This is a genomic window from Pseudomonas sp. PAMC 29040 (assembly GCF_003994535.1).
Classification (GTDB): domain Bacteria; phylum Pseudomonadota; class Gammaproteobacteria; order Pseudomonadales; family Pseudomonadaceae; genus Aquipseudomonas; species Aquipseudomonas paraversuta.
In genome coordinates this window covers 1-57,068 of record NZ_RZAA01000009.1, presented here as the reverse complement: position 1 = coordinate 57,068, position 57,068 = coordinate 1, and the positions used below count along the sequence as shown (strand labels likewise).

Annotated in this window: 50 protein-coding genes (1 of these 50 running past the window's edge); 22 read left to right on the top strand and 28 right to left on the bottom strand. The window is 57.7% G+C overall.

Annotation, left to right across the window (positions count from 1 at the left end):
* Positions 1-216: the beginning of a M14-type cytosolic carboxypeptidase gene (locus WG29040_RS16835; protein WP_003441409.1), read on the bottom strand. 936 nt of this gene lie to the left of the window's left edge; only the first 216 of its 1,152 coding nucleotides appear in the window; its start codon is at positions 214-216; the stop codon falls past the left edge of the window.
* 962 nt (positions 217-1,178) lie between these two features.
* Positions 1,179-1,526 (bottom strand): DUF6124 family protein, encoded by a 348-nt coding sequence (locus WG29040_RS16830; protein WP_003441410.1) that lies wholly within the window; start codon positions 1,524-1,526, stop codon positions 1,179-1,181.
* Between the two features lie 129 nt (positions 1,527-1,655).
* Here WG29040_RS16830 and WG29040_RS16825 point away from each other — a divergent pair, with 129 nt between their 5' ends.
* Positions 1,656-2,315 carry a LexA family transcriptional regulator gene (locus tag WG29040_RS16825; RefSeq protein ID WP_010655820.1) on the top strand — a complete coding sequence of 220 codons (660 nt, stop codon included), beginning with the start codon at positions 1,656-1,658 and terminating at the stop codon, positions 2,313-2,315.
* Between the two features lie 53 nt (positions 2,316-2,368).
* Here WG29040_RS16825 and WG29040_RS16820 read toward each other — a convergent pair whose 3' ends face one another.
* The 4 genes from WG29040_RS16820 to WG29040_RS16805 form a co-directional block, all read right to left on the bottom strand.
* Complete coding sequence (locus WG29040_RS16820) at positions 2,369-4,309, bottom strand: acetyl/propionyl/methylcrotonyl-CoA carboxylase subunit alpha (RefSeq protein WP_127196564.1); 1,941 nt, start codon at positions 4,307-4,309, stop codon at positions 2,369-2,371.
* Positions 4,306-5,124, bottom strand: coding sequence for a gamma-carboxygeranoyl-CoA hydratase (locus WG29040_RS16815; RefSeq protein ID WP_003441413.1), 819 nt, complete (start codon positions 5,122-5,124; stop codon positions 4,306-4,308). Before WG29040_RS16815 ends, WG29040_RS16820 begins: the two co-directional genes overlap by 4 nt.
* Positions 5,125-5,185: 61 nt before the next feature.
* Positions 5,186-6,793: a carboxyl transferase domain-containing protein gene (locus WG29040_RS16810; protein WP_003441415.1), complete on the bottom strand. Its 1,608-nt coding sequence runs from the start codon at positions 6,791-6,793 to the stop codon at positions 5,186-5,188.
* A 9-nt stretch (positions 6,794-6,802) separates the two neighbouring features.
* Complete coding sequence (locus WG29040_RS16805) at positions 6,803-7,966, bottom strand: isovaleryl-CoA dehydrogenase (protein WP_003441416.1); 1,164 nt, start codon at positions 7,964-7,966, stop codon at positions 6,803-6,805.
* Positions 7,967-8,172: 206 nt separating this feature from the next.
* Here WG29040_RS16805 and WG29040_RS16800 point away from each other — a divergent pair, with 206 nt between their 5' ends.
* Positions 8,173-9,855 carry an AMP-binding protein gene (locus WG29040_RS16800; protein WP_003441417.1) on the top strand — a complete coding sequence of 561 codons (1,683 nt, stop codon included), beginning with the start codon at positions 8,173-8,175 and terminating at the stop codon, positions 9,853-9,855.
* A gap of 668 nt (positions 9,856-10,523) precedes the next feature.
* Here WG29040_RS16800 and WG29040_RS16795 read toward each other — a convergent pair.
* The 3 genes from WG29040_RS16795 to WG29040_RS16785 are packed head-to-tail and all read right to left on the bottom strand — an operon-like array spanning position 10,524 to position 12,858.
* Positions 10,524-11,423: a hydroxymethylglutaryl-CoA lyase gene (locus tag WG29040_RS16795; RefSeq protein WP_003441418.1), complete on the bottom strand. Its 900-nt coding sequence runs from the start codon at positions 11,421-11,423 to the stop codon at positions 10,524-10,526.
* Positions 11,424-11,467: 44 nt separating this feature from the next.
* Complete coding sequence (locus tag WG29040_RS16790; protein WP_003441419.1) at positions 11,468-11,866, bottom strand: MerR family DNA-binding transcriptional regulator; 399 nt, start codon at positions 11,864-11,866, stop codon at positions 11,468-11,470.
* A 26-nt stretch (positions 11,867-11,892) separates the two neighbouring features.
* A complete protein-coding gene (locus WG29040_RS16785) occupies positions 11,893-12,858 on the bottom strand; it encodes a LysR family transcriptional regulator (protein ID WP_127196563.1) in 966 nt (321 codons plus the stop codon).
* A 151-nt stretch (positions 12,859-13,009) separates the two neighbouring features.
* Between WG29040_RS16785 and WG29040_RS16780 the strand changes: the two genes are divergently transcribed.
* Positions 13,010-14,224 carry an acyl-CoA dehydrogenase gene (locus WG29040_RS16780; RefSeq protein ID WP_003441421.1) on the top strand — a complete coding sequence of 405 codons (1,215 nt, stop codon included), beginning with the start codon at positions 13,010-13,012 and terminating at the stop codon, positions 14,222-14,224.
* A gap of 53 nt (positions 14,225-14,277) precedes the next feature.
* Here the strand turns inward: WG29040_RS16780 and WG29040_RS16775 are convergent, their stop codons facing one another.
* Both WG29040_RS16775 and xthA read right to left on the bottom strand, forming a co-directional pair.
* Complete coding sequence (locus WG29040_RS16775; RefSeq protein ID WP_127196562.1) at positions 14,278-15,585, bottom strand: substrate-binding domain-containing protein; 1,308 nt, start codon at positions 15,583-15,585, stop codon at positions 14,278-14,280.
* A gap of 143 nt (positions 15,586-15,728) precedes the next feature.
* The gene (gene xthA, locus WG29040_RS16770) at positions 15,729-16,541 is read right to left on the bottom strand and encodes an exodeoxyribonuclease III (RefSeq protein WP_003441423.1); all 813 of its coding nucleotides are present in this window, start codon (positions 16,539-16,541) and stop codon (positions 15,729-15,731) included.
* A 161-nt stretch (positions 16,542-16,702) separates the two neighbouring features.
* Between xthA and WG29040_RS16765 the strand changes: the two genes are divergently transcribed.
* The 3 genes from WG29040_RS16765 to WG29040_RS16755 all read left to right on the top strand — a co-directional run bounded on the left by WG29040_RS16765 (position 16,703) and on the right by WG29040_RS16755 (position 22,815).
* A complete protein-coding gene (locus WG29040_RS16765; RefSeq protein WP_003441424.1) occupies positions 16,703-17,353 on the top strand; it encodes a GNAT family N-acetyltransferase in 651 nt (216 codons plus the stop codon).
* Positions 17,354-17,416: 63 nt separating this feature from the next.
* Entirely contained in the window at positions 17,417-19,144 is a 1,728-nt protein-coding gene (locus WG29040_RS16760) for an autotransporter assembly complex family protein (RefSeq protein ID WP_003441426.1), read from the top strand.
* Entirely contained in the window at positions 19,141-22,815 is a 3,675-nt protein-coding gene (locus WG29040_RS16755; RefSeq protein WP_127196561.1) for a translocation/assembly module TamB domain-containing protein, read from the top strand. Before WG29040_RS16760 ends, WG29040_RS16755 begins: the two co-directional genes overlap by 4 nt.
* Before the next feature lie 92 nt (positions 22,816-22,907).
* Here WG29040_RS16755 and WG29040_RS16750 read toward each other — a convergent pair whose 3' ends face one another.
* Positions 22,908-23,903: an aldo/keto reductase gene (locus WG29040_RS16750; protein ID WP_127196560.1), complete on the bottom strand. Its 996-nt coding sequence runs from the start codon at positions 23,901-23,903 to the stop codon at positions 22,908-22,910.
* A gap of 108 nt (positions 23,904-24,011) precedes the next feature.
* Between WG29040_RS16750 and WG29040_RS16745 the strand changes: the two genes are divergently transcribed.
* Positions 24,012-24,917 (top strand): LysR family transcriptional regulator, encoded by a 906-nt coding sequence (locus WG29040_RS16745; protein WP_127196559.1) that lies wholly within the window; start codon positions 24,012-24,014, stop codon positions 24,915-24,917.
* Positions 24,918-24,950: 33 nt separating this feature from the next.
* Here the strand turns inward: WG29040_RS16745 and WG29040_RS24580 are convergent, their stop codons facing one another.
* Complete coding sequence (locus WG29040_RS24580; protein ID WP_003441457.1) at positions 24,951-25,085, bottom strand: hypothetical protein; 135 nt, start codon at positions 25,083-25,085, stop codon at positions 24,951-24,953.
* Positions 25,086-25,233: 148 nt separating this feature from the next.
* Between WG29040_RS24580 and WG29040_RS16740 the strand changes: the two genes are divergently transcribed.
* Positions 25,234-25,422, top strand: a complete 189-nt coding sequence (locus tag WG29040_RS16740) for a hypothetical protein (protein WP_003441459.1) — start codon at positions 25,234-25,236, stop codon at positions 25,420-25,422.
* Here WG29040_RS16740 and WG29040_RS16735 read toward each other — a convergent pair.
* Together WG29040_RS16735 and WG29040_RS16730 are read right to left on the bottom strand one after the other, a co-directional pair.
* A complete protein-coding gene (locus WG29040_RS16735) occupies positions 25,419-25,802 on the bottom strand; it encodes a fe2+ zn2+ uptake regulation protein (RefSeq protein WP_127196558.1) in 384 nt (127 codons plus the stop codon). The genes WG29040_RS16740 and WG29040_RS16735 overlap by 4 nt on opposite strands.
* Before the next feature lie 370 nt (positions 25,803-26,172).
* Positions 26,173-27,162, bottom strand: a complete 990-nt coding sequence (locus WG29040_RS16730; protein ID WP_127196557.1) for a FecR family protein — start codon at positions 27,160-27,162, stop codon at positions 26,173-26,175.
* A 164-nt stretch (positions 27,163-27,326) separates the two neighbouring features.
* On the opposite strand from WG29040_RS16730, the gene WG29040_RS16725 reads away from it, so the two are divergent.
* Positions 27,327-27,608, top strand: a complete 282-nt coding sequence (locus tag WG29040_RS16725) for a PepSY domain-containing protein (RefSeq protein ID WP_003441471.1) — start codon at positions 27,327-27,329, stop codon at positions 27,606-27,608.
* Positions 27,609-27,708: 100 nt separating this feature from the next.
* Here WG29040_RS16725 and WG29040_RS16720 read toward each other — a convergent pair whose 3' ends face one another.
* The 3 genes from WG29040_RS16720 to WG29040_RS16710 form a co-directional block, all read right to left on the bottom strand.
* Complete coding sequence (locus WG29040_RS16720) at positions 27,709-27,900, bottom strand: hypothetical protein (RefSeq protein WP_127196556.1); 192 nt, start codon at positions 27,898-27,900, stop codon at positions 27,709-27,711.
* A 77-nt stretch (positions 27,901-27,977) separates the two neighbouring features.
* On the bottom strand, positions 27,978-28,232 hold the full coding sequence (locus tag WG29040_RS16715; protein ID WP_003441477.1) for a DUF2790 domain-containing protein: 255 nt from the start codon (positions 28,230-28,232) through the stop codon (positions 27,978-27,980).
* Positions 28,233-28,517: 285 nt separating this feature from the next.
* On the bottom strand, positions 28,518-28,772 hold the full coding sequence (locus WG29040_RS16710) for a DUF2790 domain-containing protein (protein ID WP_003441480.1): 255 nt from the start codon (positions 28,770-28,772) through the stop codon (positions 28,518-28,520).
* A 296-nt stretch (positions 28,773-29,068) separates the two neighbouring features.
* Between WG29040_RS16710 and zapE the strand changes: the two genes are divergently transcribed.
* The gene (zapE, locus tag WG29040_RS16705) at positions 29,069-30,193 is read left to right on the top strand and encodes a cell division protein ZapE (protein ID WP_127196555.1); all 1,125 of its coding nucleotides are present in this window, start codon (positions 29,069-29,071) and stop codon (positions 30,191-30,193) included.
* 95 nt (positions 30,194-30,288) lie between these two features.
* Here zapE and dkgB read toward each other — a convergent pair whose 3' ends face one another.
* The 4 genes from dkgB to WG29040_RS16685 all read right to left on the bottom strand — a co-directional run bounded on the left by dkgB (position 30,289) and on the right by WG29040_RS16685 (position 35,834).
* Positions 30,289-31,092, bottom strand: coding sequence for a 2,5-didehydrogluconate reductase DkgB (dkgB, locus tag WG29040_RS16700; protein ID WP_010655811.1), 804 nt, complete (start codon positions 31,090-31,092; stop codon positions 30,289-30,291).
* 175 nt (positions 31,093-31,267) lie between these two features.
* Positions 31,268-32,686: an efflux transporter outer membrane subunit gene (locus WG29040_RS16695; protein WP_127196554.1), complete on the bottom strand. Its 1,419-nt coding sequence runs from the start codon at positions 32,684-32,686 to the stop codon at positions 31,268-31,270.
* Between the two features lie 4 nt (positions 32,687-32,690).
* Positions 32,691-34,661 (bottom strand): MacB family efflux pump subunit, encoded by a 1,971-nt coding sequence (locus tag WG29040_RS16690; RefSeq protein ID WP_127196553.1) that lies wholly within the window; start codon positions 34,659-34,661, stop codon positions 32,691-32,693.
* A complete protein-coding gene (locus WG29040_RS16685; protein WP_003441497.1) occupies positions 34,662-35,834 on the bottom strand; it encodes an efflux RND transporter periplasmic adaptor subunit in 1,173 nt (390 codons plus the stop codon). It abuts the gene before it with no gap.
* 309 nt (positions 35,835-36,143) lie between these two features.
* Between WG29040_RS16685 and WG29040_RS16680 the strand changes: the two genes are divergently transcribed.
* The 4 genes from WG29040_RS16680 to WG29040_RS16665 all read left to right on the top strand — a co-directional run bounded on the left by WG29040_RS16680 (position 36,144) and on the right by WG29040_RS16665 (position 41,144).
* Positions 36,144-36,626 carry a sigma-70 family RNA polymerase sigma factor gene (locus tag WG29040_RS16680; RefSeq protein WP_177412989.1) on the top strand — a complete coding sequence of 161 codons (483 nt, stop codon included), beginning with the start codon at positions 36,144-36,146 and terminating at the stop codon, positions 36,624-36,626.
* 640 nt (positions 36,627-37,266) lie between these two features.
* Positions 37,267-40,032, top strand: a complete 2,766-nt coding sequence (mgtA, locus tag WG29040_RS16675; protein ID WP_127196551.1) for a magnesium-translocating P-type ATPase — start codon at positions 37,267-37,269, stop codon at positions 40,030-40,032.
* A gap of 204 nt (positions 40,033-40,236) precedes the next feature.
* Entirely contained in the window at positions 40,237-40,566 is a 330-nt protein-coding gene (locus tag WG29040_RS16670) for a hypothetical protein (protein ID WP_127196550.1), read from the top strand.
* Positions 40,567-40,658: 92 nt separating this feature from the next.
* Positions 40,659-41,144, top strand: coding sequence for a GNAT family N-acetyltransferase (locus tag WG29040_RS16665; RefSeq protein WP_003441508.1), 486 nt, complete (start codon positions 40,659-40,661; stop codon positions 41,142-41,144).
* Between the two features lie 73 nt (positions 41,145-41,217).
* On the opposite strand, the gene WG29040_RS16660 is transcribed toward WG29040_RS16665, so the two are convergent.
* Entirely contained in the window at positions 41,218-42,960 is a 1,743-nt protein-coding gene (locus WG29040_RS16660; protein ID WP_127196549.1) for a phosphoethanolamine transferase CptA, read from the bottom strand.
* A 172-nt stretch (positions 42,961-43,132) separates the two neighbouring features.
* Positions 43,133-43,324 carry a DUF6026 family protein gene (locus WG29040_RS16655; protein ID WP_127196548.1) on the bottom strand — a complete coding sequence of 64 codons (192 nt, stop codon included), beginning with the start codon at positions 43,322-43,324 and terminating at the stop codon, positions 43,133-43,135.
* A 291-nt stretch (positions 43,325-43,615) separates the two neighbouring features.
* Here WG29040_RS16655 and gnd point away from each other — a divergent pair, with 291 nt between their 5' ends.
* The 5 genes from gnd to nudC all read left to right on the top strand — a co-directional run bounded on the left by gnd (position 43,616) and on the right by nudC (position 48,696).
* Positions 43,616-44,596: a phosphogluconate dehydrogenase (NAD(+)-dependent, decarboxylating) gene (gene gnd, locus WG29040_RS16650; protein WP_003441516.1), complete on the top strand. Its 981-nt coding sequence runs from the start codon at positions 43,616-43,618 to the stop codon at positions 44,594-44,596.
* Positions 44,593-46,116, top strand: coding sequence for a glucose-6-phosphate dehydrogenase (zwf, locus tag WG29040_RS16645; protein ID WP_003441519.1), 1,524 nt, complete (start codon positions 44,593-44,595; stop codon positions 46,114-46,116). The genes gnd and zwf overlap by 4 nt, the downstream gene beginning before the upstream one ends.
* Positions 46,113-46,925 carry a Cof-type HAD-IIB family hydrolase gene (locus WG29040_RS16640; protein ID WP_037001458.1) on the top strand — a complete coding sequence of 271 codons (813 nt, stop codon included), beginning with the start codon at positions 46,113-46,115 and terminating at the stop codon, positions 46,923-46,925. The genes zwf and WG29040_RS16640 overlap by 4 nt, the downstream gene beginning before the upstream one ends.
* Before the next feature lie 99 nt (positions 46,926-47,024).
* The gene (locus WG29040_RS16635) at positions 47,025-47,837 is read left to right on the top strand and encodes a crotonase/enoyl-CoA hydratase family protein (protein WP_127196547.1); all 813 of its coding nucleotides are present in this window, start codon (positions 47,025-47,027) and stop codon (positions 47,835-47,837) included.
* A 28-nt stretch (positions 47,838-47,865) separates the two neighbouring features.
* The gene (gene nudC / locus WG29040_RS16630; RefSeq protein WP_003441530.1) at positions 47,866-48,696 is read left to right on the top strand and encodes an NAD(+) diphosphatase; all 831 of its coding nucleotides are present in this window, start codon (positions 47,866-47,868) and stop codon (positions 48,694-48,696) included.
* Here the strand turns inward: nudC and WG29040_RS16625 are convergent.
* Positions 48,664-49,443, bottom strand: a complete 780-nt coding sequence (locus WG29040_RS16625) for a TSUP family transporter (RefSeq protein WP_003441533.1) — start codon at positions 49,441-49,443, stop codon at positions 48,664-48,666. The two genes, nudC and WG29040_RS16625, sit on opposite strands and share 33 nt — an antisense overlap.
* 242 nt (positions 49,444-49,685) lie before the next feature.
* Here WG29040_RS16625 and sfnG point away from each other — a divergent pair, with 242 nt between their 5' ends.
* Positions 49,686-50,786 carry a dimethylsulfone monooxygenase SfnG gene (sfnG, locus tag WG29040_RS16620; protein ID WP_165439792.1) on the top strand — a complete coding sequence of 367 codons (1,101 nt, stop codon included), beginning with the start codon at positions 49,686-49,688 and terminating at the stop codon, positions 50,784-50,786.
* Positions 50,787-50,830: 44 nt separating this feature from the next.
* On the opposite strand, the gene WG29040_RS16615 is transcribed toward sfnG, so the two are convergent.
* Positions 50,831-51,910: a sigma-54-dependent Fis family transcriptional regulator gene (locus WG29040_RS16615; RefSeq protein ID WP_003441537.1), complete on the bottom strand. Its 1,080-nt coding sequence runs from the start codon at positions 51,908-51,910 to the stop codon at positions 50,831-50,833.
* 334 nt (positions 51,911-52,244) lie between these two features.
* Here WG29040_RS16615 and WG29040_RS16610 point away from each other — a divergent pair, with 334 nt between their 5' ends.
* Positions 52,245-53,414, top strand: coding sequence for a cysteine desulfurase family protein (locus WG29040_RS16610; protein WP_127196546.1), 1,170 nt, complete (start codon positions 52,245-52,247; stop codon positions 53,412-53,414).
* 55 nt (positions 53,415-53,469) lie between these two features.
* Positions 53,470-55,290 carry an aminopeptidase P family protein gene (locus tag WG29040_RS16605; RefSeq protein ID WP_127196545.1) on the top strand — a complete coding sequence of 607 codons (1,821 nt, stop codon included), beginning with the start codon at positions 53,470-53,472 and terminating at the stop codon, positions 55,288-55,290.
* A gap of 56 nt (positions 55,291-55,346) precedes the next feature.
* Here the strand turns inward: WG29040_RS16605 and WG29040_RS16600 are convergent, their stop codons facing one another.
* On the bottom strand, positions 55,347-55,628 hold the full coding sequence (locus WG29040_RS16600; RefSeq protein WP_081481296.1) for a hypothetical protein: 282 nt from the start codon (positions 55,626-55,628) through the stop codon (positions 55,347-55,349).
* Positions 55,629-55,789: 161 nt separating this feature from the next.
* Positions 55,790-56,677: a threonine/homoserine exporter RhtA gene (rhtA, locus tag WG29040_RS16595; protein WP_010655800.1), complete on the bottom strand. Its 888-nt coding sequence runs from the start codon at positions 56,675-56,677 to the stop codon at positions 55,790-55,792.
* Between the last annotated feature and the right edge of the window lie 391 nt (positions 56,678-57,068).

The window sequence follows — 57,068 nt, the reverse complement described above, 5'->3', positions numbered from 1 at the left end:
GTTGTAAGAGGACTGGCTGGCGTTGCTCAACTGAAAATGGTGGGTCTGGCCGGGTATCAGGCCTTCGGCCTTGAAGTGGAACCATTGAAAGTGCGGGCTGCGGGTATCGGGCTTGATCGCAAGCTTGAGGTGCAGCGGGTCACTGGCATCCAGCACCTGAATGTTGCCGCTGTCAAAGTCACTGCTGATGCGAACGGAAGAGGGCGCCACGGTCATCGTCAAAGTCCCGGAATCTGATAATTGTGGGCGTTACTTTACATCGCAACGGCGCCGGGCCAATACGGAATTTTGGAGAACGGGAAGCGGGGAGAAGGGAGGGGGGGCGTCATCCTTGACGCAGCGCCACGATAGTGTATTTGCGAGTGATTCTCAAGTGCTAACTTGCCGTAACGGCCGTTGTTTCGGGACTTCAGGCTTCCGTTGGTCGATGTTCTTTTGCTATCATCGCCCGCATCGTAGCGGTCACCGAAAAAAACCGGCCGCACACCAGACTTCATTAGCCTGAAGCACGCAGAGCCAGATAACTGGCCGCAAAAAAAAAGACCCGGCCAGAAGCCGGGTCAAATAACCGTGATTAGCCTGATGAGGAGCTAATTCAAAAAACCGACCTAAGGTTCCTTGAATTATCGACTGATCTCGCGACCAGCTAAGTGCAATAATAATCATTCTTATTTGCAGGTCAAGCTGTTTTCCTTGCTTTGTCCTGGTTTCCCCGCTCATTCCCCGCTAGACCCCTCTATCTCAGGCCTTTAGGGCCAGAAATTTTTTTACCCCAGCAGCAACACCGTGATGGTTTGACCTGGCCCAATGCGATACGTGGCTGTGCCTGCTGAACCTGAAGCTTGTACAACCAGTGATCGCCCTGTCGATGTCATCGCTCATCACCGTGAGCAGGCATACCGAAGGGTTGTGGCGGTGCGATGGGCTGCATGCGCCGGACCAGGTAATCAATGGGCGCGCAATTATTGATGTGTCCTGGGTGTACTGCAGGGGGGCGCCTTAACAAGTACGTCAGCCATTGCGTCAGATCTTACTGCGCGGCAAAGCAGAGGCTACACGCCTGATCCCTTGATTGAGCGGCGTTGGCTCATGGGGCCGGTGCCTCCATTGTGAGTCGCGCCTCTGGCATACCGAAATTCCAGCCGGTCCAGCTGGACTGGCCAGGGGCTTTTGGTCTCTCAGCGCGCTGAGACTTGTTGCACGTCCAGTGCTTTGTCCAACAGCATCTTGGCCGATTCGACGCAGTGCGCCACGCTCAGGAACAGGTCGCGATGAGAGCCTTGCTGGCTTTCAGCTGCGCCCTGGGCGGTAGCGATTGCACAGCGCAGAAAATCTGATGCATTGACCAGCGCTTCTTCCTGGCTCAGATCGCTGCGTACGATGAACAGTTTTTTCTCGAAATAGTGCTGAGAAACAGCCGGTTTCAAATAATAGTCGAGTGCACGCTGGGTTGCGGCACTGTCCTTGAAGGTTTCGAGCTCGATTTCAATCTCGGTTTCCGGGGTTATTTTTGTTATGGGAGTCATGATTTACCTGCGCTCTAAGATTAATCGAATCAGCCATTAGCAGATTAGTACATAAGGTATTTATATTATTGGTATAAATAATACAGAATGTGTATTGTTGCCTCGAGTTCAATCCGTATTGTTCGGCTGATGGATAAATGGATCGCTTTAGTCAGAACCAAATTGCGCGAGCTCAAGCTCACGCAGGAAAAACTAGCCGAACGCGTCGGGGCTTCCCAGGGCGGTGTCGGTCATTGGCTCAATAAACGCCGTCAACCCGACTTGCCGACAATGAACAAAGTGCTGCACGCCCTGGGGCTGGAGCATCTGGAAATTGCCCTGGTCATCCGCGAGCGCAGCGCTGCAGCGGATGAGTCTGCTGCTAACGAATGCTCCTACGACATCACTTCTGCTTTTCGTTATCCGGTCAGTAATTGGGTGACGGCGGGGCAGGTCAACGAGCAGGCCCGAGAGGCCGGCTACCAACCCGGCGAGGTGTTCGAGGTCAGCGATCATTACGCCAAAGGTGCTGCGTTCTGGTTGCAAGTGCGGGGCGATGCCATGACCGCTCCGATAGGAATCAGCGTTGCACAAGGGATGATGATTCTGGTGGATCCCGATATTGATCCCGAACCGGGAAAAATGGTGATCGCACGCATTCCGGGCACTGAAGAGGCCACCTTCCGGCAGTTGATTGAAGAGAGCGGCCAGCGCTATCTCAAGCCGCTGAACCCGACCTATCCCAAGACAGTGTTTGATGAGCATTGCCGGGTTATCGGAGTGGTAGTACAGGCCACTGCCAAGTTCTAGAAACCAAAAAAGGCGGCCCCCTGAAAAAGGGCCGCCTTTTTTGGCTGTTGCTTCTACGTCAGTTCAACCAGCACCGTACCTTCGCTGACCATTTCGCCTTCCTGACAAAACAGCGCTGTTACCACACCGTCGTGGGGCGCCCGCAGGCTGTGCTCCATTTTCATGGCCTCCAGCACCACCAATTGGGTACCGGCTTCGACAGTCTGTCCGGTTTCAACCAGGATGCGCACAATGCTGCCGTTCATGGGGGCGCTCAAACCACCTGTCTGGGCATGACTGGCACCTGCCGCGGCAATCGGGTCATAGACCCTGACGCTATGCAACTCGCCGTCCCAGCGCAGGTAGAGCGTCTCTGCGCGGCGAATTGCCAGATGCTGGCGACGCACACCGTTCTGTTCAATCAGCAATTGCTCGTCGCGCAACACCGCTGACGGCGTGTGGAGGTTGACGACCTGCTGCTCGCCGTTGCAACTCAAGGCCAGCAGGGTCTGCGGGGGCAGGCCGTTGCGAAAGCCGTTGCGGATGGCCCAGGGCGAGGCTGGGTCATCTTCGCGCACCTGGGATGTCTGGCTCTGATGAAATGCTTCACCCGCGGCGGACCAAAATGCTGCAGGTAAAGGCAGGGTGGCTGGCAGTAATTGCTCCTGGTAACGGGGGATGAATCCCGTATCCAGTTCGGCTGCAGCGAAGGCCGGATGAGCGATGATGCGGCGTAAAAAAGCCAGGTTGGTTTTCAAACCGCCAATGGCGAACTCATCAAGCATTGCGAGCAGCCGCAGGCGCGCCTGTTCGCGGTCTTCGCCCCATGCAATCAACTTGCCCAGCATCGGATCGTAGAACGGTGAAATTTCGTCCCCTTCACTGACCCCGCTGTCGACCCGGCGCCCCGGCCCGGCGGCAGATTCGCGGTACACCTCGAGACGTCCTGTTTGCGGCAGAAAATCATTGCCCGGGTCTTCGGCATACAGGCGTACTTCAATCGCATGGCCGCGCAAAGGCACTTCAGACTGACTGATGGGGAGCGCCTCACCGCGGGCCACGCGGATTTGCCAGGCCACCAGATCCAGTCCGGTGATGGCTTCGGTTACCGGATGCTCCACTTGCAGGCGGGTGTTCATCTCCATGAAGAAGAACTCGCCCCGTGCATCCAGCAAAAACTCCACGGTGCCGGCGCCGACATAACCGATGGCCTGCGCCGCCCGTACCGCGGACTCGCCCATGGCCCGGCGTTGTTCAATACTGAGGCCCGGGGCCGGCGCTTCTTCAACCACCTTTTGATGACGGCGCTGAATCGAGCAGTCGCGCTCATTGAGGTACAGGCAGTTACCGTGGCGGTCGGCAAAAATCTGGATCTCCACGTGACGTGGCTTGAGTACATACTTTTCCACCAGCATGCGCGCATCGCCAAACGAGGACAGCGCTTCACGTTGCGCCGAGGCCAGGGCTTCGGCCAGTTCGCTGACGTCCTCGACCACTTTCATGCCTTTGCCGCCGCCACCGGCCGTGGCCTTGAGCAACACCGGATAACCGATGTGCTCAGCTGCGGCGCGGAAGGTTTCCAGATCCTGCGCTTCACCGTGGTAGCCCGGCACCAGCGGCACCCCGGCAATTTCCATCAACGCCTTGGCTGCCGATTTACTGCCCATGGCATCAATCGCCGCAGCCGGGGGGCCGAGAAAGATCAGTCCGGCGTCCTCGATGGCGCGTGCGAAACCGGCGTTTTCGGACAAGAATCCATAGCCCGGATGAATCGCCTGTGCCCCGCTGGCTTTAGCCGCAGCAATGATCTTGTCGATTTTCAGGTAGCTGTCGGCGGCCTTGCTGCCCCCAAGATCGACGCAGATATCAGCCTCGCGGCAATGCCGTGCGTCACGGTCGGTGGCGCTGTGGACAGCTACGGTGGTCAGGCCCAAAGACTTGGCCGTGCGCATCACGCGGCAGGCAATTTCGCCCCGGTTGGCCACCAGTACAGACGTAATCTGAAGCGCGCTCATGGGCGTGGCTCCCGGGACGAGGTGTCGGTCTGCCAGCTTGGCGCACGTTTTTGCAGAAAGGCGCGCAAGCCTTCCTGGCCTTCGGGGCTGACCCGGATTCGGGCAATGGAGTTTTCGCAGTAGCGGCGAATGGCCGTAGTGGTGGCTCCATGGCTGACTTCGCGCAGCAGATCCTTGCACGAACGCATGGCCTGCGGGCTATTGAGCAGCAAGTTGTCGGTCCAGAGGGCGACTTGCCGTTCAAGCTCGGCGCCGGGATAACACTCAGAGAGCAGCCCCAGTTCACGGGCACGCTCACCGCTGAAGCGTTCCGCAGTCAGGGCATAACGGCGTGCAGCGCGCTCGCCGATGGCCTGTACCACGAACGGACTGATCACGGCCGGCGCCAGGCCGATTCGGACTTCGGACAGACAGAACTGCGCATCCTCGCTGCCGATGGCCATGTCGCAAGCACTGATCAGGCCCAGGGCACCGCCGTAGGCTGCGCCTTGCACCACCGCTATGGTCGGGATTTTCAGCTTGGCCAGGTTGTACATCAGTTCAGCCAGGTGCCGGGCGTCATCGAGGTTGGTGTGATAATCGAGCTCGGCTGACTGTTGCATCCAGGCAAGGTCGGCGCCGGCACTGAAATGCTTGCCCCGTCCGCGCAGCACCAGAAAGCGCAGGGCCGGATCGCCTTGCACGGTGTCCAGGGCGAGGATCAGTTCGCGGATCATCTCGGCATTGAAGGCATTGTTCTTTTGCTCGCGACTCAACCACAGGGTGGCAAAGCCCCGGGGGTCGTTGTGCAGTTCCAGGGTGTTGAAATCGATCATGTCCGTCAGTCCTTAAATGGATGTGGGCGCTGGCTCGCCAGCGTTGCAGGCACCGGGCGGGTTACATGCGAAACACACCAAAGCGCGTGGCTTCGATCGGAGCGTTCAACGCCGCCGACAAGCCCAGCGCCAATACATCACGGGTTTGCGCCGGGTCGATTACGCCGTCATCCCACAAGCGGGCGCTGGAGTAGTAGGGGTGGCCCTGATGCTCGTACTGGTCAAGGATCGGTTGCTTGATTGCGGCTTCTTCCTGGCTGGAAAATACCAGGCCGTTGCGTTCGGCCTGCTCGCGCTTGACTTGTACCAGTACCCCGGCGGCCTGTTCGGCGCCCATTACGCCGATCCGGGCGTTTGGCCACATCCACAGAAAGCGCGGGTCATAGGCACGGCCACACATGCCGTAGTTACCGGCGCCAAAGCTGCCGCCGATGATCACGGTAAATTTGGGGACCTTGGCGCAGGCGACTGCAGTCACCAGTTTGGCGCCGTGTTTGGCAATGCCGCCGGCTTCGTATTTTTGCCCGACCATAAAACCGGTGATGTTTTGCAGAAAAATCAACGGAATACCGCGCTGGCATGCCAGCTCAATAAAGTGCGCGCCTTTTTGTGCCGCTTCGGCAAACAGGATGCCGTTGTTGGCCAGAATCGCCACCGGGTAACCGTGTAAATGGGCAAAGCCGCACACCAGGGTGGTGCCGAACAGGGCTTTGAACTCATCGAATACCGAGCCGTCCACCAGACGCGCGATCACTTCGCGTACATCAAAGGGCTGCTTGGCGTCGGCAGGCACGATGCCATACAGCTCTTCGCAGTTGTACAGCGGTGCCTGCGCTAGCCGCTGTTGCAACTGGCCATGCTTGCGCCAATTGAGGTTGGCTACGCTGCGCCGCGCGAGGGCCAGGGCGTGCTCATCACTTTCGGCGTAATGGTCGGCCACTCCTGAAATTTTGCAGTGCACATCGGCACCGCCCAGGTCCTCGGCACTGACCACTTCGCCGGTGGCGGCTTTCACCAGCGGCGGGCCGGCCAGGAAAATCGTCGCCTGCTGGCGCACCATGATTGCTTCGTCAGCCATGGCCGGTACATACGCGCCACCCGCCGTGCAGGAGCCCATCACCACTGCGATTTGCGGGATGCCGGCCGCGCTCATATTGGCCTGATTGAAGAAGATCCGGCCGAAGTGTTCACGGTCCGGGAACACTTCATCCTGACGCGGCAGGTTGGCGCCGCCAGAGTCCACCAGATAGATGCACGGCAGGCGGTTTTGCTCGGCAATGGTCTGCGCCCGTAAGTGTTTTTTTACCGTTAGCGGGTAGTACGAGCCCCCTTTGACCGTGGCGTCGTTGGCCACAATCATGCATTCCACGCCTTCAACACGACCGATACCGGCGATTATTCCGGCCGCCGGGACGTCTTCGCCGTATACACCGTAAGCGGCCAGTTGACTGAGTTCGAGAAACGCAGAGCCGCTGTCCAGCAAGCGATCAATGCGCTCTCGGGGCAGGAGTTTGCCACGGGAGGTATGGCGCTCCTGGGCCTTGGCGCCGCCACCTTGCTGTACCTGGTTGAGCAGGGTGTGCAGGGCCTCAACCTGTTTGAGCATGGCGTCACGATTGGTCAGGAATTCGGCCGAACGCGGGTTGATTGTCGTGTGCAGAATGGACATGCGCGCTCCTTAGCGAGTTTCGTTAAACAGTTCGCGGCCAATCAGCATGCGACGGATCTCGCTGGTGCCCGCGCCGATTTCATACAGCTTGGCGTCGCGCAACAGGCGTCCGGCTGGGAATTCATTGATATAACCGTTGCCGCCCAGAATCTGGATCGCGTCGAGGGCCATTTGGGTGGCACGTTCAGCGCTGTACAAAATCACCCCGGCTGCATCCTTGCGCGTGGTTTCGCCACGTTCGCAGGCGGCCGCCACCGCGTACAGATAAGCGCGGCTGGCATTGAGCTGGGTATACATGTCGGCGACTTTGCCCTGAATCAACTGAAACTCGCCGATGCTCTGGCCAAACTGTTTGCGGTCGTGGATATAAGGCACCACCAGATCCATGCAGGCTTGCATGATCCCGGTGGGCCCACCCGAGAGCACCACACGTTCGTAGTCCAGGCCGCTCATCAGGACTTTCACCCCGGCGTTCAGAGGGCCCAGCAGGTTTTCCTGCGGGACTTGCACATCATCGAAAAACAGTTCGCCAGTGTTCGAACCGCGCATGCCGAGCTTGTCGAAATGCTTGCTGCGGCTGAAGCCTTTCCAGTCACGTTCGACAATGAATGCACTGATGCCATGGGCATTTTTTTCGATATCGGTTTTGGCGTAGATCACGTAGGTATCGGCATCCGGGCCGTTGGTGATCCAGGTTTTACTGCCGTTCAGCACAAAGTGGTCGCCACGCTTGTCGGCACGCAGCTTCATCGAAACCACATCGGAGCCAGCGTTCGGCTCACTCATGGCCAGGGCTCCGACGTGTTCGCCGCTGATCAGTTTGGGCAGGTACTTGAGTTTCTGTGCGTGGCTGCCGTTGCGGTTGATCTGGTTGACGCAGAGGTTGGAGTGGGCGCCATAGGAGAGGGCGACCGAGGCTGAGCCGCGGCTGATTTCTTCCATTGCCACCACGTGGGCCAGATAGCTCAGCCCGGTACCGCCGTACTCTTCTGCAACAGTGATGCCCAGCAGGCCCATGTCACCGAACTTGCGCCACATATCCGCCGGGAACAGGTTGTCCTTGTCGATCTGCGCCGCCCGTGGCGCCAGCTCTGCTGCAACGAAGGCCTGCACCTGATCGCGCAACATGTCGATGGTTTCGCCAAGGGCGAAGTTCAAAGTCGGATAGCTCATGGGGCACCTTGTACGTTGTTCTTATAGGGAGGCGTTTGCTGCGTCGCCATGGGTAAGCTTTACGTTAACGTAAGCCTGGCGTAGATAGCTGTCAATGACCTTTACGTTAACGTCAACTTGAGGCAGAGTCATTCTTGCTCTTCAATCGAGATGCCGCCTGCAGGCGGCGTACTCATGCTCCCAAAACAATCACAAGAGGAGTTTTCATGAAGTCACCATCTGTCCCCAGTTACAGCCAGGGTCCGCAGGACAAAGCGTTGCTGGCGATGACCATCGGTCAGGCGTTCGATCAAACGGCCGCCCGTTATGCCGGCAACGACGCGCTGGTGGTCTGCCATCAACAGCAGCGGTTCACCTGGGCTCAGCTGGCAGCAGCCGTTGACCTGCATGCCAGAGGGTTGCTGGCATTGGGCTTGCGGCCCGGAGACCGGCTGGGAGTATGGGCACCGAACTGTGTTGAATGGTTCCTGTGCCAGTTCGCCAGCGCCAAAATCGGCGTGATTCTGGTCAACATCAACCCTGCCTACCGGCTGTCTGAACTGGAATATGTCCTTCAACAGTCAGCATGTCAGTGGCTGGTCTGTGCCGGCTCGTTCAAAACCTCCAACTATCACGCCATGCTCCAGGAGCTGATTCCAGCGCTGGCCGATTCGGCGGCAGGGCAGTTGGAGAGTGAAAGCTTTACCGCGTTGCGCGGAGTCATCAGTCTCGATGCACAGCCACCTGCAGGCTTTTTACCCTGGTCGCAACTGAGCACGCTGGCCGCCGGGGTCAATGCCGAACAACTCGACAGGCGTCAGGCCAGTGTGCAGCCCGGTCAAGCGGTGAACATTCAGTACACCTCGGGCACCACGGGGTTTCCTAAAGGTGCCACCCTCAGCCATCACAACATCCTCAACAATGGCTATATGGTTGGCGAAAGCCTGGGCCTGACATCCAGTGACCGGCTGGTGATTCCGGTGCCGCTCTATCATTGTTTCGGCATGGTGATGGGCAACCTGGGGTGCGTGACCCATGGCACCACCATGATCTATCCCGGTGAAGCCTTTGACCCTGGCCTGACCCTGCAAGCCGTTGCCCAGGAGCGGGCAACGGCCCTGTACGGTGTACCCACCATGTTCATCGCCATGCTCGACCACCCGCAGCGCGCTGAATTTGACCTGTCGAGCCTGCGCACCGGGATCATGGCCGGAGCCACTTGCCCGATAGAGGTGATGCGCCGGGTCATCAGCGAGATGCACATGGGGGAAGTACAGATCGCCTATGGCATGACAGAAACCAGTCCGGTATCGATACAGACCGCGCCTGCGGATGATCTCGAATTGCGCGTTACCACCGTAGGACGAACTCAGCCGCAACTGGAGAACAAGTTGATCGATGCCGAGGGTAATGTTGTGGTCCGGGGCGCGATCGGTGAGTTGTGTACCCGGGGCTATAGCGTGATGCTGGGCTACTGGAACAACCCGCAGGCCACCCGCGAGGCAATCGACAGCGAAGGCTGGATGCATACCGGTGATCTGGCGCAGATGGATGAGCAGGGCTATGTGCGCATCGTCGGGCGCAACAAGGACATGATTATTCGCGGGGGTGAAAACATTTACCCGCGGGAGCTGGAAGAGTTCTTTTTCACTCACCCTGCGGTGGCAGATGTACAGGTGGTGGGCATTCCCGATGCCAGGTACGGCGAAGAGATCGTCGCCTGGATCAAGTTTCATCCGGGTCACACAGCCAACGAGCTGGAACTGCAAACCTGGTGCAAGTCGCGCATCGCGCACTTCAAGACGCCGCGTTACTTCAAGTTTGTGGATGTGTTTCCGATGACGGTGACCGGCAAGATTCAGAAATTCAAAATGCGTGAAATCAGCATTCAGGAAATCGGCACACCTTAAGGCTTGCTCAAATCCCTGCGGGAGCGAGCTTGCCTCGCGACAGGATCAATACGGCGTAACTGCAACGGTTGCGCCAACCTCCCCATCGCGAAGCAAGCTCGCTCCTGCAGAAAAACGGGGATTACAGACAACACAAAGGGGAGCCGAGGCTCCCCTTTAATATGTCGTTGCGTGCTCTTTTTTTATTATTGAGGGGCGGTCTATTGTTGTTTTTGGAACCGTGGCCCTTTGTTGCTGTTTTGTGCGATCCCCATGCAGGATCAAGAGCAAACGTATTTTTTTGAGCGCTGATCCACTTTCATCACCGGCTATCAAACCTGTGATCCAACCTGTGCGGGTGCTACCTGAAGGTAGTTTTATTATTCTCTGCCCGGTTGCGAGGTGGCTTTTGGCTCCTCGGAAAAGTAAACCTTCTCCAAAAAAATCTGTTAGCTGCGTCTCTGTCGTGTTGTTTTTGTTATGTCAGAGTCGTTTCGTATTGTTTTTATTATGTTGCTGCGATTTTTATTCTTGTTATGCCATAGAGATAGCAGGAGCCGTGCCAACTTTTTAAAATCCTTATAAATCAATGGCTTGAGATTTCAGGCAATAAAAAGCCGGCCGCGGAGCAGGCCGGTTTGTTTCCGTGTTACTCGTTTGGGGGATGACGAGGTAACACTCAGCCACACTTATGCCCCTTGGCGCGCCCTTGCTACCCGGGAGCCGGTAACACGGTCCAGTACCTTGCAAATGTGTTCGCCGGCCAGCAGCAGTTTGTCCAGGTCGACCCCGGTCTCGATGCCCATGCCGTTGAGCATGTACAACACGTCTTCGGTGGCCACGTTGCCGCTGGCGCCCTTGGCATACGGGCAGCCGCCCAGCCCGGCGATCGAGCTGTCAAACACCGCGATGCCCTCTTGCAGGCTGGCGTAGATATTGACCAGCGCCTGGCCATAGGTGTCATGGAAATGCCCGGCGAGTTTTTCCCGCGGGACATGAGCGCTTACCGCCTCAATCATTGTCCGTGTCGCCGTCGGAGTGCCGGTACCGATGGTGTCACCCAGTGAAACCTCGTAACAGCCCATGGCATACAGCTCTTGTGCCACTGCTGCGACCTGTTGCGGTGCGATGTCGCCTTCATAGGGGCAGCCGAGCACGCAGGACACGTAGCCGCGCACACTGATGCCATGTTGCCGGGCGGCCTCGATAATGGGGACAAAGCGGGCCAGGCTTTCGCTGACCGAACAGTTGATATTGCGTTGGGAGAAGGCCTCGGACGCAGCGGCAAATACCGCAACCTCCTTCACACCCGCTGCCATGGCGTCTTCAAACCCGCGCATGTTGGGCGCCAGAGCGCCATAGACCACACCGGGCTTGCGCCGGATATGGGCAAAGACTTCGGCAGACCCGGCCATTTGCGGCACCCACTTGGGCGAGACAAAACTACCGGCCTCTATATAGCCAAGCCCGGCATCCGTCAGGGCGTCAACCAGTTGCACCTTGTCCGCCACGCTTATGGGGCGGGCTTCATTTTGCAGGCCGTCGCGCGGGCCGACTTCAATCAGACGCACATGGGTAGGGAGTGTCATGGGATTCACCGTATTTTTGTATGCGCCCTGGGGGAGCTTGGGCCTCAGGAGGCCGGCAGGTTTTTTATGGTTTGTTCGAGGGCCTGGATGCAACGCTCTTCAGCCGTATCGAGTTCAAGCTGCATCTGTTGAATGTCCAGCAATTGCTGTTCCAGTTGCTCACGGCGCTCGGCGATTTTGCCCAGCATGCTGTTCAATTGTTTTTGATTGCCGCTGCTGGGGTCGTAAAGCTCGATCAGCTCGCGGCATTCGGCCAGTGAAAAGCCGATGCGCTTGCCGCGCAAAATCAATTTCAGGCTGACTTTGTCCCGGGCTGAGTACACCCGTTCCTGGCCGCGTCGCTCGGGGGCGAGCAGGCCCTGTTCTTCGTAAAAGCGGATGGCCCGGGTGGTGATGTCGAGCTCGCGGGCAAGGTCGGAAATACTGTACGTCTGGCTGCTCATGGGCGGGCTCTTGAGAATTCATGCCCTTAAGCTAATGGCTGCTTGACGTTTACGTCAAGCAAGCTGGCGGCCCCGGCTTCATTTTCGCGGATGACTTGTTCCCGGCACACTTCAATCAGTTGCTCACGCATCCAGCGATTGGCCGGGTCTTGCTCGGTACTTTCATGCCAGTACAAATGGGTTTCGACGTTGGGCAGTTCGTTGAGGGGCAATTTGACAAAGTGCAGGGCATGACGCCGGGCAAAACGCTCGGGTACGGTCATTACCATGTCGGTTTGTTGCAACACATTGGAGGCCATCAGGTAGTGCTGCGAGCGCAGGGTGATCTTGCGCTGCAGGCCCATTTTGCCCAGCGCCAGGTCGACTTCCCCCAGGCCGTTGCGGCGGGTCGAGATATGGATATGGGTCAGTGCCAGATATTCATCCAGGCTGATCACGGGCTTGCTGGCTAATGGATGGCCCTGGCGCATGGCACAGACATAGCGGTCTTCCATTAATTTGACGTGACGTACCTGCGGGTCGGTGTTGAGCGGCGCATCCACGGCAAAATCCAGGCGCCCGGCAGCCAGGTCACTGGTGGTTTCACGTCGATGGGAAAGAAAACTTTCGATCACTACTGCCGGTGCCTGACGCCGCAAGCGCTGAAACAGCGGAGGCAAAATCACCGCCTCGGTCAGATCGGTCATGCTGATCCGGAACGTTTTACTGGCTTGTAGCGGATTGAAAATACGACTTTCCTGGACGGACACACGTAACAGGGCCAGGGCACTGCGCACCGGGCTGATGATGTTCTGGGCCATGGGGGTCGGCACCATGCCCTGGGCCGTGCGCACGAACAGCGGGTCGTTAAAACTCTCGCGCAGACGTGCAAGGGCATTGGATACCGCCGGCTGGGTGATACCGATGATTTGCCCGGCGCGAGTCAGATTGGCTTCGGTGTAGATAGCGTCGAAGACGATAAACAGATTGAGATCGACCTTGTTCAGATTCATGGCCAGGGGCTCTTGTTCAGTTGTTGACTGCGGCGAATCATATATTGCTTATGAATGGTAATACACGCGGTAAATAGGCAGGGTAAATGGTAGGTGGCTGTTCTAGGATCGGGCATCACATTTCGTTATTCCCGGTAAAAGGTAGCCACCCATGGATTTCGCTTATTCCCCGAAAGTTCAGGCCCTGCGCGAGCGCGTGACAGCGTTTATGGACGCTCATGTGTATCCGGCGGAAGCGATTTTCGACCGGCAAGTGGCTGAAGGTGATCGCTGGCAGCCAACGGCTGTGATGGAAGAGTTGAAACGCAAGGCCAGGGCTGAAGGGCTGTGGAACCTGTTTTTGCCTGAATCGGACCTGGGCGCCGGGCTGACGAATCTGGAGTACGCACCGCTGGCTGAAATCATGGGCCGTTCGATGCTCGGTCCGGAGCCCTTCAACTGCTCGGCGCCGGATACCGGCAACATGGAAGTATTGGTGCGCTACGCCAGTGCGCAGCAAAAGCAGCAATGGCTTGAACCGCTGCTGCGTGGCGAGATCCGTTCGGCGTTTGCCATGACCGAGCCCGAGGTTGCTTCGTCCGATGCCACCAATATGGAAGCCCGTGCTGTAAGGGACGGCGATGAGTGGCTGATCAATGGCCGCAAATGGTGGACCTCGGGAGCCTGTGACCCGCGTTGCAAAATCTTGATTTTCATGGGGCTGAGCAATCCCGGGAACCCGCGCCATCAACAACATTCGATGATCCTGGTGCCCGTCGACACGCCGGGGGTGAAAATCGTACGGCCATTGCCGGTGTTCGGCTACGACGATGCACCCCACGGTCATGCCGAAGTCTTGTTCGATAATGTAAGGGTGCCGTACGAAAACGTCTTGCTGGGCGAAGGACGCGGTTTTGAGATTGCCCAGGGCCGCCTTGGCCCGGGGCGCATTCACCACTGCATGCGCTCAATTGGTATGGCCGAGCGGGCACTGGAGCTGATGTGCAAACGCTCGCTGGCGCGCACGGCCTTTGGCAAACCGCTGGCGCGGCTGGGGGGCAATATCGACAAGATTGCCGACTCGCGCATGGAGATTGATATGGCCCGGCTGCTGACTCTGAAGGCGGCCTACATGATGGACGTGGCGGGCAATAAAGTTGCGAAAAGCGAGATAGCGCAGATCAAGGTCATTGCCCCCAACGTAGCACTGAAGGTGATTGATCGGGCCATTCAGCTCCATGGTGGCGCCGGGGTTTCGGCAGATTTCCCGCTGGCCTACATGTACGCGATGCAACGCACCCTGCGTCTGGCCGACGGGCCGGATGAAGTACACCGGGCTGCGGTGGGCAAGTTTGAACTGGACAAGTACGCTGCCCTGCAGCCCTGAGGCTTGTCTATTGCGGGAGCTGGTATGCCATCGCTGGCAAGCCAGCTGCCGGTTCAATAAACCCACACTTCAACCCGGCGATTCTTCAGGCGGCTTTCATCTTCGGTATTGGCCGCCACTGGCATCTGCGCGCCGTAACCCCGGATCTCGCGCAGCACTACAGCGCTTTTAACCAGCTCGCGGCGTACCGCCATGGCTCTGAGTTTGGACAGCAGTTGCGCGCGTTCGGGGTCGTCTTTGGCATCGCCAAAACCCACCAGTGTCACCTGCCGGTCCAACTTGCCATTGGCCTTTAAATAGTCGACCACCCGCAGCAAGTCCTGACGTGCCTTGTTGTCCAGTGATGCACTGCCTTCCTCAAAACGGAAATTGACTGACAAACGCTGCGCCTGTGTGGTCAACGTCTGGTAGTCCCGGGGCATATGCGCGCCGGGAAGCACGCTGCTGGCCTGGACCCTTTGGGCGACAAAACCGTTTTGCGCAACGATGGCCTGGCCCTGGGCACTTTGGGTGAAGCTAATCAGTGCTCGGGCCCAGGGGTTGCTGCTGGTCGGTGGCAGGTAAAAGAACAGGCGTCGCGACAGCGGGTAATCTTCGCTGGCAATCAAACTGTTGAGCGGCAGCATCGGTTGGGACGACCCGTCCACGATGGCCAGGGTTTTGGCGCCACGGATGTAAGGCAGACCGATAAAACCTATGCCTTGGGGATCATGGCTGACGACATCTGACAGCTGCTCGCTGGACTCGAAGCGCTGCGCCGTCTTGCTTAACGGATGTTCGGTACGGCTCAGCACCAACTCTTTAAAGGTCTCCCAGGTGCCGGACTGGTTATCTCGGGCATATAAATGAATCGGGCCCGGGATACCGCCCAGAGCGTCCCATGTACTGATCTGGCCGCTGAATATCTGTGCCAGTTGCTCGGTATTCAATTGAGAAATCGGGTTGCCCGGGTGAAGGATAATGGCCAGTCCGTCGATGGCGATGACTTGCTCGGCGTCGGGGCTTTTCAGGTCGCCAAGGGCTTCGAGTTCCACCAGTTCCCGATCCTTGATCGGGCGCGAGGAGGCCACTAAATCCGCTTGCCCTGCCTTTAATGCAGTGAAACCGGTGCCGGAGCCGTGGGCTGCTACATCCACCCGGACCTGTTGCCCCAGCGCATTGGTGCCGACAATGCTGTGCTCGTTGGGAGGGGATGCAGGGACGTTGTGGACGTCGTGCAGACCTTGTTGTATCAGCATGGCCGTCACCAGTGCCGGTCCGAGATTGGCACCAATGGTGTTTGAACCCTGAATTCGCAAATCGGCGGCATGGGCCGGACTGGCTATCGCCCATAACAGGCATAGCAACATTAAGCGCAGCATCGACGGGCACCTTCCCCAGGGAAATGCCAGCAATTTAAGTCAGATGTGTTTCAGCCCGATGACACAGGTCCAGGGCCCGCTCCCGCAGGTTCTGTAATTTTCATCACATAACCCTGCAGGGGCGAGCTTGCTGCTGCACCCGTTCAGCTCAATTCCAGCCAGATCGGCGCATGGTCCGAAGGCTTTTCCATGGCGCGCAGGTCGTAGTCGACACCTGCAGCCTTGATCCGGGGCACCAGCCCCCGGGAGGCCAGGATGACGTCGATGCGCAGGCCGCGCTTGGGCTCGTCTTCGAAACCACGGCTGCGATAGTCGAACCAGCTGAAGCGATCAGTCACATCCGGGTACAGGTAGCGAAAGCTGTCCACCAGCCCCCAGCCCTTGAGGCGTTCCATCCACTCGCGCTCTTCGGGCAAAAAACTGCACTTGCCGGTTTTCAGCCAGCGCTTGGCGTTGTCCGGGCCGATGCCGATGTCACAGTCTTGCGGGGAAATATTGATGTCGCCCATCACGATCAATGGCTGCTCGTTGCTGAACTGGCTCTCGAGCAGTTGTTGCAGGTCGCTGTAAAAGCGTTGCTTGGCAGGGAATTTGGTCGGGTGATCGCGGTTTTCTCCCTGTGGGAAATAACCATTCATGATGGTTACCGGCTGGCCGTTCTCGTCAGCGAACGTGCCCCAGATAAAGCGCCGCTGGGCATCTTCTTCATCGCCGGCGAAGCCTTTGTGCAATTCAAGCGGTGCCTGGCGCGAGAGCAGGGCGACCCCGTAATGGCCTTTCTGCCCATGAAAGTGCACGTGATAGCCCAGTGCTTCGATATCGGCCAGGGGGAACTGATCGTCATGGACTTTTGTTTCTTGCAGGCCGATCACGTCGGGTTGGTGTTTTTCAATCAGCGCTGCCAGCTGATGCGGCCGGGCGCGCAGACCGTTGATGTTGAAAGAAACGATTTTCATGGGCGGGCAGTCCTGAGCAAAACTGCGATGTTAGCGGCCTGCGTGCAGTGCGGCAAATGCGCTGCTAACGTAGGAAGCACGTGGCCACGATTGAACTGTTGTGGTCCTCGGGGGCTCGTACTCACTAGAAGTGCCGCCATCCGCCAGGGAGATTGACCGTCATGACGCAAACGTCGAACGCCGCCAGCCAGATTCAAATGCTCGACAGCGGCTATTCCAGGGAAGCGCGTTCTCTGCTTTATCAGGCATACAGGCATGAACCGACGTTTCGCTACTTGTTTGAGGCGCAGCGCCGGGGCTATGAGCAACGGGTTCGGGCCACGGTTCGCGAGTTGGTAAAGCAGCATTTCCTGCAGGATCTGCCCGCGCTGGGATTGCTGGTCAATGACCGGCTGGTGGGCATTGCCCTGATTGCCCCGCCACAACGGCGGCTGGGCATTACGGAAAGCTGGGCGTGGCAGTTGCGCATGTTGCTGAGCACGGGGTTGCGCTGCACGCGGCGCTATCTTGACTATCATCAGGCGGTCCTGGCCTGCGTGCCCGGCGACGCGGTACACATGTTGCCACTGCTGGGCATCCATCCTGAACTTCAAGGCTTGCACTATGGCGAACAGTTGCTTGAGGCCGTGCACAACTGGTGTGCCGAGGACGAGCATTCCGAAGGCGTGGTGCTCGATACGGGCAACCCGCATTATCAGGATTTCTACAAACGCCAGGGGTATGTGGAGATCGGTGAAGTGGCGATCGGCCCGGTGGTTGAGCGCGTGTTTTTTCACGCCAATCCGCAGGTGTTACATACAGACATGGCTTAAAACCGAACTTCTGCGCGTTGGTGCGCTCTATGCGCACTCCTGCCCGTGATAGCATCCGCGCCTATGAAGTTTCCAGGAAGATTTACCAGTGGTCTTGTCCTGCTGATCAGCAGCTTCGCGGCATTTGCCCAAAGCGAGTTGGTGGTCAAGGTCAAGCCGGCAAACAATGCCCTCAAGGCCAATGTGGAAGGCTATATCGGCAGCCTCGGCGATCGCGACGAGGCGGCTTTGTTGCGCTTCAAGCGTGGCGCCCAGGAGCAAGCCCTGAAAGCCTCCCAGGCCCTGGGTTACTACCAACCCACCATTGATGTCGAGGTCAAACCCGGTGATCCGCCGCGTCTGGAGTTGAGTATCGATCCCGGTGAGCCGGTGCATCTGCGCAACGTCAACGTGCGTGTCGAGGGCCCGGCTGCCTCGCTCAAGGCCTTTCAAATCCCCGCCAGTGATGATCTCAAACCCGGCGCGGTGCTCAATCAGGGCAACTACGAACAAGCCAAACGGATGATTCTGAACCGTGCCCTGCGCTACGGTTTTTTCAACGGTAAATTCATCAAGCACGAACTGCTGGTCGATCCTAAAGGCGGGTTTGCCGATATCAATCTGGTCTACGAAAGCGGGCCGCGCTATGTGCTCGGCAAAGTCAGCTTTGCCGGTGATGCGCCCTTTGATCAAACCCTGCTGCAACGCATGGTGCCCTTTAAACCCGACACCCCTTATGACTCGGAGCTGATCGCCGAGCTCAACCAAAATCTGCAAAGCAGCGGCTATTTTGAGATTGTGCGCGTAGATGCTGCACCGAGTACCGCTGTGGGGCAGGTGATTCCGGTCGACGTGGATCTGCAAACGCGCAAACCGCGCACCATGACCCTGGGTCTTGGTTATTCGACCGACACCGGCCCCCGGGGCAAAGCCAGCTGGACCCGGCACTGGGACAACCCGCGGGGCGACAGCTATGGCTTTGAGTCCGAGATTTCCCAGCCCAAGCAAAACGTCGGCGCCTGGTATGACATTCCGCTGGACCCGCCCCTGACGGACAAGTTGCGTCTGGCTGCGGGCTATCAGTACGAAGAAATTGCCAATACCGATACCTTGAGCAAGCTGCTGACGGTGGGGCCCGAGTGGCACAGCAAGCTGGATAACGGCTGGACGCGGATTGTTTCGCTCAAGTGGCAGCGCGAAGAATACCGTCTGGGCGATGACTCGGGTCTGAGTACCTTACTGATGCCGGGGGTGAGTTATTCGGTCCTGCGCAGTGATAACCGCATCGACCCGAGCCACGGTTACAGCATCAACACCGACGTGCAGGTGGCCAAAGAAGGCCTGATGTCGGATACCAACCTGCTGCACGGCGATATCAAGTTCAAGGCCCTGACCACCCTGTGGGACAAGCACCGCTTTTTGGGCCGTGTCCAGTTCGGTGGCAGCGCCACCAACGGCTACAAGTCGATTCCGCCGTCCTTGCGGTTCTTTGCCGGTGGCGATCAAAGCGTGCGTGGCTATGACTACCAGAGCCTGTCGCCAAAAAACTCGGACGGTGATCGCATCGGCGGGCGCTACATGCTGGCAGGGAGCCTCGAATATCAGTATCAGTTCGCTGAAAAATGGCGCTGGGCGGCCTTTGTCGATCAGGGCAATGCGTTCAACACCCTGGACTTCCCGAGCTTGAAAACCGGTGTTGGTGTCGGTATTCGCTGGATTTCGCCGGTAGGCCCTATACGTCTCGATCTGGCCCATGCGCTGGATGACGATGGCGGGGTTCGTTTGCACTTTTCGATGGGGCCTGAGCTGTGATTCGTGGTTTGAAAATAGTTGGCCTTGTGCTGTTGGCGTTGGTGCTGCTGGTGGTTGTCGGGCTGGGGGTGGTTCTCGGCACCCAGGCGGGCAGCCGCTGGGTGTTGGGGCAAGTGCCCGGTTTGCAGGTGGAAAACTTTGCCGGGCGCCTGGGCGGCCAGTGGAGTGCCGATTACTTATTGTGGGAACAAGGCAGCAGCCGTGTCGAAGTCAATCGGCCGATTTTTGCCTGGTCGCCGGGCTGCCTGACCCGCATGACGCTGTGTATCGACCAGTTGCAGGCCGACCGGGTCAGCCTGCAATTTCCGCCGGGTGACGACAGCAGCAGCGGCCCGGTCAGCTTGCCTGATCTCAAATTGCCGCTGGCGATCGAAGTCGGGGACGTGAAAGTCGGCAATGTACTGTTCAACGGTATCGAGCAGCTCAAGGGCATGCAGATGGCGGCGAAATGGACCGCCAAGGGACTGCGGATCGACTCGGTGCATGTCGAACGTGAAGACCTGAATGTAGAGATGTCCGGGCTGTTGCAGCCCAATGGCGACTGGCCGCTTGCCCTGCAAGGCAACATCAGCCTGCCTGCGCCGGATGGCAAACTATTGGCACTGGCGCTGAAGGTCGATGGCAATGTGCGCACCACGCTGAACCTGACAGCGGATACCAGCGGTTATCTCAATGCTCATATCGCGGGCGAGCTTCAACCCTTGGCCGACAACCTGCCGGCGCAGTTGAAGATCACATCGGAGCAGTTCAACCCCGGCTTCGACCTGCCGGACACCTTGCAAGTCGAACAGCTGGTGCTCAGCGCCAAAGGTGATTTGAAGGACGGTTACGAGCTGAACGGCAGCGCCACCTTGCCGGCTGAAAATACGCCGGTAAATCTGCTGCTCAAAGGGCGAGTGGATGCCAGGGGCGCACAGATCGCGGCACTGCAATTGACCTCCGGCCCCCAGCAACACTTGAAGCTCTCGGGGCAGGTGGACTGGCATCAGGGATTGAGCGCCGAGGCCAAGATCGACTGGCTGGAATTCCCCTGGCATAACCTTTACCCGGTCATCGCCAAACCTGATGTGGATCTTCGTACCTTTAGCGGCGAAGTCTCCTACCGCGACGGCAATTACCTGGGCAACTTCAAGGCCGATCTCGACGGGCCTGCAGGCAAGTTCAGCCTCAGCAGCCCGTTCAGTGGCGATCTGGGCAAAATCTTCCTGCCGGAGCTCAAGCTGGTTGCCGGGCAGGGCAAAGCCGAGGGCCACGTGAATGTTCAGTTTGCCGACGGGGTTGCCTGGGACACCGCGCTGGACTTGAGCGCCATCAACCCCGCGTACTGGGTTGCCGAATTGCCTGGCACGCTGGCGGGGCCCTTGCGTAGCGCCGGCGAGTTCAAGAACGAGCGCCTCAAGCTGGATGCCAATCTTGACCTCAAAGGCCGTCTGCGTGGCTTGCCCGCCATGCTTCAGGCCAAAGCCGCGGGTGAAGGCGAGGCCTGGACCGTCAGTGCGCTGGACATTCGTCTGGGGGATAACCGGATTAACGGCACCGCCAGTTTGCAGCAACAGATCAAGGCACAACTGGACCTCAATTTGCCGCGCCTGGGTCAGCTATGGCCTGAACTGCGCGGGCAACTTAAAGGGCAGGTCGACGTTGCCGGTACGCTCAAGGCGCCGCAAGGCAAGGTTGTGTTGAATGGCCAGCAATTGGCTTTTGCTGACAACCACTTGCAAAACCTGACCCTGAACGCCAGCCTCGATGGCAATCAGCGAGGCCGGATCGACCTCAAAGGCAGCGGAATTCAGGCCGGTGATACTCAGTTCGGTGTACTGACCGCTAACGGCAGCGGCGATATCAAGCGTCAACAGCTGAAACTGGCTTTGCAAGGGCCAACTCTGCAGCTGGGTATGGCACTGGACGGTGGCCTGGACAAAGACAACTGGCGTGGACGACTGGTCAGTGGTGACATCAAGGCTGGCGGCCAGGATTGGAAGCTGCAAAAACCGGCGCGTCTCGAGCGTCTGGCCGATGGCCGGGTCAACCTGGGGGCGCAATGCTGGATCTCCGGTCCTGCCAGCCTGTGCAGTGAAGATCAGCGTCTGGTGCCGGACCCGCAACTGCGGTTGCACCTCAAGCAGTTCCCCCTCGACAGTCTGGCGCAGTGGTTGCCCAAGGATTTCCAGTGGCAGGGTCAGCTCAACGCAGACCTGTTGCTGGACTTGCCTGCCAGCGGGCCGAAGGGCCAGGTTGTGGTGGATGCCAGCGGTGGCACTTTGCGTATCAAAGATAAGGGCCAGTGGCTGAACTTCCCGTATCAGACGTTCAAATTGACCAGCAACCTGACCCCTGACCGGGTCGACACGCGGTTCGATTTTGACGGTGGCAAGCTGGGGCAATTGATGCTCAGCGCACGGATCAATCCATTGCCGAAAAACAAGCCGATTACCGGTGAGTTCCGCCTGAGCGGGCTGGATGTTTCGGTCGTTCGTCCCTTTGTACCCATGGTTGAAAAGCTCACGGGGCAGTTGAATGGCTCGGGCACGATCGCGGGCGGTTTGCTGGCGCCGCACATCAACGGCAATGTGGCCCTGACCGGTGGTGAGGTGTCGGGCCCGCAACTGCCGACCAACTTCGAGAACCTGCAACTGACGGCCAATATCAACGGCGAAACCGCGCAGCTCAATGGTGGCTGGACCAGCGGCAAGCAGGGGCAGGGCAGCATCAGCGGCGATGTGGCCTGGGGCAAGGCCACGGCGGTCAATGTATTGGTCAAGGGCAATCATCTTCCGGTCACGGTTGAGCCATACGCCAAGCTAGAGGTTGCGCCGGACCTGAAAATTTCGCTTAACGCCAATAACACCCTGATGATTGCGGGCACGGTAAACGTACCCAAAGGTGAAATCGTGGTTCGCGAATTGCCGCCTTCGACGGTCAAGATTTCGGATGACACTGTGATTGTCGGGCAACAGGTGTCGGATGAGGCGCCCCCCATGGTGGTCGACATGGATATCAACGTGGTGGTTGGGCAAGAGCTGCTGACGTTTTCGGGCTTTGGCCTGAATGCCGATCTGGCGGGCCAGGTGCATATTGGCAACAACATGGACACCCGGGGTGAGTTGCGTCTGAACAATGGTCGCTACCGTGCTTATGGTCAGAGGCTGACCATTCGCCGGGCGCGTCTGCTGTTTGCAGGCCCTATCGATCAGCCGTATCTGGACATTGAAGCGGTTCGCCAGACTGACGACGTCATCGCCGGGATTCGCTTGACGGGCAGCGCGGAGCAGCCCACCACGCAAATCTTCTCGGAGCCGGCCATGAGTCAGGAGCAGGCCCTGTCGTACCTGGTTCTGGGGCGTCCGCTGACAGGCACTGGCGAAGATGACAACTTGCTCGCTCAGGCAGCTTTGGGCTTAGGGCTGATGGGCAGTTCGGGAATTACCACGGATCTGGCCAATCATTTGGGGATCAAGGATTTTGAGCTCGATACCGAAGGCAGTGGCAATGACACCGCAGTGGTGGCCAGTGGCAAGATCAACGAACGATTGAGTGTGCGCTACGGGGTTGGTGTATTCGAACCCGCCAGCACCATTGCCTTGCGCTACAAGCTCAGCAAACGGGTGTATGTGGAGGTTGCCAGCGGCGTCGCCAGTTCGCTGGATATCTTCTACAAACGGGATTTCTGAGGCTCTGGCTTGTTTGTGGGAGCTGGCAAGCCAGCTCCTGCAGCGTTTTCAGGGGGCGCCAGGTGCGGGTTATGTCCTGAGGAGTCGAGGACTCAGCGATTGAGCTGCTTCATCGACCCCTCTGCATACCGCTGTCCCGCCACGGCGCTGGCCGGGAAGATCGCTTCGAGTGCCGCCAGTTCGCTGGGGCTCAGTTTGACTTCCAGTGCGGCGACGTTCTGTTCCAGGTATTTACGCTGTTTGGTACCCGGAATCGGGATCAGGTAATCACCCTGGGCCAGTACCCAGGCCAGGGCCAATTGCCCGGCAGTCACGCCCTTGGCTGCGGCCAGGGCTTGCACTTGCTCGACCAGCAGCAGGTTTTTGGCAAAGTTGTCTCCCTGGAAACGCGGGCTGAGACGACGGTAATCGTCGGCAGCAAAGTCGTCCGGGGACTTCAGGGCTCCGGTCAAAAATCCCCGGCCCAACGGGCTGTAGGGCACAAATGCAATGCCCAGACGCTGACATGCCGCCAGGCAACCGTTGTCCTCGGGGTCACGGCTCCACAGTGAATACTCACTCTGCAGGGCACTGATCGGATGCACTTTGTGGGCGCGCTCCAGGGTCGCGACCGAGGCTTCACTCAGGCCCAGATAGCGGACCTTGCCGGCCTTTACCAGATCAGCCATGGCACCGACGGTTTCCTCAATCGCAACACTCGGGTCCATGCGGTGCTGGTAGTAAAGATCCAGGGTTTCGACGCCCAGACGCTTGAGGCTGCCTTCAATGGACTGGCGTATGTACTCGGGGCGTCCATTCACGCCTCGGGCCGCAGGGTTGGCCGGGTCTCGCACAATCCCGAATTTGCTGGCCAGAAAAACCTGATCGCGTTTGCCGCGAATTGCCTGGCCGATCAGTTCTTCATTGGTGTGCGGGCCGTACATGTCGGCGCTGTCGAGCAGGTTGATCCCCAGTTCCAGTGCGCGGTGCAAGGTGGCCACGGCTTCGCGGGTGTCGCTGCCGGTGGTGTAGAAATCGGTCATGCCCATGCAGCCCAGGCCAATAGCGCTGACCTGCGGCCCGTCTTTACCAAGTTGGCGAGTGTGCATGCGGGGTGCTCCTGAGTAGTGGAGGGACTATTGTTAACCCCGACACTGGCAAGATAAACCGGGTAAAAGCATTATGACTGTTCGTAAAATCTAAACAGTGGAAAGACCATGGACCGATTCAACGCCATGCTGGTCTTCACCCGGATCGTCGAGCTGGGTGGCTTTGCCAAGGCCGCAGACAGCCTGCAAATGCCCCGCGCCTCGGTCACGGTGCTGATCAAGCAACTGGAAGCGCATTTGGGGGTGCAGTTGTTACATCGCACCACCCGTCAGGTCAGTCCCACCCTGGATGGCGCCGCCTACTACCAGCGCTGCGTCAGTTTGCTGGCCGATCTGGAAGAAGCCGAAGGGCTATTCAACAGCAGCCAGCCAAAAGGCAAGTTGCGGGTCGATATGCCAGCGGCCGTGGGGCGTCTGGTGGTGTTCCCGGCGTTGCCTGAGTTCACCCGCAGCTACCCGTTGATCGAGCTGGAAATCGGCCTCAGCGATCGTCCGGTAGACCTGATTCGTGAGGGTGTGGATTGCGTGATCCGCGGCGGGCTGACGATGGATGACTCGCTGGTGGCGCGCCCGCTGGTGATGATGGATCAGGTAACCTGCGCCAGCCCCGACTATCTGCAAGCCCGCGGTGTACCGCAAACCCTCGAGGATTTGAGCGGGCACCAGATGGTGGAGTATTTCTCCAGTGTGTCGGGCAAGCGCTACGGGCTGGAGTTTCAGGACGGTGAGCAGGTGCGCATGATCGACCTGCCCAGGAAAATTTCGGTCAACAGCGCAGAAGGGTATCTGGCAGCGTGCACGGCGGGATACGGTCTGGTTCAGGCGCCGCATTATCATGTGGCTCAACTGGTGCGCGAAGGGCGTTTGCAAGAGGTACTGAGCGACTGTTTACCGCCGCGTCTGGCGTTGACGGCGTTGTACCCGTCACATCGCCAGCTGTCTTCACGGGTACGGGTGTTTGTCGACTGGCTGGTGGATTTGTGTGCGCGGCCCGGTAGCGGCTTTCGACACTGACCCGAGCCTGCGGGGCAGGCTCGGGGTCAAGCATTAGCGGTGGTAATAACCCGGGCCGCCATCGTAGTAACGGTGATCGTGATGCCATCCGTGACCTGGGAAAAACACACAACCGCTCATGGCCAGGATGAGCAACAGCGGAACCAGCCGGGTGATTCGACGCAACATGGGTAAATCCTCAAGGTTATCGCCAGGGAGCTAAAAAGCGTCCCCGGCTGTAAGATGAGACCACGGTTGTTTCAAATCATCTCCGCAAACCCGGCATATTTGTTAAATTTCCGGCTTACATTTTTAGCCTTACTTTCAGGAACAGGTAATGACCTCTTCACAGCGCTTGAAATACTCGATTCTGATTTCACTGGTGGTTCTGGGGATCATGTTCGGCCTTTCGTACATGCAGAACGCCGGCATGATTTCCGAGAAAATGTTCCAGTACATTGCCATCGGCGTGGCAGTGGTGGTGGTAGTGATCAACGGCGTGATGCGCCGCAAGACCAAGATCTAAGCCTCGATTTTGCCAGTCAATACGGCTTCAGCCTGTGGATGCAGGCTGTAGCTTTTGTCCTGGTTCAGTACCACCACACCCTCGCTGCACAGACGCTTGAGCACCTCTCGTACACTCAGAAACGACAGTGGAATATCCAGTGCCAGCAAGTGACTGTGCATGCCGCGCACCCCCAGCCGGCGATCACTTCCGGCTGTTGTCAGCAACGCATCGATGACCTTGAGCCGTACCAGGCTGGTACGCAGCCCGAAGCATTTAAGTAAGTGGCGGATCCGTTCATTGCCTTGCAACGGCGCAAGCGCTTCCAGCAACTCGGGGTCAGGCTGGAATGTGGATTCGCGATGCTGTTGGCCGTCCGTTGGCATTTGCTGGTCTCGCATGCAAAAAACTCCTTTTCAGAGCCTGATCAGGAAAATAAAAAATGCTCTCGGTTAATTAGACGAATGAGCGGTGTAAATCATGAACAGCGGAATGTAGAAAATTTGTCGTGAAATCGTCGCATTCACCCAAGGGCCCTTTACGGGCGGGTGTTTTAACCGATTATTAATTTTTTTTTAATGTGCTTCGTTTTCTGTACTGGCACCTGCCGGACTGCAAAGTTCAACAGACAGCCCTGCCGAGGGACGCCCTTGAATGTGAGTTTGCAGGGGGCAGGGTGGATCCGGTTAGCGGGTGTGAATACGGGCCGCGCTGACGCCGGTCTTGCAGGCGCGGGCTTGCCAGGGATGGGGGTATTTGATTGGCCCGGGGTTAGCCGCGGGGCAAAGAGCTGATCAGCGGTTTGCCGTCCTGGCCCAGGCTCAGGTACACCGGCAACACCTTGGGCAGGGAATTCACCAACTGATTGATGTCCCGGGTATTGAAGACGCCACCAATGCGCAATTTTCCGGCGGCGTTGTCGGCCAGCACCAGAGGTGTGCCGAGATAGCGATTGATCAGGGGCAAGGCGTCGGCCAGCGGCAGGTTGTCCAGCACCAGCTTGCCGTCGCGCCATGCAAGCTCCGGTGCGTTGGTGTAAGTCTGGCTGATCTGCGGTGCGTAGTCGCCGGCTTTATAGCGTGCCTGCATCCCCGGTTCGAGGCGCAAGCCGTCACTCTTCAGATTCTTGTTGCTGGTTACCAGCACCGAGCCCTCCACCAGTGTCACCCGCACCTGGTCTTCATACATCCACACATTGAACTGGGTGCCGGTGACCCGGATCCGTCCTTCGGCCGCCTGCACCACGAAGGGGTGCGAGGCATCGTGGCTTACCTTGAAAAAGGCTTCACCATTTTTCAGGGAAACCCGGCGCTGGTCCTTGTAGTTGCTGAAGGTCAGTTGCGTACCGAGATTAAGTTCTGCCTGGCTGCCATCGGCCAGGGTCACGGTTTTTACGCTATTACCTGCTTCAAGGCGCTGATAGGAGCTGGGCACCCAGCCCAGTTGCCAGCCGCCATAAGCGGCCAGTGGAACCGCGATCAGGGGGATTGCGGCAGCAATGCTCAGGCGTTGCCAGGTACTGCGACGCTGTTTTTCAGGGCCCGCAGTGATTTGCGCCGGGCGGGGCAAGTGCTCGCTGATATCCCAGATATCGAGCATGGCTTCGTACTCGATGGCGTGGAGAGGGTCTGCGTGCAACCACACAGCGAATGCTTCACGCTCCTGGTTTGTGCAATCGGGCTCGTGCAAACGCATGCACCACTGAGCAGCAGCTTCGGTGATGGCATCGTATTTGGCTGGTGCGTGGCGCGTATCGCTCATTGGTTCTCCTTGAGGCCGAGCATTCTAACCCTGTGCCGGAGTTAACGAGAACCTGAGCCAGATCAAAAGCATGCCATTTAGGTCCATGGGCTGTTTTATATCTGCTACGGTTGTTCCAGTCACATTGAGTACCAGACGCAACATCAATTAATGGAGTTAAGACAATGTTGAAGAAAACCTTTGCTGCTGCGATCACTGCCGCTGTCCTGTTGAGCTCCGGCGCTGCGATGGCTGCTACTCCGGGTCCGAACTGGGCCTTCTCCGAAGAAGCAGTTCAAGTGCTTCAGGGCAAAAATGGTTACACCGTGATCAAGAAAATCGAGCTGCAAGACCCGGCTGCAGGCATCTGGAAAGCTGAAGGCCTGAAGAAAATTGACGGCGTGGAAGTCGAGGTCGAAACCACTTTTGACCATAGCGGCAAAGTGATTTCCGAGAAAAAAGACTGATTCTGACGTCTTTCACGAACCGCTGGCCAAGCGCTTCGAGCCCGACCCTGCCAATGCAGGGTCGGGCTTTGTTTGAGGTGCGGTTTTGCCGTGCCAGCCATTACTCCCGGGTTATCTCCCGCAAGTCGCAGGCAAACTTGCCACTGACAAAGTCGCATTCTTCGCTGCTCACCAGACCCATGCCGCTACGTTGCGACATTCGCCTCGATCCCAGGTCATGCGCGGCCTTTGGCGCACCCATCAGCGGGCGTTTCAGGGGCTCGAAGCAGAAGCTGTCCAGGGCCTCGCTCATCAAATTCTGACCCTGCTAGGGCGATGACAACCAGAACCCCCGATTGTTATCGACCTCGTCCTGCAGTCGCGCCTGTATTAACCGTTACTGCAGCCGTTACCCATTGCGCGGTACTCGAGAATATGACGCTGACCCTGATGGTCTTCGTAGGTCATTTGCGCCGGAACGACTTCGCAGACGTCATCCAGAGGCGACACACTGATAACTTTCGCAATATCGAGGTTGGTGGCATAGGTGTAATGTTCTACAGCCGGTTGTTGCGCGACTTGAAGTTCATCAGCGCCCGCCAGTGTTGAAAAACCAATCAGTGCAAGAACAATCAAACTTTTCATTGTTGAGACCTTAAAACAATCACGTATCACTGACTTCAATTGCCGTGTCGGCGGGAGAAGTTATTACGCCGTCAGACGTGCGACGTAATACGAAGTACCGTGCCCTGTTTCAATGTTGTGCTGAGGGATGAACATAGAATACGCGTCTGCCGTATTGATTAAAGTCAAACCTTTGCCATGCAGTCTTTCCGGATCAGTAATAATCGGGTGTTTTGCCCGCCCAATAAAAAGCCCCCTCGAAAGAGGGGGCCCGGGGGTTGCGTCCGTGGGTGCAACTGCGTGTGTCTAGCGGTTGCTGCAACCGTCGCCCATCACCTGGTATTCAAGGGTGTGACGCTGACCATGGGAGTCTTCATAGATCATTTGCGCCGGAACAACCTCGCATACATCGGGGATGCTGGACAGACTGATCACTTTCGCAATGTCCAGTTTCGACCCGTAGCTGTAGTGCTCGACCGACGAGGGTGGCTGCGTTGTACTTCCACTTGCAACGGCCAGGCTGGCAAAGCCGGCAAGGAATAACGCAATTAAAGTTTTCATGGGAGTGGCCTCTAAAGTTATCAAACTGACTCACTTCATTTGCCATGCAGGCGGAAAGAAGTTACGGCGCGAGTTAAAGAATCGATAAGCGTCGTACGAAGTGTCCTGTTGTTTCAATTACAGTTCATTACACCCATTAAATGATACGCCGATCCATCAAAGTAAAAAGGCCTGATGGCAAAATGCTCTGTTACCGCTCGGGTAACAATGTGGTGATGCCCTGGACAATTTCAAGTGCCGAAAGTCATGGCCTTGCTGGCATACTGGCGGATCTGATTCCGGAGCCCGTCATCGCAATGAATGTTGAGTCCCCCCTCAGTGCCTGGCAACAGGCCGTCGAGCAGCAAGGTTTTGTCCATGATCCGGCCCAATGGCAGGCGGTACAGGTGCTGCAACGTTGCCACGAGGCTCTGCAGCAAGGCTCCCGGGAGGTCAGGGGCGTGTATCTGTGGGGGCCGGTGGGCAGGGGGAAAACCTGGTTGATGGATCAGTTTTACCAGAGCCTGCAAGTCCCGGCGCGGCGCCAGCATTTCCATCACTTTATGCAATGGGTGCATCAGCGGCTGTTTCAACTGACCGGTACCACCGACCCGCTTAACGTTCTGGCCAAGGAGTTGGGCAAAGAGCTCAAGGTTCTGTGTTTTGACGAGCTGTTCGTCAATGACATCGGTGACGCCATAATTCTCGGGCGTTTGTTTCAGGTGATGTTTGATGAAGGGGTGGTACTGGTCTGTACCTCCAATCAACCGCCGGAGCAGCTGTATAGCCAGGGGCACAACAAAGAACGCTTTGCCCCTGCGATTAGCGCAATTTTCAAGCATATGGACATCGTCTCGGTCGACGGCACCGAGGATCATCGCTTGCATCCCGGCATTGCCAAACAACGCTATTGGGTGACCGGTCCGGGGCAGCCGAGTGTCATGCCGCCAGTGTTTGCAGAACTGACCCGGGGGCAGGCTGCCTTTGACCTGCCGATTAGCGTCGGACATCGCTCTGTGCGGGTGGTGCAAGCCAGCGACACTGTGCTGTGGTGCAACTTTCATGAGCTGTGCGAGCAGCCGTTGGCCGCCGGTGAGTTCATGGATATCTGTGACCGCTTCAAAGTGATACTGCTCAGTGATGTGCCTTGCCTGAGTGCCGAGCAACGGGAGGGCAAGATTGCCCGGGGTACCGAAGATGGCCCGGTAAAGGTCGAGGCCGGAGATCGCGAATTGCCGCAGCTGTCCAGATTCGACGACAGCGTACGACGTTTCATCGCACTGGTAGACGAGTGCTACGACCGCAAAGTACCGGTGTGCATTGAGGCGCAAGTGCCAATGAATCAGCTGTACACCCAAGGTTATCTGGAGTTTGCCTTTCGCCGCACCCTGAGCCGGCTGCAGGAGATGCAGCTACAGAGGTTCGGGACGAATCAGAAATAACGACTGCAGGGGCGAGCTTGCCTCGCGATGGTTTCAGCCGGATCGCCTGCGGGGATCATGAAGCAAGCTCGTTCCTGCCTGTCACAGTGCAGCGGTCAATCCCACTTCGGCGCAACGCTTTGCGGGTTGGTCAGGCGATGGCCGCGATCCAGCGCTGCAATCTGTGCCATGTCTTCTTCGCTCAGGGTCAGGGTGCGGGCCTTGAAATTGCTCTCAAGATTGGCACGCTTGGTGGATGACGGAATCACCGAGTAGCCCAGTTGCATGGCCCACGCCAGGGTCACCTGGGCGCTGGTCGCCCCATGGCGATCGGCAATGGCCTTGATCACCGGATCTTTCAGCACCTCGCCGTAGGCCAGGGTCATGTAAGACGTGATATGGATGCCTTTGCTCTGTGCGAACTCAACCAGTTTGCGGTTCTGCAAATACGGATGCAGTTCGATCTGGTTGGTGGCGATGTTTTCGGCACCGACGGCGGCAATGGCGTCTTTCAGCAGGTCGATAGTGAAGTTGGAAACCCCGATTTCTTTGGTCAGGCCCAGTTTTTTGGCTTCAAGCAGCGCGCCCATGAACTCGGCGACCGGGACTTCATTGTTCGGCGAAGGCCAGTGAATCAGGGTCAGGTCCAGGTGGTCGGTGCGCAGCTTTTTCAAACTGTCCTTGAGGCTGGCAATCAGTTTGTCGTGGGCGAAGTTGCTGACCCATATCTTGCTGGTAATGAACAGTTGATCGCGGGGTACGCCGCTCTCGGCGATGGCCTGGCCGACCTCGGCTTCGTTCTCATAGATCTGGGCGGTGTCGATGGCCCGATAGCCCAACTCAAGAGCATTTTTGACTGAATCAATCACCACTTGGCCTTTAAGGCGGAAAGTGCCGACGCCGAATGCTGGAACTGTCATGGATAACTCCTTGGGGGTCGTAAGAATCAGGCTGAGTATCCTCGCCTTTCCCAGCCGGAAAAACCGCAAGTCGGGCAAAGCACATTTAACCGCAGGGCATGAATCACTGATTGCCCCCATCATTCAGAGTTCCATCCAGTGGCTTACCGTAACTCTTGCAGGAGCGAGCTCGCTCCTACAGGGGAGGTACATCAGGAGGAGACTGAACCTGCCAGCCGCCGCCCAATGCCTTGTACAGCGCGATGCTGGCCTGCAACCGGGCCACGCGCAATTGAACGTTCCGGTCTTGTGCCTGATACAGCGTGCGCTGGGTCTCCAGGACCGTCAGCAACATCTCGACCCCGGCTTTATAGCGTTGTTCGGCAATATCGAATGCCTGCTGCGCCTGTTTCAGTTCTTCGTCTTGCCATTGCCGTTGTCGGTCCAGGCCGCTGGCGCTGTTGAGGGCTTTTTCGACGTCGGCAAAGGCGTTGATGATGCTCCCCCTATAGATTTGCAGCAGCTCTTGCTGGTGCGCCGTGGCTTTGTCGTGCTCGGCGCTGAGGCGGCCGTTATTGAAGATCGGGGCTGCCAGCCCGGCGGCGAGGCTGTAGAGCGGACTGCGCAGGAGCTCGCTGAAACGGTCTGAGCCCGATCCCAGGCTCGCGCTGAGGGTCAGGCCGGGCAGCATGGCTGCACGGGCCACTGTGATGTCGGCCGCTGCTGCGGCGAGCCTGGCTTCGGCACTGGCGATGTCGGGGCGCCGGGTCAGCAGTGCGCTGGGCAAGCCGCTGCCAATCGATGGCCATTGCAACTGGCCGAAGGCAGTGTTGCCCAGAACAAGGCTTTGCACCGGTTGCCCAAGCAACACGGCCAGGGTAATTCGCGCCTCTTGGGCCTGTTGCTCAACCAGTGGCAATTGCCGTTGCTGGCCGGCCACCAGGCTCTTTTGCTGGGCCAGTTCCACGGCCGTGGCCGAGCCGGCGTCATAGCGGGTTTGCACGACCTGCATGACGTTCTGCGCATTGGCCAGGTTGAGCCTGGCAATGCGCAGTTGTTCGTTGAAGGCCAGGGTTTGCACATAACTGTTGGCCACGCTGCTGAGCAAGGTCAGCTCGACCGTGGCCTGATCAAACTCACTGGCCTTGAGTGCCTGCACGGCGCTGTCCCGTGCTGCGGATTTGCCGCCCCAAAAGTCCACTTCATAACTGGCGCTCAGCTTGGCATCAAAATAGTCCACGGCCTGCTTGTCATCGTTGCCATCAAGCTGGTTATAGCCCTTGCCGTGCAAGAGCTTCTGGCGATTGGCGCTGGCGCCGAATGACACTTCGGGCAGTAGCGGGGCCCCCGCGATCACGGCACTGGCCCGGGCCTGCTGCACGCGTGCGACGGCGGCTGCAAGGTCGTAGCTGCCAGCCCGGGCCTGGGCAATCAGACGGTCCAGTTCGGGGCTGGAAAAATGCGTCCACCACTGCTGATTGCCCGCTGGACTGCTCAGCGTATGGGCGCCTTGCCAGTTGGCAGGGGGGATCGGCGCAGGCTCGTTGTGGAGGCGGGTCTGGTTGCACGCACTCAGCAGCAGGCATGCGGTCAGCAGGCTCAAGGGCAGCTTCATCGAATCATTCACTGGTAAGGGCCGTGACCGGGTCGAGCCGGGCAGCCTTGCGGGCCGGCATGAAGCCGAAGATAACGCCTGTCACCAGTGCACAAGCAAAGGCACCGAGGACCGCAAACGGTGAGAACGCCACAGCTACATCGCACATCAGCAGTATCCCGCCGACCATGAAAGCCAGGGTTATACCTGCCAGGCCACCGACCACCGAGAGCATCAGGGCCTCGGTCAGGAACTGGCGCAGAATGTCGCGTTGACGGGCGCCGGTGGCCATGCGGATACCAATTTCGCGGGTTCGCTCACGGACGGTCATCAGCATGATATTCATCACCCCGATACCGCCAACCAGCAGTGAGATGGCGGCAATCGAACCCAGCATCAGCGACAGCGTATTACGGGTTCTGGCTTCGGCCTGGATCATCGCTGCATTGTTGGTGATCTCGAAATCCCGCGTGCCGTGGTGCAGTTTGAGCATCAGTTGCTCGATGGCGGTTTCAGTCTGTTTGACCTTGCTCGCATCGGTGGCGGCGATCACCACGTATTCCGGATTGTGCGTGCCGAACAGGCGCACGCTGGCAGCGGAGTAGGGCACCACGATGCGCGTGTCACTGTCGGAGTCGCCAGAGCTGGCGCCTTTTTCAGCCAGCACGCCAACCACGCGGAACGGTACGTTTTCCAGCAGGATGTACTGGCCAATGGGGTCGGGCACGTCCTTGAGGACCTTGTCGCGGACCTTCTTGCCGATCACTGCGACCGCGGCGGCGGCGTCTTCATCCGCCTGGGTGAAGAAGCTGCCTTGCACCACCGGCCAGCTGAAAATCGCAGAAAAGGCGACGCCATTGCCGCCGGTATACATCGTGTGATCAAGGTTGCCATGGCGCACGCCGATTTCGGCACCGTTGACGGGCATGATCATGTGCACTTGAGGCAAGGTCGAAAGTGCCGCTACATCGTTGAGGGTGACGATGCCGGGGGGCGCACGGGGCCTGGGCGACATGCCGCTGAGGTAGATGATGTTGGAGCCGAACGCGCCCATTTGCGCCATGACCTGACGTTTGCTGCCTTCGCCAACGGCCAGCATAACCACCACCGACGCCACGCCGATGACGATACCCAGCAGCGTCAGGGCGGTGCGAAAGCGGTTGATCCACATCACCCGCCAGGCGGCCTGTACCGCGTCCACCAGTTCGCCTTTCCAGGCCCCGCGGGCTTCGCTGCCTTCATTCAGGCGTTTACGCAAATCGACGGCCTGCAAGGCGTCGGGATTCTCGGTGTGCCCACAAGGTTGAGCGTTGGCGCTGTCGCTGACCACCTCGCCGTCGCGCACTTCGATGATGCGGTTGGCCCGGGCAGCGACTTCGCGGTCGTGGGTAATCAGGATCACCACGTGACCCTGGCTGGCCAGCTCATCCAGCAGCGTCATGACTTCGGCGCCGCTGTGACTGTCCAGAGCGCCGGTGGGCTCGTCGGCGAGGATGATGTGTCCGCCGTTCATCAGGGCCCGGGCAATCGATACCCGCTGTTGCTGGCCGCCAGAGAGTTGGTGCGGGCGATTGCCAGTGCGTTCGGCCAGCCCCAGACGATCGAGCAGGGCGGCGGCGCGGGCGTGGCGTTCGGCGGCGGGCATGCCGGCATAGATGGCCGGCATTTCGACGTTTTCCTGGGCCGAAGCCGAGGGGATCAGGTGGTAACCCTGAAACACAAAGCCGAAGGCTTCACGGCGCAACCAGGCCAGTTCGTCACTGTCCAGACAGGCCACGTCTTCACCGGCGAACAAATAGCGGCCGCAGGTCGGGCGGTCGAGGCAGCCGAGAATGTTCATCAGGGTCGATTTGCCTGAGCCAGAGGCCCCGACAATCGCGACAAACTCTCCGGCATGGATCGCCAGGCTGATCCCTTTGAGTACCTGAACCTCGGGCGTGCCGTCACCCCCGTAGACCTTGCGGATCTCTTGCAGCTCGATCAAGGGAGTGGACATCTAGCCTCCGTTGCCGGTGGCCGGGCCGATGAGCAGGCGATCGCCTTCATTCAGGCCATCGAGAATTTCCACCCGCAAGCGGTCACTAATCCCGGTGCGGATCTCGCGCAATTGCAACTTGCCGTTTTTGGCCACGATACGGGCGGTTTGTCGGTCGCCTTCAGTGCTGGCCTGTAACGCAATGATGGGGGCCAGCAATACGTCTTGGGCCTGGCCGGAGACGAAAAATACCTGGGTGGTCATTTCGGGCATCAGCACTTGATCGGTGTTGTCGACATCGAGCAATACGGTGTATAGCACCACCCGGGCACTTCCGCTTTTGCCTGCGCTGGCCGGGCTGCCGCCCCCCTGGCTGGCTTCATTAAGCGGTTTGGGCGGTACGGGCAAAATCTGCCGCACTCTGCTGTTCCAGCGCCTGTTGCCACCACTCAGGGTGGTGAAATATGCGGGCATGCCCGGTTTGACGTAGCCGATATCCGCTTCCGAGACTTCAGCCCAGACGGTCATGGGGGAGAGTTTGGCTATGCGCAGAATCAAGGGTGTCTGCTGTTGGGCATTCAGGGTCTGGCCTTCGCGCGCATCCAGCGCTACCACGGTGCCGGAGATGGGGGCGTAGATACGGGTGTAGCCGAGTTCTGCCTGGTCACTGCGCAAACTGGCCCGGGCCTGACGGATTTGCGCCTGGAACATCTCGGTTCGGGCCCGGGTAGTACGCACTTCTGCGTCTGCACTTTGTACGTCTTCTTCTCGGGTGGCACCGCCTTTGGCGAGGTGCAGCTGGCGCTGATATTTTTGTTTGGCCAGATCGTGCAAGGCGCGTTGTTCTTGCAACTGGGCCTGCAGATTTTCAATCGCAAAGCGACTGGCCTCGAGTTTGGCACTTTGTGTCGCGGGGTCGATTTCGACCAGCAACTGGCCCTCTTTGACTTCAGCACCGACTTCGACATGGATTTTGTTGATTTGCCCGGAGGCCTGCGCACCCACATCGACATATTGCCGGGGCTGCAGGGTGCCCAGGGCGGTCACGCTGCTTTCAATGTCGCCGCGGGTAACAGGCACGGTGTCATAGGCTTCGCCACCCAGGGGCAGAAATGACCACGCAGCCAGGGCGCCAGCCAGCAAGCAACACAGGGCGATGAGAAGTGCGCGGCGGGTCTGTCCAGGGCGTTTCATGCAGGGTTCCGGCCAATGGGAATCGGTCCGTGATCAGGTTTTTGCAGCTGTTAAGGGCAAAAGCCAACAGCCTCGGCGAACCGACAGACACGGGGAGCTGTTGAGTAGACGAAGGTGTGGGGCGCGGATTTAACTGTTTGTTTTTACAGGTGTTACTTAATGTTTCTGTGCGATTAAAGGGCATGCATCTTAAATCTAGATGAGAATTGCTATAAATTGCATCTTCAGAAGTGCCATCATCGCGCCGCTATCGATTCGGACTGTTTCTGCGCTCATGGAATGTTGCCGCTGACGTTGCGGCCAGGAGTCATGTTGGAAAACTACTATCGTGAACTGGTCACGTTTTTGAGTGCCCGACTGGGCAATGCTCAGGCGGCCGAAGATGTCGCGCATGATGCTTACGTACGAGTGCTTGAGCGCACCAGTGATGCACCCATTGAGCAGCCCCGTGCATTTTTGTATCGCACGGCACTCAACCTGGTGATCGATGGTCATCGGCGCAACACCTTGCGCCAGGTTGAGCCGCTGGAGGTACTGGACTCTGAGGAGCGTTTTTTCAGCCCTTCGCCGCAGGTGTTGATGGACCGCAATCAGCGTCTGGACCTGCTCCAGCGGGCGCTGGCCGAGCTGCCTGCGGCGTGCCGCGACTGCTTTTTGCTGCGCAAGCTTGAAGGCTTGTCGCATCCTGAAATTGCCGAGCGCCTCGGTGTGTCGCGAAGCATGGTGGAGAAACATATTGTCAACGCAATGAAGCATTGCCGGGTTCGTCTCAGGCAATGGGAAAGCCCCTGAATTTCGGCCCTTTATGCGCGCCGCAATACCGCCTCATATGACATTCTCCGGATGAAACTGAACCCTGCCTGAAGATCCATCTGATTCATAAAACGGCAGCCTTCCTGCGGTTTACTCTCTAAAACGCCGGGCGTAAGCTGCCGGCGTTTTCATTAATAGCGCAGGTTTTCAGTGGGTAGCAGCTCGAGTCACAGTAGTCGGCCGGTTATGAACACCGGCATATTCTCGGCAAGCTAGCGCGCAGATTCCCCTGCCGTTGTCTTGCTGACTAGCGAGAAACGGCACCTTTATCGGGTCATCCACGACCCGTCCCCGGAAGCCCTCTCATCGATACTGAAACCTGTGTGATCAATGCCCTTGGCGGCATGGTCGCGACACGCTGCGCGCGTGTGCCTTTTGGTACTCGCGCGCGCTCTTGCCGTGCCTGCTGCCTGGCTTCGTAGACCGTCAGGGGAATCGTTATGGGCAATTTTTTTATCCCGGTGCGCCGGCGCCAACATCGGCCCAGGTTGCCGGGCTGTGTTCGATTGTTTGATTAAACGCGAGCATCCGGACTCAAACCATGAACGACGGTTCCAGATTAAGGCCGTCTGCGTAGTCACTCTCAAAGGGTGAGTGCAGACGGCGCAGGAGTAGCACGATGAAACTCACCCTCAAAGAATTCTTCGCCGGTTTTTTGCGCACTCGCCATATCGGCCGGCATTTCCGGCGTTTGGCCTTGCTTGATAGTTTGACCAACACCACGGTCAGCCGGGAAGTCCCGCCGACGCTGGCACAAACCCTGGTGGCTGCGGCCAACCGCGACAGCGCGGTATTGATCGACAGTCTGGGCACCCATACCGATGGCCTCAGCGAGGCCGAGGCCGAGGCGCTGCGCCAGCAACATGGGCTGAACGAGGTTGAACACGAGCAGCCACTCAGCCGCTGGGTGCACTTGTGGCATTGCTACAAGAACCCGTTCAACTTGTTGCTGACTTTGCTTGCCGCGGTCTCTCTGGCCACAGATGACATTCAGGCTGCGGTGGTGATTGGCACCATGGTGGTGTTGTCGACGTTGCTGCGTTTCTGGCAAGAAGCCAAGTCCAACAAAGCAGCGGACGCACTCAAGGCGATGGTGAGTAACACCGCCACGGTCATGCGGCGTGATTTCAATGCTGACACCACCCCGATGTTTGGCAAGTTCTCCGGCGTAACTCAGCAAATCAGAGGTGCGCAACGCATTGAGTTGCCGATCAAGCAATTGGTCCCGGGGGATTTGATTGTGTTGTCCGCGGGCGACATGATTCCGGCAGATTGCAGGGTGCTTAGCGCCAAAGACCTGTTTGTCAGCCAGGCGGCAATGACCGGTGAATCAATGCCGGTGGAGAAGTTTGCGCGGCAGTCCGACAGCCAGACCAGTAACCCGCTGGAACTGGACAATATTCTGTTCATGGGCACCAACGTGGTATCCGGCGCGGCCACGGCAGTGGTACTGACCACCGGCAACAACACTTACTTCGGCGCGCTGGCACAGCGGGTTGGCGCGACGGATCGGGGGCCGACGTCGTTTCAGACCGGGGTCAACAAAGTCAGCTGGTTGCTGATCCGCTTCATGTTTGTAATGGCGCCGCTGGTGCTGTTCATCAATGGCTTTACCAAGGGTGACTGGACCGAAGCCTTGCTGTTTGCCTTGTCGGTGGCAGTGGGCCTGACCCCGGAAATGCTGCCGATGATCGTGACCTCAACCCTGGCCAAAGGCGCAGTGTTTCTGTCACGTAAAAAAGTCATCGTCAAACGGCTGGACGCGATCCAGAACTTTGGTGCGATGGATGTACTGTGTACCGATAAAACCGGCACCTTGACCCAGGACAAAATCTTTCTCGCACGCCACGTCGATGTCTGGGGGCAAGAGTCGGATGACGTTCTGGAAATGGCCTATCTCAACAGCTACTACCAGACCGGACTGAAAAACCTGCTGGACGTGGCGGTGCTGGAGCATGTCGAGGTGCACCGCGAGTTGAATGTGGGCACAGCCTTTAACAAGGTCGATGAAATTCCTTTCGACTTCACACGGCGGCGGATGTCGGTTGTGGTGGCCGAGCAGGATCAGCCTCATCTGCTGATCTGCAAAGGCGCTGTCGAAGAAGTGCTGGCCGTTTGCAAAACCGTGCGCCATGGCGAACGGGAAGAAGCCCTGAGCGATGGGTTGCTGGCGCGTATTCGCCAGGTGACCGCGGCATTTAACGAAGAGGGTTTGCGGGTGGTGGCGGTTGCTGCACGGCCAATGACTGAGACGGGTCGTGACACTTACAGCCTGGCAGACGAGCAGGACCTGACGCTGATTGGTTATGTCGCTTTCCTTGACCCGCCAAAGGAGAGTACTGCGCCAGCACTCAAGGCGTTAGCCGAACACGGGGTCGCGGTAAAAGTTCTGACTGGCGATAACGAACTGGTCACTGCGAAGATTTGCCGTGAAGTGGGCCTGGAGCAGCAAGGGCTGTTGATGGGTAACGACATCGAACGCATGACCGACGCTGAACTGGCGGTGGCCGTCGAAACCAGCAACGTGTTTGCCAGGCTCACCCCCACTCACAAAGAGCGCATCGTGCGCTTGCTCAAAGCCAATGGTCACGTGGTTGGCTTTATGGGGGACGGGATCAACGACGCACCTGCGCTGCGTACCGCGGACATCGGAATTTCCGTGGACAGTGCGGTGGATATCGCCAAGGAAGCAGCGGACATCATTCTTCTGGAAAAAAGCCTGATGGTGCTGGAGGAGGGTGTACTGGAAGGGCGCCGGACCTTCGCCAACATGCTCAAATACATAAAAATGACCGCCAGCTCGAACTTCGGCAACGTGTTCTCGGTGTTGGTCGCCAGTGCGTTTATCCCGTTTTTGCCTATGTTGCCGATGCACCTGCTGGTCCAGAACCTGCTGTACGACGTGTCACAAATTGCTATCCCGTTCGATAACGTCGATGAAGAAATGCTTAAAAAGCCCCAGCGCTGGCAACCCGCCGAGGTAGGGCGTTTCATGCTGTTCTTTGGACCGATCAGCTCGATTTTCGACATCCTCACGTTCGGTTTGATGTGGTACGTGTTCAAAGCCAACTCACCTGAGCACCAGACTCTTTTCCAGTCGGGCTGGTTCGTGGTCGGGCTGCTGACTCAAACGCTGATCGTGCACATGATCCGGACGCCGAAAATTCCATTTCTGCAAAGCCGTGCAGCGATGCCGCTGATGGTCATGACAGGTGTGATCATGCTGGTAGGTATCTTCCTGCCAATGGGGCCGTTGGCTGGCTACTTCAAATTGCAGGCGTTGCCGCCGCTGTACTTTGTGTTCTTGCCAATGATTCTGCTGGCCTACATGGCGCTGACCCAAGCAGTGAAAGGTTTCTACATCCGCAAGTTCGGCTGGCAGTGAGGGCGTAGCCGGCAGTCTCGAACATGACACGGAGTGCCGCCTGGCGCTCCGGGGGGAGATGGCCCGAGGCTCGGCTGAGGAATCAATGACGTGACAAGCGGTGTCTTGAAATGTCCCGGAGCGCACCCATTTGCGCTTTGGTGCCAGTGGTAAAGCTGGCGTGTCCCGGTCTAACAGAATGCATTTGACGATGGTTCAGACATCATGCCCACCAAGTCATTGCGAATACTGATTGCCGATGCCGATTGGGCTCAGGCTTTAAAAATAGAAAAGTCGCTTAATGCTGCGGGGTATTTCCGAGTTGCCCCCTTGTATGACCTGCAGGCGTTAGTGAGCCTGTATGACGCTCAGGTCCATGATTTCGATTTACTGCTGCTCAGCCAGAAGATGGCAGATGTTGCGGCTGTGGATGCCGAGGCGTATCGCCAGGACAATCAACAGTTTCGCCATGTACTGATTTACCCGGACGCCGACTGCCTGGTGCCGCAAGTCGAGGTGCTGATGCAAACCCTGGATCCCTCTGGCCACACATGACGCGGGCACTTGTCTGTGGCGCTTCAGGCACGCTAAGGTCGGGTGTCATCAAAATCGGACACCAAGAACCCAGTCGTCAAGGAATCCAAGCAATGTCGGATGTCGTGGTAGTGCAAGCAAACTATACAAACCCGGTTCACGCCCAGGCTTTGAGAGACGTATTGAATCACTATGCCAAAGACCCTATGGGCGGCGGTGAGGCGTTGTCGCCCCAGGTGCTGGAGCAGTTGCCTGCAGAGCTGGCCAAGCGTCCCCATGCGTTCAGCGTGCTGGCGTTTGTCAATGGCGAGGCGGCGGGGCTGGTCAACTGTTTTGAAGGCTTCTCGACCTTTGCCGGCAAGCCTCTGGTCAACGTGCACGACGTGTCAGTGGTCGATACATTCCGCGGTCTGGGCCTGAGTCAGCAGATGCTGCTCAAGGTCGAGGAGATTGCCCGTGAACGTGATTGCTGCAAGATCACTCTCGAGGTGCTTGAGGGCAACCCGGTCGCTCAAGGTTCCTACAGGAAGTTCGGATTTAGCGAGGGCCAGCTCAACCCGGCCCACGGTCAGATGCTGTTCTGGAACAAATATCTCTAGAGGCACGGCGCTGTTTGGCAGGGCGGGGATCAACTGAAACTGAACGGGGAGCCATTGGCTCCCCGTTGCGTTTTTACTGTTTGGCCACATCGCTCGCGGCAGGGGCCTTGGGTTTGATCAGACTGAAGTCGATCAAGGCTTTTTGCGGGCGCGAGTACGGATCTCCGATCAATTGAGGTCGGGCGATAAATTGATCGCTCACCAGGCTCTTCTTGTCGTCCAGTTCGTCAGCGCTCAAACCGGCCAGGTCTGCCCAGGTATGGATGAACTGTGAACTGCTGTAAGGACGGCCAAGGTCGCTGGCGAAGTTCCATGCATGGCTCTCACGCCATTTTGGCGAAGCCCAGGCCATGAACGGAATGGTGTACATCGGCGCTGTGGGTTTGGCTTCGTTGCGGCCCAGCGTGCTGTGGCCAACCGAATCGAACACGTCTTCACCGTGATCGGACAGATACAGCAGGAAGCCGTTGGGGTCGGTCTTGGCAAAATCCTTGATCAGGCTCGACACCACAAAGTCGTTATACAAAACGGCATTGTCGTAGCTGTTGTAAGTCGGCACCTGATCATCGGTCAGGCCGGCAGGGACGCCGGTGCGATCGGTGAACTTGTCGAAGGTCGGCGGATAACGGTACTGATAGCTCATGTGCGTGCCGAGCAGATGAATCACGATCAGCTTGCGTGGTGCACTGTCGGCCAGGATCTTGTTGAAGGGTTCGAGCACGTCACCGTCATACTGGCGCGCGTTCTGGTTCCTGTTGTTATTGAGATAGACCTGCTGGTCTGCCTGCTCGGAGAACGTGGTGAGCATGGTGTTGCGCTTGGTCATGGTCTGCTGGTTGGTCACCCAGAAGGTTTTGTATCCGGCTTGCTTCATCACGCTGACCAGCGATGGGGTGCTGAGGTACAGGTCAGGGTTTTCTTCGTCAGCAAAGGTCAGGACTTGCTGCAGTGCTTCGATGGTGTAAGGACGCGGCGTCACGACGTTGTCGAAAATCGCCAGCTGGTCGCGCAATTTGTCGAGGTTGGGCGTGGTCTCGCGCGGGTAGCCATAGAGGCTCATGCGCTGGCGGTTGGTGGACTCGCCAATGACCAGCACCAGCGTGGTGGGCTTGCCGGCTTCATTGTCCTTGAGGTTGGTCAGGGGCGGAATTTTGCTGGCACTGGCGAGCATGCCCTGCATGTTGTCCAGTTGTTCCAGGTAACGGCGATACGCCACCGCCATCTGCCATGGCACTGCGGGCTCTACCCGGCTTTCAAAGCTTTCCATGGCAGCGGCCAGGGTGTCGTGCTTGATCGTTTGCTTGATGATCGGGTAACCGACAACTGCCAGAAGCAAAGCGATTGCTACTGTCCAGGCTTGTACGCGGGGCATGTATACCGGGCGCAAGCGGGTCCAGAGGAATACGGCGAAGGCGGTATGGGCAAGGAACGCCAGTACCATCCACCAGGCGAAGTACTGGGTCATGTATTCGCCGGCTTCAGAGATGTTCGACTCGAACATGATGAAGATGACGCTTTGCGAGAATTCTTGCTGATAGATGAAGAAGTAGCCGAGGCTGGCCATGGAGCACGCCCACAGCAAGACGCCAATGACGGCTGCCATTACACGGGTGTGCTTGGGAAACATGAGCATCGGCGCGAGCCAGATGGAACTCATTATGAAGGCCTGACGAAAGCCCGAAAACCCGGAGGTACCCGTCAGTTGGATCAGCAGTTGGGTAATGCCGGAGAAGTACCAGAAGAACAGAAATAGCCAGCCGAGTCCGGCCCAGTCGAAACCTTTCGCAGATGTGTTACTGCGTTTGAACATCCCCATACAGCGCTCCAGCTGATAACAACTTGAATCGTAGATGCCGTTTAGCCCGGCACAACAAGTGAGGGCCGCCTCAATATTGAGCAGCCACAAAGTGTTTCAGTATTGCTAACGGGATGTGAAAACTTTGTCACAGATGACGGCAGGCTTTGGCTCGCCGCTTGTATCGGCGTGATCAGTCGCTGTGGCGGGTGTGCTCGGCGCCGCCATTAAAAAGCTGGCCGGCCTGGGCGATTTGTAATTGCTGGCGCAATTGTGCGAGCTCCTGGCGCAACTGCACGCACTCGTCCTTGAGTTGACGCAGCTCGTCACGGCGAACTGTGACATAGAGGGTCTGGGCAGGTTGTGCGGACAATACGGTGGTCATGGTTCGCTTCGCCTCTGGCAACTTTAAATCGAGTATCCAAATTGCCCGTTGCAGGACTGGATCACTGTCGGGAGCGATTGTGATTTCTTTCTTGAATGATGTGAACTTTTAATTTTTTTTGCGGTCTTGGCGTGCTCGTTCGTCTTCTGAGTGTATTGAATCGCGAATCTGGGTGGCTGCTTGTGCGAAACTATGCAGCATGCGCTAGGACTAATCCTCAGCCGGGCACCTTAAGCAATGCTGCACTAAGGTGCTGTACACCTATTTATTTGTCGTTGGGAGCAACAGTACATGCAGTTGGGAATTATTGGATTGGGCCGTATGGGCGGGAATATCGCGCGGCGTCTGATGCTCAATGGGCATACAACCGTGGTTTTTGACCGCAATACCGACTTTGTCAGTGCCCTCGAGCAGGAAGGCGCCACAGGCGTCACCGACTTGCCGGCGCTGGTAGCTGGCCTTGCCAAGCCCCGTGCTGTCTGGGTGATGCTGCCGTCCGGTGCGCCGACCGAAGACACCATCGAGACCCTGAGCCAACTGCTCGACGCCGGTGACATCATCATCGACGGCGGCAACACCTTTTATAAAGATGACATCCGTCGTTCCCGGGCGCTGGCCGAAAAAGGCCTGCAGTACGTTGACGTCGGAACTTCGGGCGGCGTCTGGGGCCTGGAGCGCGGTTACTGCATGATGATTGGCGGCGACACTGAAGTCGTTAAACATCTGGACCCGCTGTTTGCCGCACTTGCACCGGGTATGGGCGATATTGCGCGCACCAAAGACCGTGTTTCTGAAGATGATCGCGCAGAGCGTGGTTATATCCATGCAGGCCCTGCGGGTGCCGGGCACTTCGTCAAGATGGTGCACAACGGTATTGAGTACGGCCTGATGCAGGCTTACGCCGAAGGCTTCAACCTGATGAAGATGAAGGGCGGTGAGAATCTGCCGGAAGATCAGCGTTTTGACCTGAACCTGGGTGATATCGCCGAAGTGTGGCGTCGTGGCAGTGTCGTGTCGTCCTGGTTGCTGGATCTGACCGCCGATGCCCTGGCCACCGACGCGCCGCTTGATGGCTACTCGGGCGCCGTGGCGGACAGCGGTGAAGGCCGCTGGACCATCGAAGCGGCCATGGAGCAGTCGACCCCGGTACCGGTATTGTCGAACGCCTTGTTTGCCCGCTATAGCTCACGCCAGCAAAGCCTGTATGGCGACAAATTGTTGTCGGCCATGCGCTTTGGTTTCGGCGGCCATGTGGAGACACCTAAGAAATGACCGATCAGTCCAGCAAATCCAACACCAAACCGGCACCGCCTACCACGCTGTTCCTGTTTGGGGCTCACGGTGATCTGGTCAAGCGCTTGCTGATGCCGGCGCTGTACAACTTGAGTCGCGATGGTTTGCTGGACGATGGTTTGCATATTGTGGGCGTCGACCACAATGCAATCAGTGATGAGGGCTTTGCCAAAAAGCTGGAGGACTTCATTCGCAATGAAGCCGCCAGCAAAGTGGATCATCCTGAGGGCCAGGGCTTGAATGCCCAATTGTGGGCTTCGCTGGCGAAGAACATCAGTTACGTGCAGGGCGATTTTCTGGATGACAGCACCTATGCCGCGCTGGAACAGAAGATCATCGCCAGTGGCACCGGTAACGCGGTGTTCTACCTGGCCACTGCCCCCCGCTTTTTCAGCGAAGTGGTGCAGCGGCTGGGTGCTGGCGGGTTGCTAAAAGAAACCCCGGAAGCTTTTCGCCGGGTAGTTATTGAAAAACCTTTTGGCTCAGACGTTGAAACGGCGCAGGCATTGAATGCCTGTCTGCTGACCGTCATGAGCGAGAAGCAGATCTACCGGATTGACCATTACCTGGGCAAGGAAACAGTCCAGAACATTCTGGTCAGCCGATTCTCCAACGGGCTTTTCGAATCCTTCTGGAACAATCATTACATCGACCATGTACAGATCACCGCGGCAGAAACCGTCGGGGTCGAGACACGTGGCAGTTTTTACGAGCACACCGGCGCACTGCGCGACATGCTGCCCAATCATTTGTTTCAACTGCTGGCGATGGTGGCAATGGAGCCCCCCGCAGCTTTTGGCGCCGATGCGGTGCGGGGTGAAAAGGCCAAGGTGATTGGAGCAATCCGCCCCTGGTCGAAGGAAGAAGCGCTGAAAAACTCGGTACGCGGGCAATACACCCAGGGTGAGTCCGGTGGCAAACCGGTCGTGGGGTATCGCGAAGAGAACAACGTGGCCCCTGACAGCAACACTGAAACCTTTGTCGCGCTCAAGGTCATGATCGATAACTGGCGCTGGGTCGGCGTGCCATTTTATCTGCGTACCGGCAAGCGCATGAGTGCCCGTGATACTGAAATCGCAATTTGCTTCAAGCCCGCGCCTTATGCGCAGTTCCGTGACACCGAAGTAGACCGGCTGCAGCCAAACTATTTGCGGATCCAGATTCAGCCCAACGAAGGCATGTGGTTTGACCTTCAGGCCAAGCGACCGGGGCCGGGGCTGAAAATGGCTAATATCGCCCTTGGATTTGCGTACAAAGACTTCTTCGAAATGCAGCCTTCCACCGGCTACGAGACATTGATCTACGACTGCCTGACGGGGGATCAGACCTTGTTTCAGCGCGCTGACAATATTGAAAACGGCTGGCGCGGTGTGCAGCCATTTCTCGATGCATGGCGTGAACACACGGACGTGCAGTCCTATCCGGCTGGACAGGATGGTCCCGAAGCAGCAAAACAACTGCTGGCACGCGATGGTCGCGCTTGGCTGAACATAGGATGAGTGACGTGAAGCAAGAGTCCATTGAGCTGGTGCTGAGTGACATGGATGGCACCCTGCTGTCGCCTGACCACAGCCTCAGTCCTCGCAACCTGGCTGCAGTGAAAAAGCTGCAGGCGGCGGGTGTTCATTTCACGCTGGCCTCCGGCAGACCGCCCAGAGCCATGCGCGAGATCAGCCAGCAACTGGGCATTGAATTGCCGGTCGCCGGGTTCAATGGCGGACTGCTGGTCAACGCCCAGGGCGAATACCTGCAGTCCCATCATGTGCACTATGAAGGGGTGCTAAAGACCCTGGCCCTGTTGGCGGAACACCCGGTTGAGGTCTGGCTGTTTGTCGATGAAGACTGGCTGGTACGTGATCCGTCCGGCGAAATGGTCGCTCACGAGCAGCACGGCCTCGGGTATGCGCCAAAGGTGGTTGAAAGCTATGAGCCTTATCTGCACAAGGTGCACAAGATCGTAGCCACCTGCAGCGATGCGCCATTATTGCTGGACCTTGAACAGCGTTTGCAACCGGTGTTGAGCGGGCTCGCGGTCGCCAGTCGCTCACAGGCCCGTTATCTGGATATCACCGCACTCAAAGCCAACAAAGGCGATGCGCTGGTGGCTCTGGCCGAGTTTCTGGATGTGCCGCTGGTGCGCACGGCGGCCATCGGCGATGGCGGCAATGATCCGGCGATGTTTCATCGGGCAGGGATTTCGATTGCCATGGGCCAGGCCCCGGAAGAAATACGCAAGCAGGCGATGTACGTGACGGGCAGCAACCTTGAAGACGGTGTCGCCCAGGCGATCGAGCGTTTTATTCTGTAGCCCGGTTTTTGGCGTAATAACGGCCTGCCTGAGGCCCGCAGTGCTTGTTATAGTCCGCGACTTATTGACCGGCACTGCGCCCCACAAAGGATTGAGCTTATGTCCGACTACCAGGCTTTCAAGGTTGAATTACAGGGCAGCATCGCCCACGTGCAGATCAATCGACCTGAGAAGGTCAATGCGATGAATGCGGCGTTCTGGAGCGAAATCGTCGAAATCTTTCAATGGATCGATGAAACCGATGCCGTCCGCGTAGTGGTACTCAGTGGGGCGGGCAAGCACTTTTCGGCCGGTATTGATCTGATGTTGCTGGCCTCTGTGGCCAATGAACTGGGCAAGGATGTAGGGCGTAACGCGCGTTTACTGCGGCGTAAAATTCTGCAGATGCAGGCCTCGTTCAATGCAGTCGATGGGTGCCGCAAGCCAGTTCTGGCAGCCATTCAGGGTTATTGCCTGGGGGGTGCCATTGACCTGATCGCCGCCTGCGACATGCGCTATGCAGCAGCAGATGCGCAGTTCTCGATCAAGGAAATCGACATGGGCATGGCTGCCGATGTCGGCACACTGCAACGTCTGCCCCGCATCATCGGCGATGGCATGCTGCGTGAAATGGCCTACACCGGGCGCATGGTGCTCGCTGACGAGGCGCGTACGATCGGCCTGGTCAATCGGGTCTACAGTGATCATCAGGCGTTGCTCGAAGGCGTTATGGCGATCGCGCAAGAGATCTCCAGCAAGTCGCCGATTGCCATTGGCGGGACCAAGCAGATGATCGGTTATATGCGTGATCACCGCGTAGATGACGGTCTGGAGTATGTCGCGACATGGAACGCGGCCATGCTCCAGTCAAGCGACTTGCGGTTGGCGATGACCGCACATATGACCAAGCAAAAGCCTGAATTTCTCGACTGACACTTTTAACCTGACCAAGGATCGTTTCATGACACCGCGTTGGACCACGGCAGTACTGGATGCAGACCTACCTGGCGGCCTGGCTGTGGTGCGCGGCCCCGACGGATTTCTGCTTGACGATAATGGCCCGCTGTTCCCCCGTGAATGGCTCAAGCGTCAGGACCTGCCGCTGCTGGCCGAGCATGGTATCGGGCATCTGGACGGCGAGCCGGTATATCTGCTGGAGCTGGAGCGTCCGGCGCAGGTTGAAGGCTGCCGCTGGCAGGGCTTGCGGGCTTTTATGCTGGAGGGCGATCACACCCTTTACAAGGTCCTGGGCTACGCCGCGCAAATAGGCACCTGGGCCACAGAGCATCGTTTCTGTGGCAGTTGCGGGCGGGCCATGACGCAGGTACCCGGGGAGCGTGCGATGTACTGCGCGCCCTGTAACCTGCGCAGTTATCCGCGTATTTCGCCGAGCATGATTGTATTGATTACCCGGGGCGATGAGGTGCTGCTGGCGCGTTCGCCGCGCTTTGTGCCGGGGGTATATAGCACGCTGGCGGGATTCGCCGAGCCGGGGGAGTCGGCGGAAGATTGCCTGATTCGCGAGGTGCGTGAAGAAGTGCAGCTGGAGGTTACGAATATCCAGTACATGGGCAGTCAGTGCTGGCCATTTCCGCATTCGATGATGCTGGGTTTTCATGCGGAATATGCAGGGGGCGATATCGTGCCCCAGGCGGACGAGATAGAAGATGCACAGTGGTTCAATGTGCATCATTTGCCGCCGCTGCCAGCATCGCGCTCGATTGCGCGCTATCTCATCGACCTGTATGTGGCGCGGCGCTTAGGCCTGGCCGAACCAGTGTTGCCAGGCTAGGCGTACAGTCAGTCCCAGGACCACGGTGATAAACACCGGGCGAATGAATTTGGCCCCGCCGCTGATCGCGCTGCGGGCGCCAAAGAAAGCACCGACCATTACGGCAAAGCCCATGGTCAGGCCGATAACCCAGTCCACATGCCCTGAAAAAACAAATACCGACAGCGCCGCAATGTTGCTGACGAAGTTCATGCTGCGGGCCACGCCGCTGGCTTTCACCAGGTCGATGGGATACATCAGCATGCTGCTGACGGTCCAGAAGGCGCCTGTTCCGGGGCCGGCTACGCCGTCATAGAAGCCCAGACCCAGGCCTTGTGGCAGCTGCCATTTCTTTTTGATCGGTGCATCGTTGTCGATCGGGGTTTTGGGTGTGCCACCGAACAACAGATACAGGCCACAGCCAAAAACAATCACCGGCAGCATCTTGTTCAGCCACTCGGCGGGCATGTAATGGGCCACGATGGCACCGATCAGTGCGCCTGCCAAAGTCCCGAAAATAGCCAGCTTCCACTCTCTGGGATGGAATAGTTTGCGTCGATAGAACGTAAAGCTGGCAGTGGCTGAGCCGAACGTCGAACTGAGTTTGTTAGTGCCCAGTACCAGGTGCGGGGGCAAGCCTGCAGTGAGCAAGGCCGGGGTGGTGAGCAGGCCACCGCCACCGGCAATGGCATCGATAAAGCCGGCCACAAAGGCCACTGCGGCCAGAATGGCGAGGGTGGTCAAATCTACGCTGAGTTCAAAAGGCATGGGATCGACTTAATTCGGCGGGGCGTACGGCGCACAAGCGCGGGAAGGGCGTCATCTTACCGATAACGGTCGACAGCGGCGATAGACCTTTTGCGCTCGAAAAGTGTTGTCGGGCCAACAGTCATTCAACAAATAAGCGCCAGACAGACAGCTCGCGCCGGTTTCCTGTGGTGGTAAGAGCGGTTTAGACCTGTTGGCATAGATGCTGCTCTGTGGTTAGGACATTTCCTAACGCCGAGATCATGCCAATGAGTCAGCAAGCCATAAAATTTGCCTACTGGGTGCCTAACGTCAGCGGTGGTCTGGTGGTCAGCAAGATTGAGCAACGTACCGATTGGGGGATCGATTACAACCGCAAACTGGCGCGCCTGGCGGAGGCGGCAGGTTTTGAATATGCCCTGACCCAGATCCGTTTCACTGCGGGTTACGGCGCAGAATTTCAGCACGAGTCGGTAGCGTTCAGCCACGCGCTATTGGCTGCTACCACCCACTTGAAAGTCATCGCTGCGATCCTGCCGGGGCCCTGGAAGCCTGCGCTGGCAGCCAAGCAACTGGCCACCATTGATCAGCTGACGGAGGGCCGGATTGCGGTCAATATTGTCAGTGGCTGGTTCAAGGGTGAATTCAATGCCATCGGTGAGCACTGGCTGGAGCATGACGAGCGCTACCGCCGCTCGGAGGAGTTCATTCGTGTCCTCAAGGGGATCTGGACCCAGGATAACTTCACCTTCAAAGGGGATTTCTACCGGGTCAACAATTACACCCTCAAGCCCAAGCCGCTGGGTTTGCCGCATCCGGAAATATTTCAGGGTGGCAGTTCGCGTGCTGCGCGGGATATGGCAGCCAGCGTATCGGACTGGTACTTCACCAATGGCAACACCCCGGAAGGGATCAAGGCACAGATCGACGACATTCGTGTCAAGGCGGCTGCCAACCAGCGCTCGGTGAAGGTCGGGGTGAATGCTTTTGTCATTGCCCGTGACACGGAGCAAGAGGCGCGGGCGGTGTTGCAGGAAATCATCGAAAATGCCGACGTTGAGGCGGTCCATGCCTTTGGTGACGCAGCGAAACAGGCGGGCAAGTCTTCAGTTGAGGGAGAAGGTAACTGGGCCAAGTCAACCTTTGAGGATCTGGTGCAGTACAACGATGGTTTTAAAACCAATTTGATTGGCACGCCGCTGCAGATCGCACAGCGGATCGTGGCGCTCAAGGCCTTGGGCGTGGATCTGGTGCTGGCGGGGTTTCTGCATTTTCAGGAAGAGGTGGAGTATTTCGGACGTCGGGTGCTGCCTCTGGTAAGAGAGCTGGAAGCGCGCCGGCTTGAGGAGTTAACCCCGGCTTGAGGGAAAGCCCGGCAGCAATGCCGGGTTGCTGCCGAGGTGTCCACTCACAACGCCGTTTGTGCATCAAGCCTTCGTGTGTTTACGGCCAGAGCCCCGAGTTTGATCAGACGAGTACGGGTGACATTGCGGCTCAAGCCCAGCAGTTTGGCAGTATGTACCTGGTTGTGATGGCAGAACTCGTAAGCCGCGCGCAACAGGCTGTCCTCTACGGTTTCGTGCAGGGCGCCAGGTTCTTCTTCGAACAGCTTTTGAAATGCACGCTGTAACAAGTGGTCAGTGGTGGTGGATGGTTGTGGCGCAGCAGGCTCCAGGCGTTTGCTGCGTGACTGCGACAGGCGCAAGTCCCGGGCGGTGATGGTCTGATTGCTGCACAGGAGCAAGCTGTGGTGCACGACGTTTTCAAGCTCGCGAATATTGCCCTGCCAGGGGTGATCCATAAGCACCTGTTCAGCGCATGTACTTAATGCTGTAGGGCCGTGTTGCAGTCGTTGCCGGTAGGTTTGAAGGAAATGCCTTGCCAGCGGCAGGATGTCGCCCTGGCGCTCGCGCAAGGGCTGCAGAACAAGGCTGACCACGTTCAGCCGGTAATACAGATCTTCGCGAAAGTGACCGGCATCGATAGCCTGCTCCAGATTCACATTAGTTGCCGCCAGCACGCGAACATTGATCGGCGTGCTTTTGCGCGACCCAAGCCGCACCACCTCTTGCTCTTGCAGCACACGTAACAGTTTCACTTGAATGGGCAATGGTAAATCGCCGATTTCGTCCAGAAACAACGTGCCGCCGTCAGCCTCTTCAAACCAGCCGGCCTTAGCCCCGAGTGCACCGGTGAATGCCCCTTTCTCATGGCCGAACAGCTCGGCTTCGACCAGTGATTCGGAGAAGGCTCCGCAGTTTACCGCCACAAACGGTTGTTGATGGCGGTGGCTGAGCTGGTGAATATGGCGGGCGACAATCTCTTTGCCGGTGCCGGTTTCTCCGATGATCAACACACTGGCATCACTGGGGGCTATTTGTTGCAGATGCGCGAGCAACGCCTTGGAGGCAGGGTCTGCAAAAACCTGGGCTGTGGCCCGTATGGAGGTCGCGAGTGCCGGAGTGGCAGGCAGTGTCAAAAGCTGCATGTACAGCTCCTTTTATCGGGGGAGGGCTATACCCACAAAAGGAAAGCCGAAGGCTGCTTTATAAAGAGCTTTTGTTATTCCGTAAACTAACGTAATTCCATATTTATATATCCTTATGGCATATCAGACTTGCACAGGCAGGTACTTTTAGCGCTTTATAGAGCTATGGTTTTCTGATCTCGTGAATTTTGGAAGGCTCCTACGACATTTGTTGAAGCGGCTTCTTTTGTCACCCAGGTTAATCGGGTATTTCTAATGGCCACGTTTTCAAGGTGGCTTCACTCTTCTGATATCAAGCACTGCCTGATTCCGGAACGCTCAGTAGGTTTGCACAATGAACAAAAGACCTCTTTATTTCGATTACGCTGCCACCACGCCCGTGGACGCTCGTGTCATTCAGGTGATGGTCGATTGTCTTGGCTTTGAAGGAAACTTTGGCAACCCGGCCTCGGGCTCACATGTTTTCGGTCAGCAGGCCCGAGGCTCGGTGGAGCTGGCTCGCGAACAGGTTGCACAGCTGATCAATGCCAGGGCCGAGCACATTATCTGGACCTCGGGTGCTACCGAGTCCAATAACCTTGCGTTGAAGGGTGTGGCACTGGCCAGCGGCAAGGCGCGCGGGCACATCATCACCAGTCAGATTGAACACAAGGCGGTGCTGGACACGGCCCGGTTCCTCGAAGAGTCAGGATTTGATGTGACGTATCTGGCGCCCGACAGCCATGGGCTTGTGAGCGCGCAGCAAGTCAGCGATGCGTTGCGAGAGGACACTCTGCTGGTGTCGCTGATGCTGGTGAACAATGAGCTCGGGACAGTGAATGACATCTCGGGTATTGGTTTACGGGTTCGCGAACACGGTGCGTTGTTTCATGTTGATGCCGCCCAGGGCGCTGGCAAGGTAGCCATCGACCTGGAGGCGTGGGCCGTGGATCTGATGTCGTTTTCGGGGCACAAGGTTTACGGGCCCAAGGGGATTGGCGCCCTGTATGTGGGGACACGGGCACAGGATCGTTTGCAGGCCCAGATCCATGGTGGCGGTCATGAGTCGGGGCTGCGCTCCGGAACCCTGGCCACTCACCAGATAGCCGGCATGGGGGCTGCTTTTGCCCTGGCCAGCGAATCATTTGCCCAGGAGCTGGCGCATATCGGCGCTCTGCGTCAGCGGTTGCTGGAGCAGTTGGCCGATGTGCCGGGGGTGCAATGCAATGGCTGTCCAACGCAACGAATTCCCCATACCTTGAGCCTGACCTTCAGCGAAGGGCATTTCAACAGTTCGGCATTGAGCGCTGTGCTGGCGTATTCGGCTACTTCGGCATGTAACTCGGCCAGTAAAACCCCGTCCCATGTGTTGCTCGCGTTGGGCCATGATGCTGAAAAAGCCGGTCGAACCATTCGATTGAGTCTCGGGCGCTTTACCCGCGAGCAGGATATTGATGTCGCAGTAAATGCGATTAAAGCAGCCGTTACCGCGCCTGCACCTTTCTGGGCGGTTGCCCAGTCTTAGCCGCTGATTCATTATCCGGAGGGAATAATATTAGTAGTGACTAGCAGGAGGCGGAATGAGTACTCAGTCGTTGAATCCGGGATTGGTAGTGCAGCGTTTGGCGCGCGCCAGAGCCTTGATGAGCCAGAACGGAATACAGGCACTGTTGGTACCCTCGGCCGACCCCCATCTTTCAGAATACTTGCCCGCCTATTGGCAGGGCCGGCAATGGTTGTCGGGTTTTCACGGTTCAGTCGGCACTTTGATTGTGACCCCGACCTTTGCCGGTCTTTGGGCTGACAGCCGTTACTGGGAGCAGGCAGCCAAAGAGCTTGCCGGTAGTACCATCGAACTGGTCAAGCTGATGCCAGGTCAACCGGGGCCACTGGAGTGGCTGGCCGAACAGGCACCTGAAGGTGCTGTGGTAGCGGTTGATGGGGCGGTGCTGGCACTGGCCTCTGCACGAACACTGGAAAGCAAACTCAAAGAGCGCGGTGCCGTTTTACGCACAGATATCGATCTGCTGGGGCTGGTCTGGGAGGATCGTCCTGCGCTGCCGGTCCAGGCGGTGTATGAGCATCTACCGCCACAAGCAACAGTCAGTCGCGTGGACAAACTGGCACAGTTGCGTAACTCACTGGTGCAGCGCAAGGCCGATGCGCATTTCATAGCAACCCTCGATGACATTGCATGGTTATTTAACCTGCGTGGCTCGGATGTTTCTTTCAACCCGGTATTTGTTTCGTTTGCATTGATCGACTCGGCGCAAGCCACCTTGTTTGTGGACCTGAACAAGGTCAGTCCCGCCCTGCAAGAGACACTTGGGCGTGATGGTATTGAGTTGCGCGAGTACGTTGAAATCAATGACGCGCTGGCAGCATTGTCAGTATCGACCCGGTTACTGGTGGATCCGGCGCGTGTGACCTGCGGCTTGCTCAGCCATCTGCACCCTGACGTGACGCTGGTGGAAGGGCTGAACCCGACTACCCTGGCCAAGTCGCAGAAGAGTCTGGACGACGCGTTTCATATCCGTCTGGCCATGGAGCAGGATGGTGCTGCTCTTTGTGAATTTTTTGCCTGGCTGGAAACTGCTCTGGGGCGTGAACGCATCACTGAATTGACCATTGATGAGCAGTTGACCGCTGCCCGTGCGCGTCGCCCGGGGTACGTGTCGCTGAGCTTCAACACTATCGCTGCCTTTAATGCCAATGGCGCAATGCCGCACTATCACGCGACTGAGCAAGAACATGCCGTGATTGAAGGGGATGGCCTGCTGTTAATAGATTCTGGCGGTCAATACCTGGGCGGAACCACTGACATTACCCGGATGGTACCGATTGGCACCTTGAGCGCGGAGCAAAAGCGCGATTGCACCCGTGTCCTTAAAGGCGTGATTGCCTTGTCCAGGGCCCAGTTTCCAAAAGGTATCTTGTCGCCCTTGCTGGACTCGATTGCCAGAGCTCCGATTTGGGCTGAAAGCGTGGATTACGGGCACGGAACCGGGCATGGCGTGGGCTACTTCCTGAATGTGCATGAGGGGCCTCAGGTCATTGCCTATCAGGCCGCGCCGGCACCCCATACAGCAATGCAGCCGGGAATGATTACCTCCATTGAACCCGGGACATATCGTCCGGGGCGCTGGGGTGTGCGCATTGAAAACCTGGTATTGAATCGCGAGGCGGGCGCCTCGGAGTTCGGTTCGTTTCTCAAGTTTGAAACATTGACCCTGTGCCCGATCGATAGCCGTTGCCTGGAACCCGGCCTGCTCACCCGTGAAGAGCTGGAGTGGTTCGATGCTTATCATGCACAGGTGCGTGAACGCTTGAGCCCGCTGCTTGAAGGGGCTGCGCTGGAGTGGCTGCTGGCGCGAACGGTGCCTCTTTCGAAAGTTGCCTGAGGCAGTTCTGAAGCGCGGCCAGCTTGCTCAGCTGCGCTTCAGAATGTTCAAGGCAGTCACTTGCAGAGCACAATCATGCTTCGGCTGGTGTATCCGGCAGGATTCAAGCCGAAAGGATAATCCCCTGGCTCCTGTGCGGTATCTCCAGATTTGGCAATCACTCTGTAGCCCTTGTCCCCGCAAGATTTGACGGCTTGGGCGTAGCACTTGTCCCACGAAGAGGATAAGCCGGAGCAGTTGATATGCAGGCCTCGTTTGCCATGCTTTACAGCTGGCTGGGAGGTTGCGGCGCAGCCGGCAACAGCAAGCACGGCTAAAACGGCCAAAATTCGTTTCATTCCTGTCCTTAAGCGTTTGCGTCGGGTTCACGGAGTGCGGGTGTGGATCAATCCTCTATCGTTGGCGTTTGAGGAAGTCCTTATCCGCGCCAAGCAACATTCATAACGAACAAACATCCCTTAAATGAGAGTCAATTACCAGACTTCTGTCAAATAGACGACTAATTGTCAGTCAATACAGGTTTCGAGTGGTTGCGCATCGTCAAGGTGGCTCCGACCGAAGCCATGATAATGCAAGAGATTGCCATCCATTGGCTAAAGGACAGGACCTCATTCAGAAACAACAGACCTGACAGTGCACCGAAGGCGGGTTCAATACTCATGAGAGTGCCAAATGTACGCGTGGGCATGCGTGTCAAAGCAATCATCTCAAGAGTGTAGGGGAGGGCGGTGGACAATATTGCGACGCCAATGGCGATGGGGATCAAGCTTGGGGTCAGCAAGGCGGCACCGGCATGGACAATCCCGATGGGGGCAATGAACAGCGCCGCGATCATTACGCCTAAAGCTGCTGTTTGCACGCCGTTGTCAGCGCCGGCCTTTTGCCCGTATAGAATGTATAGCGCCCAGCAGACTCCGGCGCCCAGTGCATAGCCGGTGCCGACAGGGTCGAGGCCCTGAGTGCTTTCGCCGGTGGGGATAAGCAGTAGAAGTCCGATGATCGCCAGACCAATCCAGGCAAAGTCGATGGGCCTGCGCGAGGAATAAATAGCGACAGCCAGTGGTCCTGTGAACTCGAGCGCCACAGCAATCCCCAGTGGAACCGTACGCAGTGACATATAGAAGAGGAAGTTCATGCCCCCCAGCGCTATCCCGTAAACGATCACGGTTTTTAAGGATCTGGCGGTGAGCTTGGCTCTCCAGGGTCGCAGGATCAACAGCATGATAATGCTGGCGAACAGCAATCGCAGGGTTGTAGTGCCTTGGGCGCCTATTATGGGGAACATGCTTTTAGCCAGCGAAGCACCCGATTGTATCGAGGCCATGGCAATAAGCAGCAAGCCGACGGGGAATAGGGTCGATGCAAGGCTTTGGGTGAGCTTGGTCATTACGTGGTGGGCCCGGGCTATAGGTGTCAGAAGCAGCGCATCATGCTTAAATAAGGCCCGATGTGCAATATAGTGCGCAAATCAGGGCTTTTCATTGTCTATTAAGGTGCTTTGTTTAATAGTCGCAACGAATGCTTGACTCAGAATTCCAACGGCCTATAATTCGCCCACTTCCGGCGCAGTCGAAACGGAAAACTCCTTGAGTTTCAATGAGTTGGATGGTTCTTCGGCAGTGTCAGCTTCAAGTCATCGAAGCAGGAAATGAGGTGTTGACAGCAGCGTGTAACGCTGTAGAATTCGCCTCCCGCTAACGAGAGATCGAAAGCGCAAGTGGTTGATGTTACAAAGGAAACTTTGAAAACATCTGAAAATAACCGCTTGACAGCAACAG

Coding starts and splice junctions, on each gene's coding strand:
- WG29040_RS16830 (WP_003441410.1), bottom strand. CDS start 1,526: ATGACTCCCATAACAAAAATAACCCCGGAAACCGAGATTGAAATCGAG.
- WG29040_RS16825 (WP_010655820.1), top strand. CDS start 1,656: ATGGATAAATGGATCGCTTTAGTCAGAACCAAATTGCGCGAGCTCAAG.
- WG29040_RS16820 (WP_127196564.1), bottom strand. CDS start 4,309: ATGAGCGCGCTTCAGATTACGTCTGTACTGGTGGCCAACCGGGGCGAA.
- WG29040_RS16815 (WP_003441413.1), bottom strand. CDS start 5,124: ATGATCGATTTCAACACCCTGGAACTGCACAACGACCCCCGGGGCTTT.
- WG29040_RS16810 (WP_003441415.1), bottom strand. CDS start 6,793: ATGTCCATTCTGCACACGACAATCAACCCGCGTTCGGCCGAATTCCTG.
- WG29040_RS16805 (WP_003441416.1), bottom strand. CDS start 7,966: ATGAGCTATCCGACTTTGAACTTCGCCCTTGGCGAAACCATCGACATG.
- WG29040_RS16800 (WP_003441417.1), top strand. CDS start 8,173: ATGAAGTCACCATCTGTCCCCAGTTACAGCCAGGGTCCGCAGGACAAA.
- WG29040_RS16795 (WP_003441418.1), bottom strand. CDS start 11,423: ATGACACTCCCTACCCATGTGCGTCTGATTGAAGTCGGCCCGCGCGAC.
- WG29040_RS16790 (WP_003441419.1), bottom strand. CDS start 11,866: ATGAGCAGCCAGACGTACAGTATTTCCGACCTTGCCCGCGAGCTCGAC.
- WG29040_RS16785 (WP_127196563.1), bottom strand. CDS start 12,858: ATGAATCTGAACAAGGTCGATCTCAATCTGTTTATCGTCTTCGACGCT.
- WG29040_RS16780 (WP_003441421.1), top strand. CDS start 13,010: ATGGATTTCGCTTATTCCCCGAAAGTTCAGGCCCTGCGCGAGCGCGTG.
- WG29040_RS16775 (WP_127196562.1), bottom strand. CDS start 15,585: ATGCTGCGCTTAATGTTGCTATGCCTGTTATGGGCGATAGCCAGTCCG.
- xthA (WP_003441423.1), bottom strand. CDS start 16,541: ATGAAAATCGTTTCTTTCAACATCAACGGTCTGCGCGCCCGGCCGCAT.
- WG29040_RS16765 (WP_003441424.1), top strand. CDS start 16,703: ATGACGCAAACGTCGAACGCCGCCAGCCAGATTCAAATGCTCGACAGC.
- WG29040_RS16760 (WP_003441426.1), top strand. CDS start 17,417: ATGAAGTTTCCAGGAAGATTTACCAGTGGTCTTGTCCTGCTGATCAGC.
- WG29040_RS16750 (WP_127196560.1), bottom strand. CDS start 23,903: ATGCACACTCGCCAACTTGGTAAAGACGGGCCGCAGGTCAGCGCTATT.
- WG29040_RS16745 (WP_127196559.1), top strand. CDS start 24,012: ATGGACCGATTCAACGCCATGCTGGTCTTCACCCGGATCGTCGAGCTG.
- WG29040_RS24580 (WP_003441457.1), bottom strand. CDS start 25,085: ATGTTGCGTCGAATCACCCGGCTGGTTCCGCTGTTGCTCATCCTGGCC.
- WG29040_RS16740 (WP_003441459.1), top strand. CDS start 25,234: ATGACCTCTTCACAGCGCTTGAAATACTCGATTCTGATTTCACTGGTG.
- WG29040_RS16735 (WP_127196558.1), bottom strand. CDS start 25,802: ATGCGAGACCAGCAAATGCCAACGGACGGCCAACAGCATCGCGAATCC.
- WG29040_RS16730 (WP_127196557.1), bottom strand. CDS start 27,162: ATGAGCGATACGCGCCACGCACCAGCCAAATACGATGCCATCACCGAA.
- WG29040_RS16725 (WP_003441471.1), top strand. CDS start 27,327: ATGTTGAAGAAAACCTTTGCTGCTGCGATCACTGCCGCTGTCCTGTTG.
- WG29040_RS16720 (WP_127196556.1), bottom strand. CDS start 27,900: ATGAGCGAGGCCCTGGACAGCTTCTGCTTCGAGCCCCTGAAACGCCCG.
- WG29040_RS16715 (WP_003441477.1), bottom strand. CDS start 28,232: ATGAAAAGTTTGATTGTTCTTGCACTGATTGGTTTTTCAACACTGGCG.
- WG29040_RS16710 (WP_003441480.1), bottom strand. CDS start 28,772: ATGAAAACTTTAATTGCGTTATTCCTTGCCGGCTTTGCCAGCCTGGCC.
- zapE (WP_127196555.1), top strand. CDS start 29,069: ATGAATGTTGAGTCCCCCCTCAGTGCCTGGCAACAGGCCGTCGAGCAG.
- dkgB (WP_010655811.1), bottom strand. CDS start 31,092: ATGACAGTTCCAGCATTCGGCGTCGGCACTTTCCGCCTTAAAGGCCAA.
- WG29040_RS16695 (WP_127196554.1), bottom strand. CDS start 32,686: ATGAAGCTGCCCTTGAGCCTGCTGACCGCATGCCTGCTGCTGAGTGCG.
- WG29040_RS16690 (WP_127196553.1), bottom strand. CDS start 34,661: ATGTCCACTCCCTTGATCGAGCTGCAAGAGATCCGCAAGGTCTACGGG.
- WG29040_RS16685 (WP_003441497.1), bottom strand. CDS start 35,834: ATGAAACGCCCTGGACAGACCCGCCGCGCACTTCTCATCGCCCTGTGT.
- WG29040_RS16680 (WP_177412989.1), top strand. CDS start 36,144: ATGTTGGAAAACTACTATCGTGAACTGGTCACGTTTTTGAGTGCCCGA.
- mgtA (WP_127196551.1), top strand. CDS start 37,267: ATGAAACTCACCCTCAAAGAATTCTTCGCCGGTTTTTTGCGCACTCGC.
- WG29040_RS16670 (WP_127196550.1), top strand. CDS start 40,237: ATGCCCACCAAGTCATTGCGAATACTGATTGCCGATGCCGATTGGGCT.
- WG29040_RS16665 (WP_003441508.1), top strand. CDS start 40,659: ATGTCGGATGTCGTGGTAGTGCAAGCAAACTATACAAACCCGGTTCAC.
- WG29040_RS16660 (WP_127196549.1), bottom strand. CDS start 42,960: ATGGGGATGTTCAAACGCAGTAACACATCTGCGAAAGGTTTCGACTGG.
- WG29040_RS16655 (WP_127196548.1), bottom strand. CDS start 43,324: ATGACCACCGTATTGTCCGCACAACCTGCCCAGACCCTCTATGTCACA.
- gnd (WP_003441516.1), top strand. CDS start 43,616: ATGCAGTTGGGAATTATTGGATTGGGCCGTATGGGCGGGAATATCGCG.
- zwf (WP_003441519.1), top strand. CDS start 44,593: ATGACCGATCAGTCCAGCAAATCCAACACCAAACCGGCACCGCCTACC.
- WG29040_RS16640 (WP_037001458.1), top strand. CDS start 46,113: ATGAGTGACGTGAAGCAAGAGTCCATTGAGCTGGTGCTGAGTGACATG.
- WG29040_RS16635 (WP_127196547.1), top strand. CDS start 47,025: ATGTCCGACTACCAGGCTTTCAAGGTTGAATTACAGGGCAGCATCGCC.
- nudC (WP_003441530.1), top strand. CDS start 47,866: ATGACACCGCGTTGGACCACGGCAGTACTGGATGCAGACCTACCTGGC.
- WG29040_RS16625 (WP_003441533.1), bottom strand. CDS start 49,443: ATGCCTTTTGAACTCAGCGTAGATTTGACCACCCTCGCCATTCTGGCC.
- sfnG (WP_165439792.1), top strand. CDS start 49,686: ATGCCAATGAGTCAGCAAGCCATAAAATTTGCCTACTGGGTGCCTAAC.
- WG29040_RS16615 (WP_003441537.1), bottom strand. CDS start 51,910: ATGCAGCTTTTGACACTGCCTGCCACTCCGGCACTCGCGACCTCCATA.
- WG29040_RS16610 (WP_127196546.1), top strand. CDS start 52,245: ATGAACAAAAGACCTCTTTATTTCGATTACGCTGCCACCACGCCCGTG.
- WG29040_RS16605 (WP_127196545.1), top strand. CDS start 53,470: ATGAGTACTCAGTCGTTGAATCCGGGATTGGTAGTGCAGCGTTTGGCG.
- WG29040_RS16600 (WP_081481296.1), bottom strand. CDS start 55,628: ATGAAACGAATTTTGGCCGTTTTAGCCGTGCTTGCTGTTGCCGGCTGC.
- rhtA (WP_010655800.1), bottom strand. CDS start 56,677: ATGACCAAGCTCACCCAAAGCCTTGCATCGACCCTATTCCCCGTCGGC.